Consider the following 41,614-nt stretch of genomic DNA (forward strand, 5'->3'; position numbering starts at 1 on the left):
CCGTTGTTCTTACAGTCCCTCGGATTCACCGAAGTGTCTGAGCCTCCCAGCGTGGAAGTTCGCGCACGTCACAGCCGGTACCGGGCTGACTGTGGCGGTCGCCGCCGCACAGAACTCGCGGGCTCGGCAGTAGGACAGTCGAGCGAGACCGATGGATGCTGTAGGTGAGCGATAATACGCCCATGGCTATTTCGCTGGACCAGGCCGACTCGGTGATCTCGGCCGCTTGTCAGGCAGCAGCCGAGCTGGGGGAGACCGTCTCGCTGGCGGTCGTGGAGGCCAGCGGCGATCTGGTGGCCTTCGCGCGTATGGACGGTGCACCCCGGTACTCGATCGAAATTGCAAAACGCAAGGCAGACGCGGCCATTGCGCTGGGATTCGACACCGTGCACCTGACCACTGCCACATCGCAGGGACAGCCGTTGATCGGCGGACCGCAACAATCGGGTACACACTCATTGGTGCCCAACGGCGGTGGCGTGATCATCCGGGTCGGCGGCACGGTTATCGCCGCGCTGGGCGTATCCGGTGCCGACTCCTCGATCGCTGACCACAAGATCGGCACAGCTGCCGTGGCCCGATTGGACTGACAGTTCACTGATAGACCGTCGAGGGGCGATGCTGCCGAGATCGCCGACTGGTGCGGTCGGAGCCGAGTTGAACCGTCGACTTCGGACCGGCTTCGGTTTCAGACCATCGCAGGACGGCGTCGCGGTTGCGGCCGGAATCCGGTGTGGGCTGGCGTGGGCGGTGTCGGGTCGGGCGGTTGTGTCATCGCGGAGTGGATCCCCCTCCGCTGTCCCGGTGTGATGTTGGGCTATACCGGAAGACGACGAGATGGCGGGTACGGATTTCGCTGTTGGGTCGGTGATGACGGACTGCAGGGTTGGCGCAGTGTTGTGCGGCCAGGTTTTTTGACAGCCGTGAGCTGGTGGTTCGTTGGGCGGCTGAAGGGGGTGGTGGAAACAAGACTGTTTGTTCACCGCATATCTCGGCATCCTGGCACGGTCGACCGAGATGGGAGAACCGCCGATGACGACTGCACCGGACGCCGATACACCGCTGCATCTGGCCGGGAACAACGCACCGGTCACTGAGGAAGTGACTGTGGAACCGACCTGGATGGCCGGGCAGATCCCTTCCGAGTTGGAGGGCATCTTCGTGCGCAACGGCCCCAACCCGCGCACCGGGTGGTCACCGCACTACTTCGCTGGCGACGGCATGGTCCACGCGGTAGCCCTGTCCGGCGGGAGCGCCCGCTGGTACCGCAACCGCTACGTGCGGACCCCGCTGTACGCCAATCCCGGCCGATCCCGCGCCGACCTCGCCTTCGACCCCGCCACCGCGACGATCGACTACCGGGTCACCACCGCCAACACCCACCTACTCGCCCACGCCGGGCGACTGCTGGCCCTGGAAGAGGGCGGCTTCCCCTACCAGCTCACCCCCGACCTGAACACCCTGGGACCGTACATTTTCGGCGGCGCGCTGGCCACCCCGATGACCGCGCACCCCAAAGTCTGCCCCGTGACAGGGGAACTGCTGTTCTTCGGCACCCAGCTACGACCGCCGTACCTGACGTACTACCGGGCCTCCCCGGCGGGGGAGATTCTCCAGGCCCAGGTGGTCGAGACCCCGCGCGCGACGATGATGCACGACTTCGCAATCACCGAACACCATGTGGTGTTCATGGATCTGCCGGTGGTGTTCGACCTGGCTGCACCGGGCGGGCCGGGGTGGCGGTGGTCTGATGCGCATCAGGCCCGCTTCGGAGTGATGGCGCGCACCGGCGGCGCGGTCCGCTGGTTCGAGGTCGCGCCCTGCTACGTCTGGCACACCCTCAATGCTTTCGAAACCAACAGCATCGTCACTCTCACCGGAACCCGGGTTTCAAGCCTGTGGCGCGGCGGCAGCGACGACATCAGCGGCGGGCAGCCCCGCTTACACCGGTGGAGGCTGAACCTGACCCACGGCACGGTCACCGAGGAGCAGATCGACGACGAAGCCGTGGAATACCCCCGAGTGGCCGACACCGTGATCGGACACGCGCACCACTTCGGATACGTGACCAGTTTCTCCCTCGATGCCCACCCGTCGAATTCCCGCATCCACCGCTACGACTTCACCCACAGCGTCACCCGCCACACCCACCAACTACCCGACGGCCACACCTGCGGCGAAGCCGTCTTCGTCCCCCGCCATTCCACCACCAGTGAGAACGACGGATATCTGCTCACCTTCGCCCATGACCGCGCCCGCGGGACCGGCTACCTACTGATCCTCGACGCCACCGACGTCACCGCCGCGCCGATCGCCGAAGTCCACCTGCCCGCGCGAATCCCCAACGGCTTCCACGGCACCTGGATACCCACACCCGAGACACCCCCGAAATAGGCGAGTTCCCGCATGACCCACCGCCGGCTACTCGATCGGGCAGAGCAGGCCACTGGACCGTGCCGTGGTCTCCAGCTTTCGGGGTTCGCGATTGCGCGGAGAGGACCGAGAACTCGAGCAGGCCAACGAGATCCTGAAGCTCGCCGCCAGTTTTTCGTCAATGACCGATGCTGTTGTCGCCTGCTTCGACCAGGCCGCTCTCGTAGGCGAAGACGACGATCTGGGCGCGGTCGCGCAGGCCGAGTTTCGTGAGGATGCTCGATACGTGGGACTTGACGGTTGCGGCTCCGATGAACAGTTGCGCGGCGATCTCGGCGTTGCTGGCTCCGCGCGCGACGGCGACCATGACGTCGCGTTCCCGGTCGCTGAGCCGTTGCAGGCGGCCTGCGACGGCGGTGTCGACGGTGAGACGACGTGCGAACCGGCCGATCAAGCGGCGCGTGATCGAGGGTGCCAGCAACGCCCCACCGTCTGCCACTGTTCGCACAGCCGCGGCCAGTTGGTCGGCGGGCATGTCTTTGAGCACGAAGGCGCTGGCACCGGCCCGCAACGCCCGATAAACGTATTCGTCCGGGTCGAATGTGGTCAGGATCAGCACCCGGACGTCCCAATCCGCCTCCGCCATGATTGTGGCGGTCGCCTCGAGTCCGTCCATTTCGGGCATGCGGATGTCCATCAAGATCACGTCCGGACGATGCCGGCGCGCCGCCTCGATCGCCTCGAGTCCGGTCCCGGCCTCGGCCACCACCTCGATGTCGGGATGGATCCGCAGCACCATCGTGAAGCCGGTGCGGACCAATGCCTGATCGTCGACGACGATGACGCGGACACTCATGCCGGGATATGTCCCTGCGCGAAGGGGCTCACGGCTGCGGCTCTCCTGTGGGTAGTTTGGCGAGCACCCGGAAACCCCCGCCGGGTCGCGGCCCCGCCTCGAGGCTGCCACCCAACAGTAGGGCCCGTTCGCGCATACCGATGATGCCGTGACCGGCCGGGCGCTTGTCGGTACTCGGCCCCGGTCGTGTCGCGCGGCCATCATCGAGCACTTCTATCGTGATGCCCTGTCCACACGGCGTGCCGCGCAGGTGCACTTCGGTCCGGGTCCGCGGGCCGCTGTGCTTGAGCACGTTGGTCAGCGCCTCCTGCACGATGCGATAGGCCGACAGTTCCACGCGAGCCGCCAGGGGGCTTCGAACGTTGTCGGTCGTCACCGAGATATCGAGGCCCGCTCGGCGCACCTCCTCGACGAGGCCGGGCAGGTCGGAAAGCCGGGGTTGCGGACCGAGCCCGTCATGGTCGAGGTCCGGCCGCAGCACTCCCAGCAGATGGCGCAGTTCGTCCAGCGCCTGCCGCCCGGCGTCCTCGACCGCGGCCATCGCCTGGTGGGCCGCCTCGGGGTCGTGGGCAGCCACGACCTTCGCAGCCCCCGCCTGCACCGTCATCATGCTCACTCGGTGGGCGACCACATCATGGAGTTCGCGGGCGATGCGGGTACGTTCCTCGGTGCGGATCCGGCGTTCCTCGTCGGCTTGTTCCCGGCGCAGCACCTCGGCGCGTTCGGCGCGCAGACGCAACCGGCGGCCGACGTACCACGCCAGTTCCATGGCGACGACACCGGCGATGATCTCCGCCCAGGCGGCGTGCGCGAGCAGGCCATCGACGGTGACTACGACAAAGCCACCCCCGACACCGGCATAGCCCCATCTCAGCTCGCCGGAGTAGCGCCCCGCGCTGTACAGCGCGATGATCGCCATGCCGCCGAAGTCGGAATAGTCCGAACTCACCGCCACGACCAGCCAGGACAGCAGCGTCGCCGCGAGGACCGGCATGGGTGCGCTGCGGCGCCAGTACAGCGCCGCGCACGCCACGGCGGAAACCAGCAGCTCGGCGACCGGTACCGAGCCGATCGATCGGAGGGCGATCGCGTCACCGGGCGCGTCCACGAGGTGCACGGCCAGCAGGAACATCGTGACCGCGAGGCTCGCGTCCGAGATGCGTGGCCAGCGGGTGAACGGGCCCCGGAATCGCTTCGACGCGCCATGCGGCGCAGGCGAGGACCGGAGCGCGGCGCGGTCGTTCATCGCTCCGGGACCCGGCGGCCGGTGTTGCGAGATGAGTCGATGCGCACCAGGCAACGGTAGGCCACACCGGGACGGGCAGTCATCACGCTCCGTGCGGATACCGCCTCCGCCGCTAGGGGGAGGTCTGCGGCATGGCAACCCGACGCCCCGGGGGGAAGCGAATCCTCTTGCGGCGGGCGACCGCACAGGTGCCTGCCGCCGACGATGGAACCCGTTGTCCACCAAGTGCCTTCGAAACAATCGGCGGCCATCGCCCAGGAGCCCGTGATCATGAACCGACTGACCCGCCGCATCGGCGACATCAGTGCCCGCCGACCATGGCCGACCATCGCTGCCTGGATGGCAGTTGTCGCCATCGTGTTGACCCTGGCCGGGACCGCGGGCGGCCCGTTCATCGACGACTTCGTCGCGCCGGGCAGCCAGAGCGAGCAGGCGATGGAGCTGCTCGAGGAACGCTTCCCCGAAGCGGCCGACGGCAGTGCCATGGCCGTTTTCGCCGCGCCGCCGGGGGAGCGGCTCGATGGTCACCGATCCGCCGTCGACGCCGCGGTCGTCCGGATCGCCGACGTGGAGCACGTCGCCGCGGTGACCGACCCGTTCGCCACGGGCACAATCTCTCCCGACGGGCGGATCGGCTTCGCCGAAATCACCTTCGATCTGCCGTCTACCGATCTGGGGCCGGAAGCGCTGGACGCACTTTTCGGGGCGATGGCGCCGGCGCGGGACGCCGGTGTCACGGCGGAACTCGGTGGCGACGCGGCGTTCATCAACTCCGAGACCGAGACCTCGGGTGCGGAGGCCGCCGGTGTGCTGGCCGCACTGATCGTGCTGGTTGTCGCGTTCGGCACCATCGTGGCCGCACTACTTCCGATAGCGCTGGCCCTGATCACGGTTGCCACCGGAGTCGGTGGCATCGTGGTACTGGCCGGCGCCCTGGACATCTCCTCGGCGGCACCGACGATCGGCGCGATGATCGGCCTGGGTGTCGGCATCGACTATGCCCTGTTCATCGTGGCCCGCTACCGCGAGAACCGCGCCGCAGGCCAGGACAACACGGCAGCGCTGTCCAACGCGATGGGAACCGCGGGTTCCGCCGTGCTGTTCGCGGGTGGCACCGTCGTCGTGGCCATGACGGCCCTCGTGCTGACCGGTGTCGGATTCCTGACCTCGGTCGGTCTCAGCACCTCGCTTGTGGTGCTGCTTGCCGTCACAACCGCGCTCACGTTGCTGCCCGCGCTGCTGTCACTGCTCGGCGACCGCATCGACGCCGGGCGCCTGCTCCGCCGCGCTCGCCCTGCCGAGCAGCCGACGGGCACGGCGTGGTGGCGGTTCGCCCACCGGATCGCCGGGCGGCCGTGGCCGTATCTGGTCGTCGCCGCGGTGGTGCTGCTGGCATTGGCCGCCCCGGCTTTCAGCATGCGCACGGGCTTCCCGGACGCCGGTGACGACTCGGCGAACACCACCCACCGCCGCGCCTACGACCTCCTGGCGGACGGTTTCGGGCCGGGCTTCAACGGGCCCCTGATGCTTGTCGCCGATCTGCGCAGCCCGGGAGTCGATGCAGCGCATATCCCGGCACTGGCCGAGCGCATTGCCGCCGACGACGGGATCGTAGCCGTGGGCGTGCCCCGGACCTCGCCGGCCGGTGACACGGTCGTGCTTTCGGCAATACCCGGCACCGGTCCCGCGGACGCGGCGACGGCCGAAACCCTGCGGCGCGTCCGCGACCTTCTGCCGGACAACGTCGCCGTATCGGGCCTGACGGCCATGACCGACGATCTGACCGAACGGCTGGACGAAGCCCTGCCGGTCTTCGTCGCCGCGATCCTGGCCGCGTCGTTTCTGCTGCTGATGGTCGTGTTCCGCTCCCTCGCTATACCGCTGAAGGCGGCGGTGATGAACCTGCTGTCGATCGGCGGGGCCTACGGCATCGTGGTCGCGGTGTTCCAGTGGGGCTGGTTCGCCGCTGTATTCGGTCTGGAGCGGACCTACCCGATCCCCTCACCGATGCCGACGATGTTCTTCGCCATTCTCTTCGGCCTGTCCATGGACTACGAGGTGTTCCTGCTCTCGCGTATCCGCGAGGAATTCGACGCCACCGGCGACAATGCCGAGGCCGTCGCACGCGGGTTGGCGGGTACGGGCCGCGTGATCACCTCCGCCGCACTGATCATGACCGCGGTGTTCCTCGGCTTCGTCGCGAGCCCATCGCCGCTGGTGAAGATGATGGGTCTGGGGCTGGCCGCCGCGATCGTGCTGGACGCGACGATCGTCCGGATGGTGCTGGTACCCGCCACCATGGCATTGCTGGGCCGGGCCAACTGGTGGATGCCCCGCTGGCTCGGCTCGTTCCTACCGCGGGCGCGCAAGCACGATATAGAGCCGCTGACCGCGACTGCGCCGATGCCAGCCACCGAGCGTGGGTGATTCTCCAGCCGCGCAGACGCTCTCCCGCGCGATCCGAAGCGCGCGGTCAATCGCTCGACCACCCGACAGAAGGAAGAAAACACATGAAAGCAATCGTTCACGACGAATACGGTGCACCGGAGGATGTCCTGGAACTCCGCGACATCGACGCTCCGGCGCCGGAGGACGGCTCGGTACTGGTCCGCGTGCACGCGGCATCGGTGAACCCCGCCGACTGGCACTTGATCAGAGGCATTCCCTACATCGCCCGTCTGCAAATGGGGCTTCCGCGCCCGCACGACACGGTGCCCGGCTGCGATGTGGCAGGACAGGTGGAAGAGGTCGGTGCGAACGTCACCGGATTCCGGCCCGGAGACGAGGTATTCGGAACCCCGTTCCTGCGCGGCTTCGGTACCTTCGCCGAATACGTCTGCGTCCCAGAAGATCTCCTGGCACACAAACCGGAGAATCTTTCCTTCGAGCAGGCGGCGGCCGTACCATTGGCCGCGACGACGGCATTGCAGGCACTGCGTGATCACGGACGGCTCGGTCCGGGGCAGCACGTGCTGATCGTCGGCGCGGCGGGCGGTGTCGGCACATTCGCCGTGCAACTTGCCAAGCACTGGGGCGCCGAGGTGACCGGTGTTTGCGGCACGGGAAACGTCGAGCTGGTCCGATCCCTCGGCGCAGACCACGTCATCGACTACACCCGAGTAGATTTCACCCGCGGCGGGCAACGCTATGACGTCGTCTTCCAGTTGTCCGGCACTCGCGGCCCGTCGGACTACCTGCGTGTACTCACCCCCGGCGGCACGCTGGTGCTGGCAGGCGGTGACTCCGACGGCCGCTGGATCGGCGCCGTGGATCGCCTCCTCGCCGCTCGCCTGATATCTCCCTTCGTGAGCCAGCGCTTGACGAGGTTCACAGTCGCTCCGAACACGGCGGATCTGGTGGTACTCCGGGATGTGATCGAGGCGGGCGAGGTGACCCCGGTCATCGACCGCAGCTACCCCTTGGACGAACTGCCCGCTGCCATCCGCTATTTGGAGCAGGGACACGCCCGCGGCAAGATCGTCATTGTGCGGTGAACAGCTCGACTCGTTCGCGGTGACGCGCCTCGTGACTCGCTGCGGAGGTACCCGGCCACACCGAGGATCGTGGCGATGCAGCCGGATGTCCAGGCCGTCCATGCGGTGGTGCCACCAACCCACGGTGCACGGAACAAGGCAAATCCAACGGCCAATGCCATCGCCGCGATCGCAGCTGTCGACAGTGGCTTTGAACCCATGTCCTGCGCTGACAGGGTGCCGTTGAGTTGCTGGTGTTGTTCGCCCGCCGAACTCGAACGGGCATTCGGTCGCGAACGCAGCACCCAACGCGCGAACAGTCGCGAGCTCGATTCTGGCGAGCGCAGGCCGCAAGCGGCTCAGCGCTCGCCGGAACATCCGGAGTAGCCGCCGGCCGCCGAGGACAAGCGAACATGTGTGCGAGACATGCCCACCGGCGACACACCGCCAGGTGGGGGAATTACGTGACGGCCGGGTGGAGGAAATCGGTGACGGACAGGTGGGGGAATTCCGTGACGGAACTACCCCTCACCTGGGGGAATTACTTGACGGCTGACAGGCGGCACGGTTATCGGCGCGCTGGGCGTATCCGGTGCCGCCTACTCGATCAAAGGGAGGGAGCCCAGGATGGCCGATCGGGCCAAGCTGAAGCACCGCACAGCGTTGCGGGATGTCCAGAATGCGCAGGCGGTGCCGGTGCGGGTGCTGGCCGAGCGGGCCGGCTGCGGCGAGAGCATGGTCGGGCTGCTGCGCACGTGGACACGGACTTCGTATAGCGCTGAGCTTCGCTGAATTCGAGTGATTTCATCGACTGGCGGTTGTTGCCTCCTCCAGTGAGGTGGTCTGGCAGCTCATCGATCTGGCTGGTGTCGAATGGCCTCGCTTGCGGCACGGATGCGCTGACGGGCGCTCAGTGAGGGGACGCCATGATGCGCCGTGCAGCCTCGACGGCGGCCTGTCTGAACTGCGCGAGCCGCTTGCTGGACCATGGGTCTGTCGTGTCGTGGGTCCTGATCGCCTCCGAGGCCGTGAACCAGGAGGCCGCGAGTCCGAGGAGCAGCGCAAGCAGGTCGGCCGGAGCGAAGGTGGTCTCGACGCGCCCGTCGCGCTGCGCGGCGGTGAGCGCTTTAAGCTTCGCGCCGTAGGACTCGGCCTCGAAGGCCGCGACGGCGGTCGGGCGCTCGAGTTGGGCCCAGAGAACGAGGCGGACCACCTCGGGGTGCTCGATGACGTACTCGAAGAGCCGGCCGACGTAGCCGGGAAGATCGTCAGGATCGAACGGCACCTCCTGCATCAGCGGCCCGCAGCTGGTGTCCAGGACGGCGTCGAAGAGTTGTTCCTTGCTTCCGAAGTAGGCGTAGATCAGCTGCTTGTTCGCCCGGGCGGCGGCCGCGATCCGGTCGACTCGTGCCCCGGAAATCCCATGTGCTGCGAACTCCTCGGTCGCGGCGTCCAGGAGGCGTTCCTTGGTCGCCGCCGAGTCGCGTGCTGCTACGGCCATGCAGAAAGCATACAACTAGTTAGTTGACAGCTGGTGCGCCGGGTGCAACGATCTAACCATCTGGTTGGTTACATAAGGAGTGTCGCCATGAACAAACTGTCGGATCTCCGATTCCTCTTTCGAGTGGTGGCCGGACTCGAGCTGATCTACGCGCTCGTCGCCGTCCTCACCCCGCCCGGCCAGGTCGAGAACGTCACCGGCTGGGTGCTGACCGCGGACGGGCAGTGGCTGACCAAACTGCTCGGCCTCGCCCTCTTCACGCAGGCCTGGGTTGCCTGGGTCCTGCGCAACGACCCGCACCTGGGGGTCGCGAAGGGCCTCGCCTTCTACCAGCTCGCGAGCGCGACCGCCGACTGGGTCATGTGGCTCTGGCTCGCCGACGATGGGATCTTCTCCAACGGCAGCGCGATCGTCGTCGCCGCGATCACGACGCACTACGCCCTGGGCTTCCTACTCATACGAGCGATCCGCAAGGCATCTGCCGCCGGGGCGCGCACGCCCGCACCGGCGGCCGGAGTCGCCTGACATGATGGAGCTTCGGACCGAGATCGAGCTCAGCGCCCACGGAGCGAGTCCGGCGGGTGCTGACCGACAGCGGAACGTTGCGCCGCGGTTCTCGTCGAGCCGAGTCGCGTCTACAGCAACGGCAGCTAGCACTTCTCGGCGGAAAAGGATTGGGCCATGCGGATATTGAGGACACCCGACGAGCGGTTCGCAACGCTACCCGGCTTCCCGTTCGAACCGCACTACGTCGAGGTGGCGGCCGGTGACGGGACCCTGCTGCGGGTGCACTACCTGGACGAAGGCCCCCCCGATGGTGAGGTCGTGCTGCTGCTGCACGGCGAACCGTCCTGGTCGTATCTGTATCGGCGGATGATCCCGGTCCTGGTGGCGGCCGGCCTGCGTGCGATCGCGATCGACCTGGTCGGTTTCGGCCGCAGCGACAAGCCGGCCGACCGTGACGACTACACCTACCAGGCTCACGTCGAGTGGACCTGGGCTGCGGTCGAGGCGATCGGCCTCGACGGGATCACCCTGGTGTGCCAGGACTGGGGCGGATTGATCGGGCTGCGTCTGGTTGGTGAACATCCCGAGCGTTTCGCAAGGGTCGTCGCCGCGAACACGTTTCTGCCGACCGGCGACCGCCATCCCGGCGATGCGTTCCTGGCTTGGCAGCGCTTCAGCCAGGAAACGCCCAACTTTCAAGCCGGGAAGATCGTCAACGGTGCCTGCCTGACCGACCTCACCCCCGAGGTGGTCGCCGCCTACGACGCTCCGTTCCCCGATGACACCTACAAGCAGGGCGCCCGCCAGTTCCCGCTGCTGGTTCCGGTCAGTCCGGAGGATCCTGCCGCACCCGCCAACAGGGCCGCGTGGGCTGTCTTGGAGACCTTCGAGCGCCCATTCCTGTGTGCTTTCTCGGACTCTGATCCGATCACCCGCGGCGGAGATAAGGTGTTGTGCTCGAAAATCCCTGGCGCCGCCGGACATCCACCGGTGACCATCACCTCCGCAGCGCACTTCCTCCAGGAGGACAAGGGCGAAGAACTCGCCGCAGTTGTCGTCGACTTTGTCCGCGCGACTGCGCGATAGTTTCGGTTGCTCCGTGAAGTAATCTCCAGTAGGTCAGCACTAATCCGGAAGCGGCGGTCGCGATCAGGGGCTCTGGCACGCTTTCGTTTGCACCGTGAGGCACTGTGGTCCGAGCGTCTGGTTGTTGACGCGCAGGCCTCGGCTGCCCGGCTCCGCCTGAGCGCACCATTGCCGGGCGGTCGCGGCTGAGACCTGCGAGTCTCCCGGATTCCGCCGTCCTGCCACCACTGGACAATCACAGAAACTCCACACTTTGGATCAATTCGTCCATGTTCACCTAGATCCGGCGGCATGTCTCCGTAGAAAGAAATAGGAATTGACCAGGTGCTGTTACCTGCAACGAACGTTTTGTGGGGTCCAACACCGTCCACGATGAGCTGGCGAGAGGCGGCAGCGTGCCGGTTCAACACAGGAAATTCCTATCCCGCAGATCCCACACCGCAAGGGTTACACCATTGAGTGAAACAGTGCTTTTCGCCCGCGAGTTCCTGCGCAGCCCGCTCCAGACGGCTTCCCTGATACCGAGTTCGGCCCGCCTGGTCGAGCGGCTCATCGCCGCCGTGCCGGAGCGGGGCGAGCCCGTGGTGGTGGAACTCGGTCCGGGCACCGGACCTGCCACCGAGGCGATCCAACGCAAACTCACAGGCCGGGGCCGCCACATCGCGATCGAACTGAACGGGCGACTGGCTGCGCATTTGGTTCAGCGCTTTCCCCGCGCCGATATTGTCACCGACTCCGCCTGGGAACTACCCCGCATCCTCGCTGATCGGGGTCTGCGCACAGCGGATGTCGTAGTGAGCAGCCTCCCTTGGTCGGCATTCACCGGCCCACATGGCCACACGCTCATCGCGAAAATCGCCTCGATTCTGCCCGAGAGCGGTGTGTACACCCAGTTCACCTACACGTTCACCCGCTGGGCCCCTCCGAGCCGTCACCGGCTCGCGCAGCTGCACGGGGCATTCGAAGAAGTCGTCGCGAGCAGGACGGTGTACCGCAACCTGCCTCCCGCGTTGGTGTATTCCGCTCGCAGGCCGCGTTTTCCTGCCGTTCAACCTCTTTCGTCGTCAGTTCCCGCCGCGAATTGAATGGCGTCCCGACTGGGTGGCGCTCCGAAGATGCGCCGGTATTGTCGGCTGAATTGGGATGGGCTGTCATATCCCACCAGGTATGCGATGTGCGCGATGTCTTTCGGATATGCCGCCAGAAGAAGCCGGGCTTCACGGGGTCTGATCTGCTTCTGCAACTGGATGGGACTTGTTCGGGTAACGGCCGGAAGTTCCGGTAGAAAACAGGCTCTTGTCCGAGCCTCCGCCGCGGTGCACGCAGCACAGCTGCCCGCCGAACACGGCCAGGGACGGGTCTTCCTGGCTGGCGTGGCGCGGGAATTGGGTGTCGCCGCTCCACCCGCCGTTGCTGTCGATGTACCCGTAGTAGAGCGAGGTTTCGCTGCCTCGGCCCCGGAACACCACGTACAGCTTGTTGTTGAAGTGAACCGTCGAGTTTGGGGCCGGATCGAGCACCCTGAGACTCAGAGGGCGAGGCCGACGAGAATCAGCACACACCCGGCGATGATGGACACTGCGACAGAGATGAGCAATGTGCCGATCACGCGCTCCTGCGATGCGCTACCCGTGCGGTCTCCCGCAGCGATCGGCATCAGCGGGGCCCCGGCACCCCAAGCCGCTGCGAGCAGCGTGGCCAACCAGTTGGCGTATGCGGCGTACACAACGAGCCAGAAGGTGAAAATCAGCCACGCGTGCGACAGCTCGAGCCGCGGCCAGATCAGACCGACAATCACCAGGAGCATGCCGTTCATGGCTCCTTCGAGGTGGCTGGACAAGCCCATTCGCGGGTTCTTCAGCTTCGGCACTGCCAGTCCGGTGAGCAGGCCGAGCAGGAACAGGAGGATGCCGAGTCGAATTAGGTGCATATCCATTGCCGGCTCCGGGTCCGTTGGTGTAGTGAGGGTACTTCTCTGCCAGGCGCGCAGGCCATTGCTCGGAGGTCGCAGTCGTCAGAGTGGCCCCGACGACACTCGCTGGGACCCAACCGGGTGTCACCTTGCTGCTGTACGCCGCGCAACTCGCCGATGAAACCGGTGCCCGGCGCGAGGCCGCGACCATGTTGCTGGACCTGATGCACCGCAGCAGCGATCTTTACGGCATCGCGATGCTGGGGTCCTGGTCGATGACGCCGGCGTCCGGACTCGCCGGACGCTGACCCACACCGTACACTTGCGACGCCCCGTATCGGGGACGCCGGAGTCGAGTTCGAACGCCCGTTGGCCGCCATCGAAGCGGGAGTGGACCCGCAAGCTCTCGTCAACGCGATGAACAGTGCCCAAGCGGACAAGGCGGCAGCCCAAGCAGAGCTACAAACCTGTCCACCATCCCCCGCCTGACCGAGACGGAGATCCGCAAGCTGATCGACTCCCTCGGCAACATCTCAGCCGACCTCGCCGCGGGTGCACGATCTGACAAAGCGGACCTCTACCAGGCCCTCCACCTGGACATACGGCATCGGCCCCGACAAACGTTGCCGATCACTGGTGTCCGGAGGGGGATACACACGCTAACCCCCGAGATCCGCCTGCGCAAACAATGACTAGTAGTGCTTTGTTAGGTGGGCCGAGATGTGCTGTGCTGCAACAGTGTTAGGTGAGGAGAGGGACGCGGTCCGCCCGGTGATCGAGGAGTTCGCCGCCGAGATGTTCGCCGGGTTCGCCCGCCGCGACCAGCGAGCCAAGGGGCAGCTGTATCTGCGTGGACTGCTGGCAGACGGTAAACGCAAGTCGATGCAGCCCATGGCGTCTCGCCTCAACGAGATCTCGTGGGCTCGGCGAAATCCGTTGGCGCATCGAACACGACTACCGCGAACTCAAAGACGGCCTGGGCCTGGACCACTTCGAAGGCCGATCCTGGCTCGGCTGGCACCGCCACGTCACCCTCGCCTCCATCGCCCAGACCATCTGCACCACATTGCGCCTCACCCCAAAAGCCCCTGCGCAGGCCTGACCCTCTACGCCGTCCTGCGCAGGCTCCAACACCTACTCGCCACCTGGACCGGATACTGCCACACCTGCCACCAACCCCTACCAGCCCGAACACAACCACCTCACACCTAACAAAGCACTACTAGGACAGTGGCGGCCGACTGCCGAGGCCGACGATGGACCTCGTCGACTGGTCTGTTGTCGCCGAGCTGCCCGCCGGAATCGACCGCCACGTCCCGTGCCGTTAAAGCGCTTTCGCGCTGTACCGGATTGAAGCCCGCGTGCCACCGAGTGCGGGGCGCGGGGCATCAGTTCATGCGGAGGTGGGGTCGAACTCGGCGGTGACGCGGTCCACGAGTTTCTTGGCTTCGGGGCTGTCGTGGTCGGTGGGCAGCTCCACAGGCTGTCCGTTGATCGGGACGGTTACCGGCCGACGGTTCGCCAGTACCTTCCCGGCACCGTCGCCGTGCGGTACACCGGCCGAGGCCAGGATGCGGCCCATCACGGTGTCGGCGCCGACCGGTGGGAGGGCTACGACGCCCTGCGGCCACTGCACGCCTTTGATTTCGAAGAAGTCATGGTAGCCGCCTATGTGCTGGTACCCGACCTGTTTCAAGTACAAATCGTCTGGCGTCGAGCCTTGCGTTTGATTTATCTCATCGTTGAACGTGCCTTGGAACACGCCGCTGGCGGGTTCGAAGTGTGCATATTGGCCTGACACGGACGCCTGCGTCTCGAGCACGTCGAACACAACCTTCATACCATCGGGAGCGGGCTGGTTGTTCTTGGAGTAGAGAGCTTTGGCGCCATCGATGTCGGGCGGGTTCCACATGTGCGGGACGATGTCGAGGTCGTTGGCGTAGCGCTGCACTCGTTGCAACCGTTGGGTGGTGTAGTTGACGAATTCCTGATTGCAGAAACTCGGTCCGGCCGTCGAGAGCACGCTGATTCTGGCTTTCTCGGAATTGTCCCATAGCCACTGGGTGTCGCGCAGGAACAGGGCCAGCGTGGGTGACCGGGCACCGCCGAGGCTGTGGCCGGTGACGGTGAGGTCGATCGCCTTGTCGCCGAGCGTGCTCAGGAACTCGGGCAAGGTGTGACCCGCACCGGGACGGTGGCCGGAGGGTTTGATACCCGTAAGGGTTTTCACCCCGATGGCCGTGCCGATCGTGTGCCAGGCAGCGCCATTCGCGAACCACGGCGTCTGCAGAATAAAGGAGTCCTCGACGAGCCAGTCGAACACCAGTGCGTCGGTGCTGCCGGCCATTGCGATCACGTACCGGGAGCGATCCTCGATGCTTCGCACCATGTACAGGGCGTTCACCGTGTACAAGTCGGTGTCGAACAGTGCGACTCCCGGACCCCAGACGATCTCCCACCCTCCGATGACCTCCTGGTTGGTGTCGAGATACTGCTGGATCTTCTGATAGAGCGTGCCCTCCAGGTCGCTGTCTTCTTTGCTGATGCCGTTGACCAGATTGGCGTACTCGCACAGCTGGTATGTGATCTTGTCTTGCAGAGTCGGCTCATTGATCGTCGTGGATCGTCCAGTCATATACCGCTCCTTGCCGTATGAGTTTCATCCGAAACAGAGAGGAGAAAGCGGTGACGCGAATTCACACGCCGCGTCCGCATCGGGGACAGATCATCCCGGACCGGTAGCTGTGTATAGGAGTCTAGACGATCCACCACACATGCTCGCCGAATCACCTGCCTGTCCGGGACCTGACGTCGTCGCCCATCGACGGGGGCTCGGTCAGCGCGGTCGCCAGAGACGCTGGTATCCGCCCCTTGGCGCCCGAGCACGAATTTGCGAAAACTCCATGACTCGGTTTGGAGACTGGGATCTACCGTTGCGCAGATACCTCGCCCCTTACGTCGGCGCTCGGGCATCCCGATCTGCATCGGCAGCATCGGCGCCGTCCGGTCCAAGGCCTGGATCTGTACGAGACTTCTCGTCCACACAGCACGATCGCGTTCTCCGGCGGATTCATATACAGCCCGACGATGTCGGTGACCTTGCCCGCCAACTGCGGATCGGTGGAGAACTTGAACGTCTCGGCCCGCCACGGCTGCACTCCGTACTCGCGCCACACCTTCGACACCGTGCCGTGTGCGATACCGAGGTGATCGGCCAGCAGACGCGAACTCCAATGCGTGACACCGTATTTACGTGGCGGCGGCGTCAGGGTCGTGGTGATCAGCTTGTCCCGATCCAACGTCCGAGGTCGGCCCGAACGGTCCTCGTCGCGCAACCCGTCCAACCCGTGCACCTGGTAACGACCCCGCCAATTGACCACCGTCTGCCGCGCGATCTCGAACCGCCGCGCGATCTCGGCATGGGCCACCCCATCGGCAGCCAGCACGATGATCCGAGCCCGCAACACCTGCCCGGACTTCATCGACCTCGACCTGATCCAGCTCTGCAGAGTCTCGCGGAGTGCGGTGCGCCGTTCACCCGCAGCGGCTGAGTGTCGTCTGACGGGTCTACCGTCCGAGGTGGTCGACTTCGGCGCTGGGTAGGTGAGAGTTGGCGGTATCCGTTGGAAGTGTTGGGCTGCAGCGAGAATCGTCTCTCTATGGCAGGCGAGTACGACGGTTGCGCCCGGGTGCTGGATAGTCAGCATGTCGAGTTTGCGGCCGACTCGTTGGGCTGCGACGGGCCATGAATCGGCTCCTGCTGTAATCGGGTAATCGGGTAGTCGGGGGACAGAGCCAGCGGGTGCGTTGGACCCGCAATGGCTCTATGGCGAGCCTCCGGAGCTACCGCTGCCTGGTCGCGTGTGAAGTCTCTGACCAAAGAGGACAACGCCGTCACCCACCTCGGCCTCTTCACCAGTAACGCCGTGGGGCGCCGGTCACGATCCGGCGGTCGTCTCCAGCTCTCCCGAGTAGATGCCGTGGCCTATCGCGCGCTCGAACTTCCACAACTGCGCTGCGAACGCCGCGGAGTCACCTGGGGTTGCGGCGGCTCGCAGGCCGGTCACAGGCGAGTTGTCGCCACCGAGATAGGTGAGGACTTCGGCAGGCGGGCCGTCGAGATCGGGGACGCGGATCATGTGAACGCCGCCGCCGAACCCGTCGACCGCGATCACTTCCCATTCCGCGAGGAACCTGGTCCAGCCCGCACGACCGTCGCGGTAATAGCCGAGGTATTCGACAGTGCGCTGGTTGAGCAAATTGTACAAGCGGCGCACCGGACGGACCCGGATCGTCTGATCCGGATCGTTGCTGTCCCCCTCGCAGGCCGCCGCTTTCGAGACCGGGTCCACGGTCAGGACCTGATCGAGGTGGGTGAGCGGGCGGATCGTATAGAGGCCCGGGCGCGGGCCGGGGCCGGTGGGTGCGGGCTGAGCGTTGGCGGGAGCGGACAGGCCAACGCCGATCAGCAACGCCGTGGCCACCATCGAGATCCACGGAGCGCGCCGACGAGCGATCCGCGCCGGTACCGTACCCGGTGAAGACGCGCGCCGATCCGGGTTCGCCGATTCCGGCGAGCGAACTCGCGGTGCACCAGCTCGCACGACCATACCTCTCTCGAGTCGATGGGGGACATCGAATCTTCGGCGGCGACGGCTCCGCGGATGGGTGTGGGCTCGCGACGGCCCAATCGAGGGCGACCCGACGACGCGCCAGAAAACTTCTGGCTACCAGGTGGTTTCGCACCCCGGTGTGGCCACCGGTCAGCTACTGTTCTGCGCGCCGCCCGATGCGGTGAGATATCGGCGAACCCATGACTACGAGAGGGTGAGGATGAGCGCCGTTTTGAATATTCTGACGACAATTGTCTGGTCGTTGTTGACCGGCCAGAGTGTCGGCATGCCGTTCCCCGGCCCTTTCAGCTGACCCTCCCCGCCGACCGGTCCGCACTCCGACACTGCCGATCCCGACCGACGGCGCCACCTCGGGTGCCGACCGGCTCGGCGATGAATCCCCATGGGCCGACACCACGTATTGCAGATCGTGCGACCGCCAGTGCGGCGCGCGTCCGGCTCGGCGATGCTGTCGGCTCTGCAGTCTCGGTATCCGTTCGCGATGATCCAGGTCGACTGCCGGGTGACGTAGTCGGTTGGGGATCGTTGCCGGTCCGTCTGGCCGCATTGGATGAGGCCCCGGGGTCGATGAGTTGTGGTGCCGATTGCTCGGGCTAGTCTGACACGCCGATCGGGTGGGCTGGGTGCAAGGCCAGATGCCGGTTGGTGGAGGGCGAGGTGGCGTACCTGTGAAGGTACGTTGCGTCGCGCTGATGACGTCATGCTGGCTGCGCAGTCCGGTCGGCGCCGGCGTGCTAAAACTTGTCGACGTCACTTCGGCCCCCACCACCGTGACCTTCCGGGCGAACCGGAAGGAGCCTGTTGTGGTCGGCGGTAAAGTTTTCGGCAGGGTCGGTTACGTCGTTCCGGTCACTTCCGGTGGCCGTGACGGACCCTCGACCTGGCCGGGCCCACTGTCCCGGTGAAGTCTAAGGGAGCCAAACCCCGCACCCCCGCCGCGGCGCGACCCATTTCTGCCGCATACCGCGATGATCGAACTGGTCACAGGTTCCAGTCGTCTCGGCGCTGTGAGAGCAGGTAAAGCGGGGTTGAAAAGTCTTTCGAGACTGAACTTTGCGGTGCAAAGTAGGTGCATGAACTCTGCATCGCAAAGTAATTCGGCTGCTGGGGTCGCTCGGCTCCTCGGCGACATGGAGACGCTGACCCGGCGAGGTTGGGCGTTGGCCGCTCCCATGTGGTTTCCGCTGCTGTGGGTGACGGTGAGCGTGCTCGCCTCGGTGCCCGCATCACTACTGCTCGATCGGCACAACGGCGCCAGGTGGTACTGGATCGTCGTCGCACCGGTAAGCGTGGTGGTCTGTGCGTGGTACTTCATGCGCCTGCCCGTGCAAGTGCCGGACGGGCGCGGCATGGCCGTCGCGCTGACCGCGGTCGCGATGGCAGTGACCGCCACGGGCATCGGCTGGGTGTATCGCGGCGAATGGACGATCGTCGCGCCATGGCTAGTGGTCGGGGTGGGGCTGGCCGTGATCGCGGTGGCGCTGCGATCGGCGGCGACGGCGGCGGTCGCGGCCGCCACGATGGCCGTATCGCTGGCGGTCGGGCTGATCGACCCCGCGCACGGTTACGCCTGGCTCGCGCTGGTCGTCGGGCTCGCGGCCGCGCTGGCAGCTGGGGTAGAGCTGCTGCGCGCGGAGGCGGGGCCACGGGCATGAGCGAGCCGCATCCCGTGCTCGGCCTGGATGACACCGTGCACCAGCGCATCCGGCTCGGCATCCTGGCACTGTTGCGCTCGGGTGTGGCCATGGAATTCGGGGTGCTGCGCGAGCAGTTGCGGCTCACTGACGGCAATCTGAACCGGCACCTCAAAGTCCTCGAGGACGCCGCACTGATCAGCGCACGCCGCAGCACGGGCGGCGGGCGCCCGAAAACCTGGGTCGCCATCACCGAGCCCGGCCGCCGTGCCTTCGACGCCGAGCTCGCGGCCCTGCGCGCACTCATCGCGACCGCCGAGCAACCCTGAGCCCAGGTCAGGCGCTGCCACGGTTACCCCGCTGAAGCAACAGCAGCACCGCCGACCGGACGAATAGACTTCGAACGCCCGCACCCTGATGTCTATCGTTCACGGTTTGACACATTGGTCGGACTGTGCAGAGACGATGGATCAGAAACATGTGGGCCGTCAGCCGCGAGGCGACAGTCGGTTCGGAGTCGCCCCCTATGGTCTCATGTGGCACGCTACTTCACCGTCAGTTCGAGGTATCGGCGGCCTCGTGGGGAGATCCGGTATCCGGTGTCGAGGCTTTCGGTGAGGCCGAGGTTCTTCAGTTTCCGGACGCGGAGCTTGAGTTGCTCCTTTGTCGTCGCACCGAGGTCTTGCGCGATGTCGGCGGCGCGTTTGCCGGGGTTGTCAGCGATGTATTGCAGTGTCTTCCTGGTCCAGGGCGAGTCGGCCTTGTGGTCGAGTCTGCGTAGTGCGGCATCGATCTCGGCGATAGCGTCGGCGCTGAGATCGTCGTCGCTTCGCAGCTCGATGCGCGGGTCGGGGCCTGCGTAGCTGAGGTTTATCCGGTAGACGGGATCGGATACCGCACCGTGCAAGGTTGAAAGTAGTTGCGCCAGCGAGCCTTCCCCCGCGGCATGGGCGTCGTCCTCGGTGAGATCAGCGGAGCTGATCTCGACGATGTCGTCGATGCGGATGACACCTGCGCTGGTCAGGATCCGGCTTCCGACCTTGACCCGACGGGTCTGCCAGCGCCGGAAGACCGTACGGATCATGCTGGAGGCGATCTGTTGTGCGACAGCGTCGGTGAAGATCATGCGGCGCGCTGCTGGTCAGCGATGAACTCGGCGAGAGTGGTCGCCGGTCGGCCGGTGACGGTGGCGACGGCATCAGTGACGGTTGCGGCCGAGCCGGAAGCGATCGCGGCCATGAGTCCGCAGAAGACGTCGGTGTAGTCGGGGTCCCAACCGAGATCCTCGGCATCGGCGCGGAACCGCTGCGCGGAGATGGACTCGAAGGAACACAGCGGACCGTCGAGTTGCGATGCCGCAGTGGCCAACTCGGCGAACGTCAGGGCAGCCGGGCCGGTGACGTCGAGCTCCTGCCCGGACAGGTCGTCGGTGAGGGCGCGCACACATACGGCGGCGACATCGCGGGCATCGACGAACGAGGCCCTGGCCTCGCCGACCGGCAGCCGCAATACGCCGTCCCCGGCTGCGGCCAGGTCGCGCAGTACACCGGCAGTCGCGTTCTGGAAGAACCAGTTGGGGCGCACGATCGTCGAGTGCAGACCACTGCGCTGCAGGGCGAGCTCGACGGCTCGCTGCTCGACTTCCGATGGCGCATACTGCATTCCGAGTGCGGTCATCAACACGATCCGCGCTACACCCGCCTGCTCGGCAACGCCGATGAACTCGCAGATCCGTTCACCGAGCCCAGCGACCGATCGATATCCGTCGTCGCCGCCGGGCACGACCAGAAACAGTGCGGTCGCCTCCTGGACTGCCGGGGCCCAGGTGTCGGGTTTCTCCCAGTCCAGCGGGATTCGGCTGCGCCGCCCAGCTCCGCGTGCCGGTATCGACAGCGCGGTCAGCCGGTCGAGGACATGACTTCCGACCTTGCCGGTGGATCCGGTCACCACGATCGTCATGAGCGCACCCCCAACGTCCCGGAGAGCTGACCGAGCAGCACCGCTCGGACGCCGTCATGGTCGGGCCGTGGTTGGGCAAGGACCCGGGGGAACAGCAGCCCGTCGAGCGTCGCGACGGTGGCATCGACGATTGACTCGGGGTCATGTGCCGGTGTGAAACGCCCGCGATCGATTCCCTGCTCGATCGCGTCGGTGAACGGCTGTCGGTATCGACGCTGCAGGTCCACGCTGTGCTCGCGGAGCTCCTCGTCATGCGCCGCGGCGCACCAGAATTCCATCAGCATCCGCCACACCGGCACCGGCGTCCGCAAACCACGATCGACCAGAACCACCAGTCGCTGCCACGGATCGTCGTGCTCGGCCGCCAGCGCCTGCATGGTCGACACCTCACCATCGGTCGACCGGCGCAGCGCCTCGACCAACATGTCCACGCGCGACCCGAAGTAGCCCTGCAGTGTGCTGATCGCCAGCCCCGACGCGGCGGCAACATCTTGAAACCGGGTCCGTTCGTAACCCCGCTGCGTCAACACCTCGATCACAGTGTCCAGTACCTCCAGCCGACGGCTACCGCCCGCTCGGCGCGATCTCGTAGAGACAATCATGGCTGTACCGTACCACGATACGGTACAGTCATGGTGCAACGTCCGAGAGTAGTCGGTGACTCAGACACCAAGTTTCGTCAGAGCTCGGGCGGTCAGCCTGCTTTCAACCCGATTGCCGCAAGACACCACTGCGCACACGCTTCGGTACTGAGACTGCTGGTCCTGGACGGAGGCCGGGGAACTCGACGCGGAAGCAGTCACCAAGAGGCTGCTGACAGAGAGCTCTGGAACGAACTGGTGAAGCTAGCGAACGAGTTCTCGAATACGGTGCGGAGACTGGCGGCAAATCGAACTGGGCGTGGCATGCGGTCTTGGGAATGCGTCGGCACAGCGTGACTGCTGGATCCGACGGACATGTTTCGGCTTGCACCTGACGTATGGTCAGGTTCTACCGTCGGCGACACCGGCGCAAGGTTCGTCGGTGGAAGTGGGATGAAACGGAGCAGTTGACGCAGCTCGCGCGGCGTCGGGAGGAGCTCGGTGACCAGCACATTCGGCAAGCCGAAGCGGAATGGGGTGAGCTCATCCCGAAGGTCGACGCGGCGATCGCAGCGGGAATGGACCCGGCCTCACCCGAGGCGCAGCAATTGGCGGCGCAGTGGATGGAGCTCTTGGAAGGGTTCCACGGTGGTGACGCGGGCCTGCGCGACAGCCTGTACCGGATGCAGGCCGGCGAGGCCGAGCGGATCGAGGGCGAGTTCTGCGGACCGTCACCCGCCCAGATCGAGTTCATCACGGCCGCGAACGCCGCACGCCGATAATGGGTTCGGCAGACGCTGGCGTACCGTTAAGAGGCGCGGGGAGCAACTGAGGATACGCGAGCGCCTGGTGCGGCGGGAAGGTTCCTGCGCACCAGGCGCCGTGCCCTGAATTCGGGCATGAGAACGCGTTCGGCAGGAACACCCAATCCGACGAAATGAGTGTCTGCGAAGTCACTTTTCACCGATATCAACCGTTCGCGGCCCACCGCCCGACGTCTACACTCGCGGATGAACGACGTCGGAATTCGCCAGCACAGCCAACCAAGCGTTGACCCGCGGCGAGCGCCTGCTCGTACACCACACCGAACCGCTTGCGGGCCCGGTAGGCGCGGGCGACAGCCGCCGGCAGCCCGATCCAAAGCTGCAGGTCAGCGTGTTAGTTTTCCTGTCGCAGTAGCGACGGCCACCGTATCCAGAGGCGTACAGGCCGCTTGACAGCCTGGCTGCGGCGTCGCTGAAGCGTCTCCGGCCGCTCTTCGTCACCAGTCGGTCTCCACGGTGCAACCGGGGTGGCAGCGAACATGATGCACGACCGACCTCAGCCAACGAAGCCGATCGGAAAACCCGAGCTGAGCTACTGGGAGACACAACCTAGTTGGAATCCGCGACCGCCGAAGCAGATCCGAGGGAGTGGAATCAGGAGAAGTCGAGCCGTATGACTTGTCGATCGAAACGTGTGCTCTGACATCGGCGAAGATGTACGGGAGCTGCAGATGCGAGTCGTCAGTAGGAGTCCGGACCTACAAAGCAGGGGCGGTTTCCTTGGTGAATTAATTAAATGGTTTACAAGCGGGAATTCGTCGACTTGTCGTCTCGAGGTGAGGGCGCTCGACACCTTCGCTGCGCGGCAACGGTGCCGAAGCGGTTCACAGCGGAGTGGATCTCGACACGGGCGTGACTTCGTACTCACCGCCGTCGATCGGTACCTACGGGCACGGGGCGCGCGATCGGCCGAACATGGCGCATCCGGGCTCCTGCTGACCACCATGATCGCCCTAGGCATCGGACTACAGCGCATAGACGCGCACACGCTGACCTTCCGATCCCGCCCAGTCTGCGCGGCGACCACGCCGCTCTGTTCACCGCTGAGGTGCCCGCAGGTGCGCGCAGGCGACAGCCGTTCACGGTGCGGGTCCGTCAGCCTACCTACGTATGTGCCTGTTCTCACTGCGATTCGTTGCGGCGAGCAACTGCTGGGCTGGGCCGGGCTGGACAGCGCTGCCAGGGTCAGCTTGATGAGCCGCTCTTGAGCGCGCCCGCTGATCCGCTCGGTAGCCGCAGGTGGGCATCGGGAACCCCGGTGCCGTTCGGATCGAGCATGCCGTCTTGGTGTGCGTACGGGCTCTGGCCGGGCGGCGCTTGCAGGGTGGTGACGTACTTCCAGAGACCGTCGGCCATGGCTGCGCCGCCGAGGACGAGAGTGCCGACGACGCCACCGGCGCCGGCGAACGCGAGGATGGCGGCGGGGGTGGTGGCGAGGCAGCCCGGCCCCACGACGAGGCAGGAGCCGAGGCCGATGGCGGCACCGACCAGCGCGCCGAGTACGGTGCCGATGATCGTGCCGATGACGGGGCCCCTCGCCATATTGTCGGCGAAATCGTTGAAGGCCAGTTGATTCTCCATCGGGGACGCAACCGGACGCGGCGGGTCCAGTGCGATCCCGGTGCGGTCAGGGGTGAGCGTGAGGGTGCGCCCGTCCCTGGAGATCTGCTCGTGGATCGGTCCGCGTCGGCCGTCGAACAGGAAGGCGAGCGGCATGGTCGTGACCGGTTGTCCGGCGGTGTCATGGATCGTGATCGAGTTTCGGTCGGCTGACACGGCAAAGGTGCCGCCATCGAGTATGGCGACTACAGAGTTGCCCACTACTGTGGCGCGGTATCCGGTCGGTGCCGCTGGCTCGGCCTGAGCCGGCGCGGCAGCGATCGCGAGGGTGCCGGCCATCGCGATGCCAGCAAGGGTGGTTGTGCGATAGTTCATTTCGGTGATATCTCCGTCTTCACTGTCAACGCGGGCCGTCGGCGGGCGGGACACCGGGCTTGCCCTGGAGGTATTCGGCGTATTTGCTATGGCCGGGTGGAGTATTGAGGGTCGTGACGTATTCGTAGAGCGCATAGGCGGTGGTGGGGCCACCGGCGAGGATCAGGCCGGTCAAGCCGCCGACCGCGCCGACCAGGCTGACGATGGGGAGCACCGCCACGACACAGCCGAGGCTGAGAATCACACAGGAGGCACCGGCCAGGGCGAACCCGATGCCGATGCCGACGACAGCGCCTATTGCGGTGCCGATCAGGGTGCCCACCGACATACCGATGCTGGCCGCGTTGATGAGATCGTTCATGGCGAGCTGGTTTTCGAGGGGCGAGGCGACCGGTTGCAGTGCCTCGCGGTGGATGCCGTTGGTGTCGGGGGTGAGGGTGAGGGTGTGGCCGTCGGCGGAGATCCGTTGCCGCACGGGGTGTGGTCGGCCGTCGATCGTGAAGATCAGCGGCAGCGCGGTGAGGAGCTGTCCGGCGGTGTCGCGGATGGTCACGGACCGCTGGTCGTCGGTGACGGCGAAAGTGCCGTGGTCCAGGGTGGTGACCACGGATGTGTCGGCCAATGCCGCGTGATACGTCACCGGCGGTGGCGTCTCGGGCGCCGCGCCTGCGGGTACGGCGGCTGCGCAGACGGTCGCGGTGGTGAGTAGTGCGGTGATGACCGTGCCGCGGATGATTTTCATGGTTTCCTCATTCGTGTGCTGTCCGGCGCTGCGATGGGCGCCGGGGATGGATGGTCCGGCGGCGGGATTGCCGAACCACCGCGCCCGCGCGTGCGGGTGGCGTGAAATGGACTGGTACTCGCCGGGATCGAGATTTCAGCGGGAGACGCAGGATGCCGGGGAGCTGCGGCACGCCGGGCAGCGTCTCGGTCCGGCCTGACCACCAGCATCGACATCACCCCGCCCGCCACGAGAAGCCACCCGGCGATATCGAAGGCGTGCGTGAACCCGGTCGACTGGGTCGGCGCGGCGTCGATGAGCCGACCGGTGACGTACGGTGCGAGCAGGCTGGCGACGGCGGCGACCGCGTACGAGATTCCGAGCGCGGCGCTGCGTTTTCCGGCTGGGCAGGTGTCGGCGATCGCGGCGTTGACCAGAGGTGTCTGCGCGGTGCCCGCCGAGAAAGCGACGACGACGAGGAGCAGGGCGAGCGGTGCCGCGTCGGCCCTGGTCAGGGTCAGCATGCATACCCCGGCCAGCACGGTGACCGTGCCACCGAGCACACCGTAGGCGATTCTGCGGGAAACACCGCGCCGGACCGCGCGTTGCGCGAGGGTGCCGGTAGTGAGTACCAGAAGGATGGCGGCCACGCTCGGCAGGCCGATCAATCCGCCCACCGCGGCTTTGCCGAATCCGGCCTCGTCTTCCAGATACAGCGGTAGCCAAGCGAGGCCGACGGCAAGGGCCCACATCACGGTGAAGGTCGAGAACGTGCCGCCGAGCCACGTTCCGGTGGTGATGATGCGCCGGTAGGGGACACCCGGATCGGCGGCGGATCCTGATTCTGCCCGCACGTGATACGGACCGCTTCCACCGTAACGCAGCCACGCCAGCAACCACAGCAAACCGAGCACGCCGAGTAGACCGAATGCGGCACGCCAACCCAGCAGACCCATGGTCAGGATGATCAGCGGCCCGCCGAGCACCGCGCCGAGCGCGCCCCCGACAGTGACGGCGGCCGAGGGAAGAGCGCGCCTGTGTTCCGGGAACCAAGTGAAAGCGGTGTGGTTGGCCAGCGGAAATCCGGGACCTTCGCCCGCGCCGAGCAGGACTCGGGTGCCGAGCAGAACCGCGAATCCGGTGCCGGGGATCACGATCGGGAGCTGGGCGACGGACCAGATCAGGATGAGCACGACGAGCAGGGGGCGTATCGGAACTCGGTTGCCGAGGAAGCCGACCAGCACCGCGGACGCGCTGAACAGCAGGTAGAACCCGCCTGCAACCGTTCCGAAGGCGGTAGCGCTGAGCCCGAGTTCGTCCATGATCGGTTCGGCGGTCAGGCCTACTACCGCCTTGTCGGCGAAGTTGAGCATCATGAACAGCATCAGCAGGGCGAGCACACCGCCCGCGCTGCGGCGAGCGGTCACCGGCCGAGGCGGGTGTCGAGCCAATCGAAAGTCTGCTGGTTGAACAGCTGCGTCGCCCCCTCGTGGCAGTGCTCGCCGCCGCCGTCGGCTGCTGCGAAGACCATCAGTTCCTTCTCGCACCGCAATGCGTCATGGACCTTGACGGGCTGGCCGCGGAAGAACTGGTCGTTCTCCGCCTCCAGAACGAGGGTCGGGCAGGTGATCTTGTCCGCGAGTCCGTCCAGGGTGTAGGGCTGGGTCATCCGGATGTATTCGGCCGGCGATGCCGCGCCGAAGGTCCACATGCCGTTACGCACCGCCCAGCGGCTCTGGGTCGACAGCGCCATCATCAACTGCAGAACGGGATTCGCGAGGTCGTCGCGCTTGTCGATGATCCAGTCATGGAGAAACGGCGGCATCGCATCGCGGTACGCCTCGTGGAAGCTGTACACCCCATCGTGCAGGACACAAGCTGCGAAGCGGTGCTCGAAGGCGGCCGCGCGGGCGGCGAGATAGCCGCCGAGGCTGGTGCCGAACAGGACCAGACGTGCCGGATCGACACCGGGCAACGCGATCGCGTGGTCGACCACCGGCGTGACAACCCGCTCCCAATCGGGCCGGAACACCAAGCCGGACTCCCGCCGCGCCGAGGCCTGACCGGGCCCTTCGAAGGCCAGCACGTGGTAACCGCGCCGCAAGGCCCCCTCGGCCGCGAAAAAGTAGAGTTCCTCCAGTGTCGAGTCGAATCCGCCGTGCAGGATGACGGTGGGCCGCGGCTCACTCGAATCGTCCACGCGGAAAAGGAATCCGGGCAGCGCACCGCCCTCGTACGGGATCGCCTGGCGCAGCGGCGGGTGGTCGAACAGCTCGACCGCGGCGGCAAAGGTCTGCCGCGACAGCGTCGCAAGGCGGGCCGACACCGTGTCGTTGTCCGGATCCTCGCGGCGATAGAAGTCCGCGTTCCGGTAGTAGTTGGAGGCGCGAAGCAGGGCCTCCCGGGCGCTGACCAGATGGCCGGCGGCGCGAGCTTCCGAGCCGATCCGATGCACGCGCTCGGCGGTGGCTGACCACTCACGACACCATGCCGCTTCGTCACCTTCGGGGATATTCCGGCAGGTGACCAGCACTTCGCCGAGCTCAGCACCGCCGTAACAGCCGTGCCCCGCCGTTCGCAGTGCCTCGAACGAGAATGACTCGTCGTCGAATAGAAACTTCATCGTTCCTCCATCGCCGGAACGGAACCGTTCCGTTGTGTTGTGGAACACAAATTTAGCCTTGGTAGCATTGGAACGCAACCGTTCCGTTCTAGAGAGGTAGCCGCATGAGTAGTCACCGGGTCGCCGGGGCAGCAGTGCTCCGCAAGCGCGTGACCGAGACGATCGCGCGCGCCGCCTTCGACGAACTCGCCGAGACCGGGTACGCCCGGCTGTCGATGGAGGCCGTGAGCCGGCGAGCCGGCGTCGGCAAGGCGGCGCTGTACCGGCGCTGGCCGTCGAAGGACGCCATGCTGATCGATCTGGTGTCCACCACAGTGCGCGAGCACAGCCCCGCGGATATCGACACCGGTTCACTTCGTGGCGATGTCGAGGCGTTCATCCGCGATGTCGTGGAAGTGTTGACCCATGAGCTGGTGAGCCGGATCGTTCCGGACCTGTTCGGCGAAGCGGCGCGCAACCGCGATCTGGCCGATGCGTTACGGGAGGCGGTGGCCACGCCCCGTCGTGCGGCGGCCGCTCAACTGCTGCAGCGGGCCATCGACCGCGGCGAACTACCCGCGCGCCTCGACTACGAGCTAGGCATGGACCTGCTGGGCGCGCCACTGTTCTTCCGGCTCCTGATCACCCGAGGATCGGTGGATAATGGTTACGTCGCGCGCCTCACCAACGCCACGATGGCAGCCCTCGCTGCCGCCGAGTGACCCACGCGGTCAGTCGAGTTCGATCGCGGAGACACCGCCGGCGACCCGCGGGACGTTCTGGATTCGCTGATCGATCCGATCCTGGGCCCGTTGGAATCTCTCGGGCTGCACGTCGACACCCGGCATCACCCAGACGGGCCATTCCGGGTCTCGGTCGAAAGCGAGCGACGACATGTCGGGGTTCATTCCGGTCACGGTGAGCCGGTGTTCTCGCGTGTATTCGATCTCGTTCGCCGAGGTGAGTCGGAACGGCCGGTCGTGGCCGGGGTAGATCACGTCCGCGAGATCGAGTATTCGCTCGATGCTCTGGTTGGCTTTGTCCTCGTCCCAGAAGACCAGGGGGTTGCGCTTGGTCTGTGCGACATATGCGAAGTGCAGTGCGTCGCCGGTGATCGCGGCCCGACCGTGCTCGGTCTCGATCAGCACGCCGATGCTGCCGATCGAGTGACCGCACATGTCGACGACCCGGACACCGGGAATGATCTCGTAGCCGTCGGCGACTTCCTCGATCGCGAGCTGCTCGAGCACGAGCCCCGTCCACGACGGCGTCGCCCAGTCGTTCGCATGTGGCATGTGGGCGTATCTGCGCTCATCGCGGTGTATCAACACCGTTGCGTCAGGGAACATGTCGATGTTCTGGACGTGGTCCCAGTGGGAGTGCGTCAACACGACCTTGTCGATATCACCGGGCGTCAAGCCTCGCTCGGCCAGGGCGTTATTCAGGATCGGCCTGCGGCCGACGTGCGCGGCATCGACCAGGATTCGCTCGGTCGCCCCTTCGGTGTCCTGCCCTTCGATGAGGAAGACGCCGCAGAATGCGGGATGACCTTGATCCGTTCCGATCGGAAAGCCCGGCAGCAGGATGTCCAGTCTCGGGTTCATCATCGTGATGTCCTTTCGTTGGTGCGGGTCACTCAATGCATGACAAAGCCGGCGGCGACGTTGATGTCTTGTCCGGTGATCGCTGCCGAATCGGCCGACGCCAGGAACGAGACCACGGCGGCAACCTCGGCCGCGGACACCAGCCTGCGTAGCGGGATGGTGCCGACTACTTCGTCACGTACTTCCTGTTCCGGCCGCGCCTCGACGGCGGAACGGTTTTCGAACACCCAGTCCAGCCGCGCACCTGCCACGTAGCCGGGCGATACGAGATTCACCCTGATGCCGTGCGGACCGGTCTCCGCGGCCAAGGTTCGGGTGAGGCCGATCAGCGCTGTCTTGCTCGCCGCGTAGGCCGTGCGGCCGAGCAGCGGATGCTTTCCGGTGATGGAACCGATGTTGATGATCGACCCGCGGTGCTGCGCGATCATGCCCGGCAGGAACGCTCGGCAGCACAAGAATGTGCCGAGCACGTTTACCGCGAACGTCTCCTCCCACGCCTCGGGAGCGATGGTCCATAGGTCGCCTACCGGTCCTCCGACACCGCTGTTGTTGACCAGGACGGTTGCCGGTCCGACTCGTTCCTCGACCTCGTCGCGGAGGGCATCGACATCACTCGCCAGCCGGACATCGGCGCGCGTTTCGAACGCGCGGCCACCGTGCCTTTCGATCAGCCGACGCGACTCGCGCAGAGCATCCAGGTCGCGCCCGGCGAGTACGACGGTGTGCGAGCGTGCGAGCCGGAGCGCCATCTCCCTGCCGAGGCCACGCCCGGCACCGGTGACAACCGCAACCGTGGCGGTCATTCGACCGACTCCGATCCGATCGGCGCGGCCGTGGCGGGCCTGCGTGGCCCTCGGCGCAGACCCGCGTCGATTTCATCGATGGTGCGGCCCTTCGTCTCGATTCCGAAGACGGCGAACACCACGGCCGCACCGGCTGTACAGGCCGCGAACAACAGGAAGGCCGGCGTGATGGCGTCCGTTGTGGCCTTGGGGGTCACCAGGTTGCCGGAGCCCGCGATCAACGCCAGCAGCATCGGACCGCCGATGCGGCCGAGGCTGCCCACACCGAGCGCCGACCCCATCCCCGTCGCGCGCAGCCGCGTCGGCCAGACCTCCGCGGCATACGGGCCGACGATGGCGAATCCACCGTCGGCGAAGAAGAAGGCGCCCAGCATCATGAGGTAGAACAGGGAGATACCCCAGGGGGTCGGCTCGGTCGAGCCGAACGCGGCGGCGATGAAGAACGGTGTCGACGCCGTGCCCAGCAAGACCCCGGACATCCGGCGGCCGATGCGCTCGGAGAGGTAAGCGAACAAGGCTCGGCCCGCCAGACTTGCCACGCTCATGAAGATGAAGAGAAAGGCGGCGCGGGCCGGGGCAATACCGAGAGTGAGCACCAACAGCGAAGGGCCCCAGAACAATACGCCGTAGGCCGCAGTGGTGATGGTGAGGTTGGTCAGCCAGCTCACGGTGAGCGCATGGGGGTACATGTCGGCCAGCACGGCTGCCGCGACGATCTTCTTCTGCCGCAGGGTTATCGGGTGTTTGTCGATGATGGAGACGAAGTGATTTTCTGGTGTCGGGACTGGCATCCTTGCCATCCCCTCTCGAGATCAGTGATGTGGAAAAGAGAAATCGGCGGTCAGCCGACGCGAAAAATGGCGGCGAGGGCTTGCCCGCCGCCGATGCACATGGTCACGAGACCGTGCTCTTTTCCGGTACGCCGCAGGTTTTGCAGGAGCCGGATGGTGAGGATTGCACCCGTGGCACCGATCGGATGCCCCCAGGCGATAGCTCCGCCCAGCGGATTGACAAGTGCGGGATCGAGTTCGGCGTCGCGGATGACGGCCACAGCCTGTGCGGCGAATGCCTCGTTGAGCTCGATCCAGCCGATGTCGGAGAGAGTCAGCCCGGACTTTTGGAGCACGCGGCCGATTGCTGTGGTCGGCGCGTAGCCCATGATCTCGGGCTCCACTCCGACTTTCGAGAAGGCAACCAGCTCGCCGAGAACCGGCAGCCCTCGGTCCCGCGCGACGGGGGTCGTTGTCATGACGACCGCCGCAGCGCCGTCGTTGATTCCCGAAGAATTGCCTGCGGTCACCGTGCCGTCGTTGACGAACGCAGCCCGCAGATTCGCCAGTTTCTCCACCGTGGTGCCCGGCCGCGGGTGTTCGTCGTCGGCGACGACCCGTGCGCTCTTCCGCCCGGCCACGGTGACCGGAACGATCTCGCCGTCAACCAGTCCGGCTTCCAGTGCGGCACCGGCCCGGCGCTGGCTTTCGGCGGCGAATTCGTCCTGCTCCCTTCGGTTTACACCGAAACGGTCGGCGACTCGTTCCGCAGTCACGCCCATCGGATACTGACCCCATGGATCGGTGACCAGTGACCGGGTGCCGTCTACGAGCAGGTGGTCGGCGAGGCGGTAACCGTCCCTCGCTTGAAAATCCAGAAATGGTTGGCGAGACATGTTCTCGTTCCCTCCAGCCACCACGATCGCGGCATCGCCGCCCTGCAACTCCAGCGCCGCGGAAATGATGGACTGCAGCCCCGATCCACACAGCCGGTTGACGTTCATCGCGGTCGAACCGGCACGCGCCCCGGCGGCGAGGGCGACCCGCCGGGCGTTGAAGGCATCCGGTCCGACCTGCCCGACACAGCCGAGGACGAACTCGTCGACCTCATCCACTTGGATGCCGGCACGGTCGGTCGCGCCGCGGACCGCGGTCGCGCCGAGTTGGTGTGCCGGCACGTCGGCCAGCACGCCGCTGTAGCTACCCACCGGAGTTCGGGCACCGGCAACCACGACAGTCGGGGTGAACATCATTACTCCTTGGATCCGGACGAACGCTCGAGCGAGGTGAGGATCGGAATGTTGCGCAGGACATCGCCTCTTCCGACGGACGGATCCAGATCGTGCACAAGCCACCCGGCCGCGGTCAGCCGCAACGTGACGTCCTCGGTGGCGAGATACACCTGCTGGTCCTTGGCCAGCGCCGCCTGCCCGCTGAAGGTCGTGTGATCGACGTGATCGACGAACTTCCGGTTGCGGCCGCCCGTGGAGAGCAGGAAACAGATGCGGCGGGCGCCGTCCAGGATGTCGATGAACCCGCCGCATCCGATCACTCGGCCACCGAGCACGGAGACGTTGACATCGCCGGTGCCGCTGACCTGTCCCGCACCCATAAAGGCGATATCAGCGCCACCGCCGTTGTAGAAGTCGAACTGCGCCGCGTGCCCGATGATGGCACTCGGGTTCCTGGCGGCGCCGAAATCCGTACCGCCGAGTGGTAGTCCGTCGTAAACACCCGACTCGATGGTCATCGTGACCTGATCGAGCAGGCCGGCCCTGGCAAGCGCGCCACCGATGGTGTCGCCGGGGATTCCCGTCCCGACGTTGATCACATCGCCGGGTTCGACGAGTCGCGCACCCCGTTCGCCGACCCGCGCCCGCTCGCGGGTCACCGGCGTGGACGACAGCGCCGCCGCTAGCTCATCGACGGTGGCGAACCCAGAGACCAGCGCGCGGTCCAGCATCGCGGAATCCGTCTGGCGATGACCGGTATCGACGTCGTTCACCGGGACTATGTAGTCGATCAGCGTCCCGGGCACGGTGACCTCACGTGCGGCGATCGCGCCCCTCGGCACGACCTGTTTGGCCTGGCAGATCACGAACCCTCCGCTGTTACGCACCGCCTGCGCAAGGGAAAGGGCGTCCAGGCCCGAAGCCTCCTCGGACTGGCTGACATTGCCTGCCTCGTCGACCGCCGAGGCCCGGAGGATCCCGACATCGATCGGGAACGACTTGTAGTGCAGGTAGTCCCGGCCATCCAAGGTGACGACATCCACGTACGTATTCGACGCGATCACGCCGCGAGCGGAATGGTTGATCCGACCACCGTCGACACGTGGGTCCACAAAGGTCGCGATGCCGACGGTGCTCAGATTGCCGGGCCGCCGGGCGGCTATGGCGCGGTACAGCGTCGACAACTGCCCCTGAGGAAGGCAGACGCCTGGTACTGCGTCCCCGCCGAGCAAGGCGCTCATCCGTGGCGCAAGACCCCAGTGGGATCCGACGACGCGCGCGACAAGACCGCGGTGTGCGAAATGATCGAGCCCGGCAGCCCGATTGGCCTGCCCCGATGCGTGCACCAGGATCAGCCCGTGCGGGTGGCCGGACTCGAGGAACGAACGCTCGATTGCCGCGTACACCTCCTCGGCGACACCCATCATGGTGAATCCGTCGACGGCAACAGTGGAGCCGTCAGGGATGAGATCCACGGCTTGCTCGGCGGTGACGACTCGTGGGCTCATAGCGTGTAGCCGCCGCCCACCGCGATGACCTCGCCGGTGACGTACTCGGCGGAGTCGCTGGACAAGAAGGCCACGACCTCGGCGACGTCTTGGGGAACACCGGCGCGCCCGAGTGGGATCCTGGCCAGCTGGGCCCGATAGATCTCAGCGGGAAGACCACGAGTCATGTCCGTGTCGATGAAGCCGGGGCACACCGCGTTCGCGGTGATGTGAAACCGAGCCAGTTCCTTGGCAACGGAGCGAGTCAGGCCGACGACACCCGCCTTGGCGGCGGCGTAGTTGGTCTGGCCGATATTGCCCATCCATGAGGCAGACGAGATGTTCACGATGCGGCCATATCCGTGCCGGCGCATGTGGCGGCCGACTGCGCGAACCGTGTAGAACACGGCGGACAGATCGACCGCCAGCACGGCATGCCACTGGTCGTCGGTCATCTTGTGCAGCATCGCGTCTCGGTTGATGCCAGCGTTGTTGACCAGGACGGCGATCGGACCGACACAATCCTCTGTATGTTTGACGACGTCGTCGACCGCGACGCGGTCGCCGACATCGAGTTCGATCCCGATGCTGCCGTTGCCTGCCTCGCGTGCCGTCTCGGCCGCCAGGTCACCATCGATGTCAGCAGCCACAACGGTGTCGCCGCGCTCCGCGAGCGCGGCGCAGATCGCCTGCCCGATACCGCGTCCCGCGCCGGTGACCAGCGCGATCCGGTGGCCAGGTGTGTCAGCCATCTAGGGCTCCTTTCGTACGCAGCCGCAGGTCCGGCCGATCCGGAGCTGATGACGGCAGATAGTGGCGGTGTATTTTCGCGGCGCGGCCTCGACGCGGCGAAGTAGCAGCGTCACCGAGTCGCGCGCCATCTGCTGCCGGGGCTGGGTCACCGTGGTGAGGTCGACCAGCGGAGACGTCGCGAGCGGAAGCCCGTCGAAGCCGGTTACCGCGAGGTCGTCGGGGATACGGAGGCCCGATCCGAGCGCGGCCGACATCACGCCGAGCGCGATGGCGTCGCTACCGCATACCACCGCGGCGGGCTGCTCGGGCAACCCGAACAGGTGCTGGGCCGCGGCGCGTCCGCCTGCCTCGCTGAGCTGTGTGCTGATCCGCCAGGCTGCGGGCAGATGCATGCCGTGCTCGCGGGCAACCTCTGCGAAGACCTTCTCGCGGGCGGCGGACGCGCTGGATGCCCGCGGCCCGACGACGACGGCGATAGTCGGATACCCGTGTCCTACCACGTGATTCATCAGTTCGCGAGCGGCCGCAGCATCGTCGATCCCCACATAGTCACCGGCTACTTGCGGAATTCGGCGAGACAGCTGGACGTAAGGGATGTGGGCGCGGCGCAGCTCCCGAATGGCCTCCGCATCGTCACGGCGCAATGCGGTGAGGACAACACCATCTACCTGACGCTCGATCATCACGCCGACCAACCGCCGCAATGTGTCCGGATCGTCTTTGGTGTGCCCGAGCAAGACCTCGTATCCAGAAGCATGAGCAGCGTCGGTGACGCCGGCGGCGAGCTCGGGGTAGAAGGGGTTGGCGATGTCTGCGAGTACCAACCCGATGACATTGCTATGCCCGCGGCGGAGGCTGGCGGCAAGGGTATTCGGCTTGAATCCGAGTTCGTCGGCTAGCTCCAGCACCCGCTTGCGGGTGGCTTCCGAAACGCCCGGCTTGCCGTTCATCACGTAGGAAACCGCCGCGCACGACACTCCGGCGGCCCCGGCGACGTCGGCGGCCGAAACGCGGCGTGGCCGCTGATTGCCGATTTTCGCTCCGCGTCTCTGCCGACTCACCATCTCAGGTCCTTTCGGCCGAAGGTCTTGCTCAGCAACGACGGTAAAAGGTGGTGATTCGTTTAAGCAACATTAAGCAGAGTCATCGACAAGTCGCCCACGCGATCGCTGGTCCGAATCCAACCTGAACGTGAACCACGGCCAATCACCGGCCCGGCCTATGCGTTTCGCGCAATATTCGTCGGCGGACATTGTCACCCGGGAAACCGCCGTGATACTCTGCACCTACGGAACAGCCGTTTCGGCGCGTGTCTCGAAATCTCCGGACGCATCCCGTTATCTTGCAGCACAGCCGCTTTCGGTTGACGACTCGGCATTTTCCGATGTTTCGCGACCGAACCACGCCAGGGTGGGGGCAACGGTTTCCGGCCGCAGCTCTGGAGGACCTCGTAGGCCCGCCCCCGACGAGTTCAAGGGGGCCGTTGACGGCTCGCGAGGTATGCCTTGTACGCCGAGTACCCCGGCAGTACCGTCATCGGCCGCGCCGCCGAACTCCTTCGCGATCTGCGCACTACGAGCACGCGCTCGCCATCTTCGACGAACTGGGCGATGACATCAGCGCGAGCCATACGAGGGGCCATCTCCGGTACGCCCTCGAACTGGCCGACAGTTCCTACGAGTGGTATTCACGCGCCGCGAAAAGGGCTCGATGAACCGTCGACTTATCTGGTTGTAGCGGTTCGTGGTCGGGGTCAGCTGCCCCGTAGCGTCCCGCAGGAGACCGGGCGGGTTGACTCGTGAACCGTCTGTCGCCCTCGCGGTTGACTTGCCCGTGATGTGTCTGCTCGTCCGGTCTCCGTTCACGGTTTGACTCGACAGAGGTGTGACGTCAAGGTGCTGGGAGAGGTTCTTGAAGTCGACATGTCGGCCGTGGATTCCCCATCCGGCATGAGGCGAGGAACCGAGACCTGATGATGCTGATCGGCGTCGATCCGCACAAGTCCACCCACACCGCGACAGCCGTCGATCCGGCCACCAATTCCGATAACGGGTCGGTCCGTATCGAGGCGAGTTACGCCGGTTATCGGAAGCTACTGACATGGGCTCGGCAGTGGACCGAACGCAGCTGGGCGGTGGAGAACGCGGAGGGCCTCGGTCATCACTTGGCGCTGTGGCTGGTCGCGATGGGCGAGATCGTGGTGGATGTAGCGCCGGCGGCGACGGCTCGGGTTCGTCAGCTGTCTCGGGGCGGGCGACGCAAGAACGACCGCATCGACGCCGCTGCCGCGGCGAGCGTCGCGGCGTTGCACGGCGATGCTCGCCCGGTGCATCCAGAAACGCACGTCGATTCCCTCGCCTTGCTGGATGAACGACGAAAAAATCTGTCCAGCAATAGAACTCGATCGATCAACCAACTGCACGCACTACTGCGTGAGTTGCTGCCCGGCGGCGCGCCGCCCGATCTGACCGCAGCGAGAGCGGCAGCGGTCCTGCGCGGACTGCGCCCGGTCACTACCACCGACCAGGTACGCAAATCCGTGGCCAAGGACTGGTCGGCGACATCAAGCGCTACGACACCCAACTCACCGAGAACGCCGCCGCAATGGACGAACTGCTCGATCTGCACGGCACGACGTTGCGGGAAATCCCCGGGATCGGCCCGGTGATGGCCGCCCGCCTCATCGGCCGGACCGGACCCGCGAGCCGATTCGCCACCGCAGCCGCCTACGCAAACTACACCGGTGTCTCGCCGGTCGAGATCGCCAGCGCCGACACCACACGGCATCGGCTGTCTCGCTACGGTGACCGGGAACTCAACTCCGCCCTCCACACGATCGCGGTGATCCAGATCCGCATGCGCAGCAGCACCGGACGGGCCTACTACGACAAGAAGATCGCCGAGAAAAGACCCCGAAGGAAGCGAAACGCTGCCTCAAACGACGCCTGGCCGACCTGTGCTGGCGAACAATGATCCGAGACGAAAGACGCATAGCATCAACCCCATCCCCCGATCACCCCGAACCGGCTTGACAAATACAGAGGAATCACGGGTTCGGGACCAATGCCACTAACTTACGCGCTGGTGTAGCCGGATCTCCGGCGGCTGGCTGTGGTCGAGGTTCTTGTGCGCCAGTGTTTTTCGTTTGAACTTGTGGCGCCCGGCGCGTTTGAGGACCCGGGGATAGCTGCGCTGGCGCCGTGGCGGGTTGGGGCGTTCGAGGATCTCGGTGACGGCGGCGGTGAGGCCGGTGGCGAGCCGGTCAGGGGGAAAAACCCGCTTGCCCGGTGACGTGTCGCCGGACAACGCGCAGAGAGCGGATGAACGACAGCCGTAACGGATCGTTTCCGCCGAGGTCGGCCGCGTGATACATGAGTTCGCGGATGGCGTAGTGGGTGGTCAGAAGCCCCCAGATCTCCTGGCGCACCATGGCGGGGCTCTGCCGAGCGCAGCAGCCGGTAGCTGCCGCGCTGGCGGGTTTCCGGGCCGATCGACGGCTGGCTGGCCAGCCTGTTCGACCATCAACACCGCGAGAACACCATCGCGACTCTCGTGGCGGCCCAAGACACCGACGACACCGAAACCCAGCGGCGAATGCTGCGGCAACGCGTCACCGACGCCGACGCCAGACTCGCACGTCACCTTGCCGCCATCGAGGCAGGAATCGATCCACAAGCCCTCGTCACGGCCATGAACGCCGCACAGGCGGACAAAGCGACAGCTCAAGCCGAGTTGAAGAGCTTGCCCAAGATCAACCGGCTCACCGAGACAAAGATCCGAAAGTTGATCGACTCACTCGGCGACATCCGCGCGGTCCTCGCGGCGGGAGATCCGGCCGAGAAGGCTCAGCTGTACCAAACCATGGCCTTCGAAGTGCGCTACCAGCACTAACAACAGCTCGCAATCGTTGGTGCCACCCCCTGTGGGGTTAGCACTGGTGTCCGGAGGGGGAGTCGACCACTACGCACACATGCTTCGTCGACGACAGGTACTGACGCTGGCGTAGGTGCCCTGATTGCCGTGTTCGACGGCTCGAACAAGTGCGGTATCGATAACCACCCCCAGCATCGAAGGTGGTCCGAGCCGACGATCGGGTCGGTCTGTCGCGCCGACGCGGCGCTCGGCGAGGGGGCATGGGCTGGTGTTGCCGAGAATCCGGCGAATGCCACCGCGGGTCTCGGTGCCCATGATCAACCGGAGGCGGGTCGACAAACCCAGCTATGACCCAAAACGTTGAAACTCAAGCTAATACGACACCCCATTCCGGGTGAGTCTGCCGACCGCGCGTCAAGCGCTGAGTGTTCTCCGCTGAGAAGGGCTGATCGAGTGCTGGTATGGCATCGGTTCATTCGCCAAGTAGACCGGTCGCCTCCAGCGCTCCGGATGGCGGCACTACGACCGAGCCCGAACCGATCAGCAGTTGCTCGTACCGCGCCTGCGGGATGAAACCCTCTACGCTGGAATAGAGTTCGCTACTTCGCACATCGCCGAACTCTCCCCTCGAGGGCACAACGCAGGCCGTGACCCGACGCCAGCACCTATCCGACGAGACAGGGCGGAATGAGCGCATCGCGAACACCGTTGACCGAACCCATCCCCGTCCGCCCCCAGACTGTGACTGACGGCACCATCTCACCGAGGAACCAAACAGAACCCACCCGCGCCAACCTCATTATCCGCACCGACGTTCAAGGAATGCTGCATGACTGGCCAATCCGACTCGACCACCAACGACTTCGCACTGGTGCCCGATGAAGTCGCGGATGCCGGTCGGTACGTTCAGCAGGTCGCCGAGTCCCTCATCAACGGCCTGACTTCGCTCGACACGGACATCGCAGCGCTGCTCTCCAATTGGCGAGGCACCTCCGCCGACTCGTTCAGCGCGGGCTGGACCGAAACCAAGCAAGGCGCGGATACCATTCTCGACGCCTTGGCCGACATGGCCGAACTGCTCGGTGTCACGAGCAGAACCCTGGACGATCAGGACCGAGCGCGGGCAGACACCACCGTTACGCTCACCGGGTCGCTGGACCTTCCGGAGTTGTGATGGTAGACAACGCTCAGCCCTTTCGCGTCGACCTCGACGAGCTCGAACAGATAGTCGCCCGGGTCTCGGGTTTCATCGGATTCCTCAACGACAGCCTCGACGGACTGCAGCAACGCATCTCTACCGTCCAGCAGAACTGGAACGGTGCCGCCGCAGACGCCCAGGCCGACGCCTTCCGGGAATGGCACACCGGGGCAACCGATGTCGCCGAAGGCATCGACACCATGCGCCGGGCCGTCCGGGACGCCCACGATCGATACACGGCGGCGATCTCCACGAATCTTTCGATGCTGGGCAGGTCGTAACACCGGATGACGACCTTGGTAGTCGATCCCGCGGTGTATTCCTCGGCAGGCGCGTCACTGTATTCGTACGCAACCGCGTTCCACCGGGTCTTCTCCGCGCAGATCGCCGCGCTGAGCGAGACCGCCAATATGGGCGGGAATGTGGGCGAATCCAAGGCTTGGGCCACGTCCTACGATTCGACCGTCACCACGGCGATGAGTATGACCGAGCTGCTGGTCACCGCCATGGGCAACTACGCCGGAATCCTGAACCAGCTCGGCTACAACCACGCGCTCGCGGATTACGTTGCCGGCACCGGCCGACCGGAACCGGGAAAACCAGCACAACTGTCACCGGCCTGGTCAGTCTGTCTCAGGCCGCCGCCGTCGGCGGGCGGGCCGGGTAGTGGCCTGTTCGACGATGTCGGTTTCGCGGTGTCGGCGCTCGAGGATTTCGGCGTTTCGATGCCCGACGGGGAACCGCACGACCTGCAGACTGCCGCTGACATATGGGACAAGCTCGCCTCCGAATCGGGTGTGGGCAACCTGCCGATGCTGCTGGACCAGCTGGCGAAGACATTCGAGAACGAGACCGCCCCCGACGCCGCGTATGTCGATGAAGACATCCGGGAGCTGAAGAAGTCCGCCGAGGGTGTGCTCACCCTCTACAAAGACCTCGCGCAATCCTGTCGCACCCACCGCTCCGCGATCCTGGAGTTCCGGACGCAACTGGGTCAGCTGCTGGTCGATCTCGCCAAGGACCTCGCTCAGGAGGTCGCCGAGACCGTTGTCCTCGGTGTGATCGCCGGCGCGTTGACGGCGGGATTCGGCGCGGCCGCAATCGCCGCGGCCAAAGCGGGCAAGCTCGCGGTGAAGATGAAGAAGTATGTCGACCGCGTGCTGGCCGCCAAACGCGCGGCCAACTTCGTCGACAAAGTCACCGAAACCGGCGACGACCTCGCAGCCAGGCGCGCGGAGCTCCAGCGCATCGCAGACCTCCTCGCACAGCGCACCGCCGATATCGCCAGGATCGCGCGCGACAAGCTGAAGAGCTCGCTGGATTACGCGCTCGACAAAGAGGCAATGGAGCATGTCTTCGTGCCGAAGCACAAACTGGATGGACTGGTGAAGTCACTGGGTGGCGAAGAAGCGACGATGACGAAGATCATCGAGAGCGTTCAAGGCGTTCCGGACGGCGTGTACAATGGCTCGAATCCTTTGGTGCGCACAATCAATGGCCAAACCGTCCATATTCGCGGCGCAATGATCGACGGTGTCTTCAAAATCGGCACCGCATACATTCCATGATGTAGCGCGAGAACCGAAGGAGATTGATGAGTAGTACACCGATTCCGCCGCGAGCGTTGACCGACCTCGAAACCGGCGTCGTCACCAAGCTGCTGTCGTCGAACGCCCCCGGCGCCTCAGAGTATCTGGCGCAGGTGCCCTATTCGCAGGTCGTCGCAACGTGGGGTGTCGGTTCACCTAGTGTCGATCTGGCGGTGCGGCCCGGTGCGGTGCAAGCATCCGGTTCGCCGGACGGTATCTTCGCCAGCGGAGCGGTCACCGACCGCAACGGAGCGCCGATCGGCGAGGTCATTTTATGGGTCGAGAACGGTTGGCTCAGTGGAATCGAGTACGCCTGGTATACGGACGAACGCCCACACGCACTGCCCGAGCCCGGTCAGATCGAGCTTCTATAGTGCAAGCAGATGATTGGGCGAATTGCCGACAAGAACAGCAACGAGCCGGACAGTGCATCGTCGAAACCGAGGGCGCACCTAACTAAG

44 protein-coding genes and 2 pseudogenes are annotated in these 41,614 nt (G+C 65.6%); 21 read left to right on the forward strand and 25 right to left on the reverse strand.

From position 1 onward, the window contains the following. Positions 1-182 precede the first annotated feature (182 nt). The gene (locus NA4_RS21305; protein ID WP_067472651.1) at positions 183-590 is read left to right on the forward strand and encodes a GlcG/HbpS family heme-binding protein; all 408 of its coding nucleotides are present in this window, start codon (positions 183-185) and stop codon (positions 588-590) included. Between the two features lie 442 nt (positions 591-1,032). Continuing rightward, positions 1,033-2,394, forward strand: coding sequence for a carotenoid oxygenase family protein (locus NA4_RS21310; protein WP_067472807.1), 1,362 nt, complete (start codon positions 1,033-1,035; stop codon positions 2,392-2,394). A 157-nt stretch (positions 2,395-2,551) separates the two neighbouring features. On the opposite strand, the gene NA4_RS21315 is transcribed toward NA4_RS21310, so the two are convergent. After that, positions 2,552-3,229, reverse strand: a complete 678-nt coding sequence (locus tag NA4_RS21315; RefSeq protein ID WP_067472654.1) for a response regulator transcription factor — start codon at positions 3,227-3,229, stop codon at positions 2,552-2,554. 28 nt (positions 3,230-3,257) lie between these two features. Then, on the reverse strand, positions 3,258-4,475 hold the full coding sequence (locus NA4_RS21320; protein WP_067472658.1) for a sensor histidine kinase: 1,218 nt from the start codon (positions 4,473-4,475) through the stop codon (positions 3,258-3,260). Positions 4,476-4,745: 270 nt separating this feature from the next. Here NA4_RS21320 and NA4_RS21325 point away from each other — a divergent pair, with 270 nt between their 5' ends. From NA4_RS21325 to NA4_RS40575, 4 genes are all read left to right on the forward strand, one after another. Further along, positions 4,746-6,902 (forward strand): MMPL family transporter, encoded by a 2,157-nt coding sequence (locus tag NA4_RS21325; protein WP_067472810.1) that lies wholly within the window; start codon positions 4,746-4,748, stop codon positions 6,900-6,902. 83 nt (positions 6,903-6,985) lie between these two features. Continuing rightward, positions 6,986-7,969 (forward strand): NAD(P)-dependent alcohol dehydrogenase, encoded by a 984-nt coding sequence (locus NA4_RS21330; protein ID WP_067472661.1) that lies wholly within the window; start codon positions 6,986-6,988, stop codon positions 7,967-7,969. 75 nt (positions 7,970-8,044) lie between these two features. Further along, positions 8,045-8,335 carry a hypothetical protein gene (locus tag NA4_RS41465; protein ID WP_169811085.1) on the forward strand — a complete coding sequence of 97 codons (291 nt, stop codon included), beginning with the start codon at positions 8,045-8,047 and terminating at the stop codon, positions 8,333-8,335. 240 nt (positions 8,336-8,575) lie between these two features. Continuing rightward, a complete protein-coding gene (locus tag NA4_RS40575) occupies positions 8,576-8,740 on the forward strand; it encodes a hypothetical protein (RefSeq protein ID WP_157129192.1) in 165 nt (54 codons plus the stop codon). A 118-nt stretch (positions 8,741-8,858) separates the two neighbouring features. Here NA4_RS40575 and NA4_RS21335 read toward each other — a convergent pair whose 3' ends face one another. Further along, positions 8,859-9,449 carry a TetR/AcrR family transcriptional regulator gene (locus tag NA4_RS21335; protein ID WP_067472812.1) on the reverse strand — a complete coding sequence of 197 codons (591 nt, stop codon included), beginning with the start codon at positions 9,447-9,449 and terminating at the stop codon, positions 8,859-8,861. An 87-nt stretch (positions 9,450-9,536) separates the two neighbouring features. Here NA4_RS21335 and NA4_RS21340 point away from each other — a divergent pair, with 87 nt between their 5' ends. The 3 genes from NA4_RS21340 to NA4_RS21350 all read left to right on the forward strand — a co-directional run bounded on the left by NA4_RS21340 (position 9,537) and on the right by NA4_RS21350 (position 12,127). Beyond that, positions 9,537-9,974, forward strand: a complete 438-nt coding sequence (locus tag NA4_RS21340) for a hypothetical protein (RefSeq protein ID WP_067472672.1) — start codon at positions 9,537-9,539, stop codon at positions 9,972-9,974. Positions 9,975-10,130: 156 nt separating this feature from the next. After that, entirely contained in the window at positions 10,131-11,042 is a 912-nt protein-coding gene (locus tag NA4_RS21345; RefSeq protein WP_067472684.1) for a haloalkane dehalogenase, read from the forward strand. 455 nt (positions 11,043-11,497) lie between these two features. Continuing rightward, the gene (locus NA4_RS21350) at positions 11,498-12,127 is read left to right on the forward strand and encodes a class I SAM-dependent methyltransferase (protein ID WP_067472690.1); all 630 of its coding nucleotides are present in this window, start codon (positions 11,498-11,500) and stop codon (positions 12,125-12,127) included. On the opposite strand, the gene NA4_RS42700 is transcribed toward NA4_RS21350, so the two are convergent. From NA4_RS42700 to NA4_RS21360, 3 genes are read right to left on the reverse strand one after another with little or no spacing between them, the layout of a single operon-like run. Beyond that, the gene (locus NA4_RS42700; protein ID WP_245671522.1) at positions 12,091-12,285 is read right to left on the reverse strand and encodes a helix-turn-helix domain-containing protein; all 195 of its coding nucleotides are present in this window, start codon (positions 12,283-12,285) and stop codon (positions 12,091-12,093) included. The two genes, NA4_RS21350 and NA4_RS42700, sit on opposite strands and share 37 nt — an antisense overlap. Further along, positions 12,260-12,562: a hypothetical protein gene (locus tag NA4_RS42705; protein WP_067472695.1), complete on the reverse strand. Its 303-nt coding sequence runs from the start codon at positions 12,560-12,562 to the stop codon at positions 12,260-12,262. The genes NA4_RS42700 and NA4_RS42705 overlap by 26 nt, the downstream gene beginning before the upstream one ends. An 8-nt stretch (positions 12,563-12,570) precedes the next feature. Then, positions 12,571-12,978: a styrene oxide isomerase gene (locus NA4_RS21360; protein ID WP_067472698.1), complete on the reverse strand. Its 408-nt coding sequence runs from the start codon at positions 12,976-12,978 to the stop codon at positions 12,571-12,573. Between the two features lie 125 nt (positions 12,979-13,103). Here NA4_RS21360 and NA4_RS21365 point away from each other — a divergent pair, with 125 nt between their 5' ends. Continuing rightward, positions 13,104-13,262, forward strand: a complete 159-nt coding sequence (locus NA4_RS21365; protein ID WP_157129193.1) for a hypothetical protein — start codon at positions 13,104-13,106, stop codon at positions 13,260-13,262. A gap of 487 nt (positions 13,263-13,749) precedes the next feature. Next, entirely contained in the window at positions 13,750-14,166 is a 417-nt protein-coding gene (locus NA4_RS44110; RefSeq protein WP_507763399.1) for a transposase, read from the forward strand. A 181-nt stretch (positions 14,167-14,347) separates the two neighbouring features. Here NA4_RS44110 and NA4_RS21370 read toward each other — a convergent pair whose 3' ends face one another. The 3 genes from NA4_RS21370 to NA4_RS21380 form a co-directional block, all read right to left on the reverse strand. Next, positions 14,348-15,589: a lipase family protein gene (locus NA4_RS21370; RefSeq protein WP_067472708.1), complete on the reverse strand. Its 1,242-nt coding sequence runs from the start codon at positions 15,587-15,589 to the stop codon at positions 14,348-14,350. Positions 15,590-15,881: 292 nt separating this feature from the next. Then, a complete protein-coding gene (locus NA4_RS21375) occupies positions 15,882-16,436 on the reverse strand; it encodes an IS630 family transposase (RefSeq protein ID WP_067472718.1) in 555 nt (184 codons plus the stop codon). Positions 16,437-16,892: 456 nt separating this feature from the next. Continuing rightward, the gene (locus NA4_RS21380) at positions 16,893-17,441 is read right to left on the reverse strand and encodes a hypothetical protein (protein ID WP_067472721.1); all 549 of its coding nucleotides are present in this window, start codon (positions 17,439-17,441) and stop codon (positions 16,893-16,895) included. A 1,220-nt stretch (positions 17,442-18,661) separates the two neighbouring features. Here NA4_RS21380 and NA4_RS21390 point away from each other — a divergent pair. Together NA4_RS21390 and NA4_RS21395 are read left to right on the forward strand one after the other, a co-directional pair. Further along, on the forward strand, positions 18,662-19,243 hold the full coding sequence (locus NA4_RS21390; protein ID WP_157129194.1) for a hypothetical protein: 582 nt from the start codon (positions 18,662-18,664) through the stop codon (positions 19,241-19,243). Continuing rightward, entirely contained in the window at positions 19,240-19,551 is a 312-nt protein-coding gene (locus tag NA4_RS21395; RefSeq protein WP_067472742.1) for a transcriptional regulator, read from the forward strand. The genes NA4_RS21390 and NA4_RS21395 overlap by 4 nt, the downstream gene beginning before the upstream one ends. A gap of 215 nt (positions 19,552-19,766) precedes the next feature. On the opposite strand, the gene NA4_RS21400 is transcribed toward NA4_RS21395, so the two are convergent. Genes NA4_RS21400 through NA4_RS21410 form a run of 3 tightly spaced genes read right to left on the reverse strand, consistent with a single transcriptional unit; the run spans position 19,767 to position 21,783 of the window. After that, complete coding sequence (locus NA4_RS21400; protein ID WP_067472745.1) at positions 19,767-20,348, reverse strand: ASCH domain-containing protein; 582 nt, start codon at positions 20,346-20,348, stop codon at positions 19,767-19,769. After that, the gene (locus tag NA4_RS21405) at positions 20,345-21,181 is read right to left on the reverse strand and encodes an NAD(P)H-binding protein (RefSeq protein WP_067472748.1); all 837 of its coding nucleotides are present in this window, start codon (positions 21,179-21,181) and stop codon (positions 20,345-20,347) included. Before NA4_RS21405 ends, NA4_RS21400 begins: the two co-directional genes overlap by 4 nt. Next, positions 21,178-21,783 carry a TetR/AcrR family transcriptional regulator gene (locus NA4_RS21410; protein WP_067472751.1) on the reverse strand — a complete coding sequence of 202 codons (606 nt, stop codon included), beginning with the start codon at positions 21,781-21,783 and terminating at the stop codon, positions 21,178-21,180. Before NA4_RS21410 ends, NA4_RS21405 begins: the two co-directional genes overlap by 4 nt. 377 nt (positions 21,784-22,160) lie before the next feature. Here NA4_RS21410 and NA4_RS21415 point away from each other — a divergent pair, with 377 nt between their 5' ends. Further along, positions 22,161-22,544, forward strand: a complete 384-nt coding sequence (locus NA4_RS21415) for a TipAS antibiotic-recognition domain-containing protein (RefSeq protein WP_067472754.1) — start codon at positions 22,161-22,163, stop codon at positions 22,542-22,544. A gap of 1,227 nt (positions 22,545-23,771) precedes the next feature. On the opposite strand, the gene NA4_RS21420 is transcribed toward NA4_RS21415, so the two are convergent. Genes NA4_RS21420 through NA4_RS21435 form a run of 4 tightly spaced genes read right to left on the reverse strand, consistent with a single transcriptional unit; the run spans position 23,772 to position 27,865 of the window. Beyond that, positions 23,772-24,521, reverse strand: coding sequence for a DUF8020 domain-containing protein (locus tag NA4_RS21420; protein ID WP_157129195.1), 750 nt, complete (start codon positions 24,519-24,521; stop codon positions 23,772-23,774). Positions 24,522-24,546: 25 nt separating this feature from the next. Further along, complete coding sequence (locus NA4_RS21425; protein WP_067472760.1) at positions 24,547-25,263, reverse strand: DUF8020 domain-containing protein; 717 nt, start codon at positions 25,261-25,263, stop codon at positions 24,547-24,549. Next, on the reverse strand, positions 25,260-26,669 hold the full coding sequence (locus NA4_RS21430; protein WP_067472763.1) for an MFS transporter: 1,410 nt from the start codon (positions 26,667-26,669) through the stop codon (positions 25,260-25,262). The genes NA4_RS21425 and NA4_RS21430 overlap by 4 nt, the downstream gene beginning before the upstream one ends. After that, positions 26,666-27,865 (reverse strand): alpha/beta hydrolase family protein, encoded by a 1,200-nt coding sequence (locus NA4_RS21435; protein WP_067472766.1) that lies wholly within the window; start codon positions 27,863-27,865, stop codon positions 26,666-26,668. The genes NA4_RS21430 and NA4_RS21435 overlap by 4 nt, the downstream gene beginning before the upstream one ends. 104 nt (positions 27,866-27,969) lie before the next feature. On the opposite strand from NA4_RS21435, the gene NA4_RS21440 reads away from it, so the two are divergent. Continuing rightward, a complete protein-coding gene (locus NA4_RS21440) occupies positions 27,970-28,566 on the forward strand; it encodes a TetR/AcrR family transcriptional regulator (RefSeq protein ID WP_067472771.1) in 597 nt (198 codons plus the stop codon). 9 nt (positions 28,567-28,575) lie between these two features. On the opposite strand, the gene NA4_RS21445 is transcribed toward NA4_RS21440, so the two are convergent. From NA4_RS21445 to NA4_RS21475, 7 genes are read right to left on the reverse strand one after another with little or no spacing between them, the layout of a single operon-like run. Next, the gene (locus tag NA4_RS21445; protein WP_067472774.1) at positions 28,576-29,451 is read right to left on the reverse strand and encodes an MBL fold metallo-hydrolase; all 876 of its coding nucleotides are present in this window, start codon (positions 29,449-29,451) and stop codon (positions 28,576-28,578) included. A 29-nt stretch (positions 29,452-29,480) separates the two neighbouring features. Next, entirely contained in the window at positions 29,481-30,251 is a 771-nt protein-coding gene (locus NA4_RS21450; RefSeq protein ID WP_067472777.1) for an SDR family NAD(P)-dependent oxidoreductase, read from the reverse strand. Beyond that, on the reverse strand, positions 30,248-31,042 hold the full coding sequence (locus NA4_RS21455) for an MFS transporter (protein ID WP_067472780.1): 795 nt from the start codon (positions 31,040-31,042) through the stop codon (positions 30,248-30,250). The genes NA4_RS21450 and NA4_RS21455 overlap by 4 nt, the downstream gene beginning before the upstream one ends. 50 nt (positions 31,043-31,092) lie before the next feature. Next, positions 31,093-32,274 carry a thiolase family protein gene (locus NA4_RS21460; RefSeq protein ID WP_157129196.1) on the reverse strand — a complete coding sequence of 394 codons (1,182 nt, stop codon included), beginning with the start codon at positions 32,272-32,274 and terminating at the stop codon, positions 31,093-31,095. Further along, positions 32,274-33,761: a CoA-transferase gene (locus tag NA4_RS21465; RefSeq protein WP_067472783.1), complete on the reverse strand. Its 1,488-nt coding sequence runs from the start codon at positions 33,759-33,761 to the stop codon at positions 32,274-32,276. The genes NA4_RS21460 and NA4_RS21465 overlap by 1 nt, the downstream gene beginning before the upstream one ends. Continuing rightward, the gene (gene fabG / locus NA4_RS21470; RefSeq protein ID WP_067472786.1) at positions 33,758-34,492 is read right to left on the reverse strand and encodes a 3-oxoacyl-ACP reductase FabG; all 735 of its coding nucleotides are present in this window, start codon (positions 34,490-34,492) and stop codon (positions 33,758-33,760) included. Before fabG ends, NA4_RS21465 begins: the two co-directional genes overlap by 4 nt. Further along, positions 34,493-35,557 carry a LacI family DNA-binding transcriptional regulator gene (locus tag NA4_RS21475; protein WP_067472789.1) on the reverse strand — a complete coding sequence of 355 codons (1,065 nt, stop codon included), beginning with the start codon at positions 35,555-35,557 and terminating at the stop codon, positions 34,493-34,495. 908 nt (positions 35,558-36,465) lie between these two features. Between NA4_RS21475 and NA4_RS21480 the strand changes: the two are divergent. Continuing rightward, positions 36,466-37,525: pseudogene (locus tag NA4_RS21480) on the forward strand (IS110 family RNA-guided transposase). Positions 37,526-37,562: 37 nt separating this feature from the next. Here the strand turns inward: NA4_RS21480 and NA4_RS40580 are convergent. Next, positions 37,563-37,799, reverse strand: a complete 237-nt coding sequence (locus NA4_RS40580; RefSeq protein ID WP_157129197.1) for a hypothetical protein — start codon at positions 37,797-37,799, stop codon at positions 37,563-37,565. Further along, a pseudogene (locus NA4_RS42715) lies at positions 37,756-37,975 on the reverse strand (IS4 family transposase); the annotation flags it as partial. The pseudogene NA4_RS42715 and the gene NA4_RS40580, both read right to left, overlap by 44 nt. A 70-nt stretch (positions 37,976-38,045) precedes the next feature. Between NA4_RS42715 and NA4_RS21485 the strand changes: the two are divergent. The 5 genes from NA4_RS21485 (at position 38,046) to NA4_RS21505 (ending at position 41,527) form a co-directional block, all read left to right on the forward strand. Next, a complete protein-coding gene (locus NA4_RS21485; RefSeq protein WP_067472793.1) occupies positions 38,046-38,384 on the forward strand; it encodes a hypothetical protein in 339 nt (112 codons plus the stop codon). A gap of 811 nt (positions 38,385-39,195) precedes the next feature. Continuing rightward, on the forward strand, positions 39,196-39,540 hold the full coding sequence (locus NA4_RS21490) for a WXG100 family type VII secretion target (protein ID WP_067472796.1): 345 nt from the start codon (positions 39,196-39,198) through the stop codon (positions 39,538-39,540). Beyond that, positions 39,540-39,845 carry a WXG100 family type VII secretion target gene (locus tag NA4_RS21495; protein ID WP_067472799.1) on the forward strand — a complete coding sequence of 102 codons (306 nt, stop codon included), beginning with the start codon at positions 39,540-39,542 and terminating at the stop codon, positions 39,843-39,845. The genes NA4_RS21490 and NA4_RS21495 overlap by 1 nt, the downstream gene beginning before the upstream one ends. Positions 39,846-39,851: 6 nt before the next feature. Beyond that, complete coding sequence (locus tag NA4_RS21500; protein WP_067472802.1) at positions 39,852-41,132, forward strand: hypothetical protein; 1,281 nt, start codon at positions 39,852-39,854, stop codon at positions 41,130-41,132. A 26-nt stretch (positions 41,133-41,158) separates the two neighbouring features. Then, entirely contained in the window at positions 41,159-41,527 is a 369-nt protein-coding gene (locus NA4_RS21505; protein ID WP_067472805.1) for a hypothetical protein, read from the forward strand. Positions 41,528-41,614: the final 87 nt, after the last annotated feature.

The organism is Nocardia amamiensis NBRC 102102, from assembly GCF_001612745.1.
Classification (GTDB): Bacteria; Actinomycetota; Actinomycetes; order Mycobacteriales; family Mycobacteriaceae; genus Nocardia; species Nocardia amamiensis.

Bases quoted from the DNA above. Each gene is read 5' to 3' on its own strand.
- NA4_RS21505 (WP_067472805.1), top strand. From the start codon at position 41,159: ATGAGTAGTACACCGATTCCGCCGCGAGCGTTGACCGACCTCGAAACC.
- fabG (WP_067472786.1), bottom strand. From the start codon at position 34,492: ATGGCTGACACACCTGGCCACCGGATCGCGCTGGTCACCGGCGCGGGA.
- NA4_RS21330 (WP_067472661.1), top strand. From the start codon at position 6,986: ATGAAAGCAATCGTTCACGACGAATACGGTGCACCGGAGGATGTCCTG.
- NA4_RS21445 (WP_067472774.1), bottom strand. From the start codon at position 29,451: ATGATGAACCCGAGACTGGACATCCTGCTGCCGGGCTTTCCGATCGGA.
- NA4_RS41465 (WP_169811085.1), top strand. From the start codon at position 8,045: ATGCAGCCGGATGTCCAGGCCGTCCATGCGGTGGTGCCACCAACCCAC.
- NA4_RS21340 (WP_067472672.1), top strand. From the start codon at position 9,537: ATGAACAAACTGTCGGATCTCCGATTCCTCTTTCGAGTGGTGGCCGGA.
- NA4_RS21345 (WP_067472684.1), top strand. From the start codon at position 10,131: ATGCGGATATTGAGGACACCCGACGAGCGGTTCGCAACGCTACCCGGC.
- NA4_RS21360 (WP_067472698.1), bottom strand. From the start codon at position 12,978: ATGGATATGCACCTAATTCGACTCGGCATCCTCCTGTTCCTGCTCGGC.
- NA4_RS21325 (WP_067472810.1), top strand. From the start codon at position 4,746: ATGAACCGACTGACCCGCCGCATCGGCGACATCAGTGCCCGCCGACCA.
- NA4_RS21405 (WP_067472748.1), bottom strand. From the start codon at position 21,181: ATGACGATCGTGGTGACCGGATCCACCGGCAAGGTCGGAAGTCATGTC.
- NA4_RS21425 (WP_067472760.1), bottom strand. From the start codon at position 25,263: ATGAAAATCATCCGCGGCACGGTCATCACCGCACTACTCACCACCGCG.
- NA4_RS21380 (WP_067472721.1), bottom strand. From the start codon at position 17,441: ATGGTGGCCACGGCGTTGCTGATCGGCGTTGGCCTGTCCGCTCCCGCC.
- NA4_RS21420 (WP_157129195.1), bottom strand. From the start codon at position 24,521: ATGAACTATCGCACAACCACCCTTGCTGGCATCGCGATGGCCGGCACC.
- NA4_RS21450 (WP_067472777.1), bottom strand. From the start codon at position 30,251: ATGACCGCCACGGTTGCGGTTGTCACCGGTGCCGGGCGTGGCCTCGGC.
- NA4_RS21410 (WP_067472751.1), bottom strand. From the start codon at position 21,783: ATGATTGTCTCTACGAGATCGCGCCGAGCGGGCGGTAGCCGTCGGCTG.
- NA4_RS21305 (WP_067472651.1), top strand. From the start codon at position 183: ATGGCTATTTCGCTGGACCAGGCCGACTCGGTGATCTCGGCCGCTTGT.
- NA4_RS21435 (WP_067472766.1), bottom strand. From the start codon at position 27,865: ATGAAGTTTCTATTCGACGACGAGTCATTCTCGTTCGAGGCACTGCGA.
- NA4_RS21465 (WP_067472783.1), bottom strand. From the start codon at position 33,761: ATGAGCCCACGAGTCGTCACCGCCGAGCAAGCCGTGGATCTCATCCCT.
- NA4_RS21395 (WP_067472742.1), top strand. From the start codon at position 19,240: ATGAGCGAGCCGCATCCCGTGCTCGGCCTGGATGACACCGTGCACCAG.
- NA4_RS40575 (WP_157129192.1), top strand. From the start codon at position 8,576: ATGGCCGATCGGGCCAAGCTGAAGCACCGCACAGCGTTGCGGGATGTC.
- NA4_RS21495 (WP_067472799.1), top strand. From the start codon at position 39,540: ATGGTAGACAACGCTCAGCCCTTTCGCGTCGACCTCGACGAGCTCGAA.
- NA4_RS21375 (WP_067472718.1), bottom strand. From the start codon at position 16,436: ATGAAGTCCGGGCAGGTGTTGCGGGCTCGGATCATCGTGCTGGCTGCC.
- NA4_RS21390 (WP_157129194.1), top strand. From the start codon at position 18,662: ATGAACTCTGCATCGCAAAGTAATTCGGCTGCTGGGGTCGCTCGGCTC.
- NA4_RS21460 (WP_157129196.1), bottom strand. From the start codon at position 32,274: ATGATGTTCACCCCGACTGTCGTGGTTGCCGGTGCCCGAACTCCGGTG.
- NA4_RS21490 (WP_067472796.1), top strand. From the start codon at position 39,196: ATGACTGGCCAATCCGACTCGACCACCAACGACTTCGCACTGGTGCCC.
- NA4_RS21315 (WP_067472654.1), bottom strand. From the start codon at position 3,229: ATGAGTGTCCGCGTCATCGTCGTCGACGATCAGGCATTGGTCCGCACC.
- NA4_RS21400 (WP_067472745.1), bottom strand. From the start codon at position 20,348: ATGATCTTCACCGACGCTGTCGCACAACAGATCGCCTCCAGCATGATC.
- NA4_RS44110 (WP_507763399.1), top strand. From the start codon at position 13,750: ATGTTCGCCGGGTTCGCCCGCCGCGACCAGCGAGCCAAGGGGCAGCTG.
- NA4_RS21370 (WP_067472708.1), bottom strand. From the start codon at position 15,589: ATGACTGGACGATCCACGACGATCAATGAGCCGACTCTGCAAGACAAG.
- NA4_RS21475 (WP_067472789.1), bottom strand. From the start codon at position 35,557: ATGGTGAGTCGGCAGAGACGCGGAGCGAAAATCGGCAATCAGCGGCCA.
- NA4_RS21320 (WP_067472658.1), bottom strand. From the start codon at position 4,475: ATGAACGACCGCGCCGCGCTCCGGTCCTCGCCTGCGCCGCATGGCGCG.
- NA4_RS21335 (WP_067472812.1), bottom strand. From the start codon at position 9,449: ATGGCCGTAGCAGCACGCGACTCGGCGGCGACCAAGGAACGCCTCCTG.
- NA4_RS21500 (WP_067472802.1), top strand. From the start codon at position 39,852: ATGACGACCTTGGTAGTCGATCCCGCGGTGTATTCCTCGGCAGGCGCG.
- NA4_RS21455 (WP_067472780.1), bottom strand. From the start codon at position 31,042: ATGCCAGTCCCGACACCAGAAAATCACTTCGTCTCCATCATCGACAAA.
- NA4_RS21415 (WP_067472754.1), top strand. From the start codon at position 22,161: ATGGTCAGGTTCTACCGTCGGCGACACCGGCGCAAGGTTCGTCGGTGG.
- NA4_RS21440 (WP_067472771.1), top strand. From the start codon at position 27,970: ATGAGTAGTCACCGGGTCGCCGGGGCAGCAGTGCTCCGCAAGCGCGTG.
- NA4_RS21310 (WP_067472807.1), top strand. From the start codon at position 1,033: ATGACGACTGCACCGGACGCCGATACACCGCTGCATCTGGCCGGGAAC.